The 57,671-nt window shown below is 53.0% G+C and carries 48 protein-coding genes (2 of these 48 running past the window's edge); 16 read left to right on the top strand and 32 right to left on the bottom strand.

Going from position 1 to position 57,671, the window contains the following annotated elements; all coding sequences use genetic code 11:
* Both ABJT94_RS14215 and ABJT94_RS14210 read right to left on the bottom strand, forming a co-directional pair.
* Nucleotides 1-463 carry the start of a LacI family DNA-binding transcriptional regulator gene (locus ABJT94_RS14215; RefSeq protein ID WP_348473933.1) on the bottom strand. It extends 554 nt beyond the left edge of the window, so the window shows 463 of its 1,017 coding nt (coding positions 1-463); it begins with the start codon at nt 461-463; its stop codon lies beyond the left edge, outside the window.
* 59 nt (nt 464-522) lie between these two features.
* Nucleotides 523-1,650 (bottom strand): glycoside hydrolase family 16 protein, encoded by a 1,128-nt coding sequence (locus ABJT94_RS14210; RefSeq protein WP_348473932.1) that lies wholly within the window; start codon nt 1,648-1,650, stop codon nt 523-525.
* Between the two features lie 193 nt (nt 1,651-1,843).
* On the opposite strand from ABJT94_RS14210, the gene ABJT94_RS14205 reads away from it, so the two are divergent.
* Nucleotides 1,844-4,999 (top strand): glycoside hydrolase family 3 N-terminal domain-containing protein, encoded by a 3,156-nt coding sequence (locus ABJT94_RS14205; RefSeq protein WP_348473931.1) that lies wholly within the window; start codon nt 1,844-1,846, stop codon nt 4,997-4,999.
* 226 nt (nt 5,000-5,225) lie between these two features.
* Nucleotides 5,226-6,017 carry an AraC family transcriptional regulator gene (locus tag ABJT94_RS14200; protein WP_348473930.1) on the top strand — a complete coding sequence of 264 codons (792 nt, stop codon included), beginning with the start codon at nt 5,226-5,228 and terminating at the stop codon, nt 6,015-6,017.
* 77 nt (nt 6,018-6,094) lie between these two features.
* Here the strand turns inward: ABJT94_RS14200 and ABJT94_RS14195 are convergent, their stop codons facing one another.
* From ABJT94_RS14195 to ABJT94_RS14185, 3 genes are all read right to left on the bottom strand, one after another.
* Complete coding sequence (locus tag ABJT94_RS14195) at nt 6,095-6,385, bottom strand: putative quinol monooxygenase (protein ID WP_348473929.1); 291 nt, start codon at nt 6,383-6,385, stop codon at nt 6,095-6,097.
* 50 nt (nt 6,386-6,435) lie between these two features.
* On the bottom strand, nt 6,436-6,831 hold the full coding sequence (locus ABJT94_RS14190) for a DUF3465 domain-containing protein (protein WP_348473928.1): 396 nt from the start codon (nt 6,829-6,831) through the stop codon (nt 6,436-6,438).
* A gap of 83 nt (nt 6,832-6,914) precedes the next feature.
* Nucleotides 6,915-7,514 carry a methyltransferase domain-containing protein gene (locus ABJT94_RS14185; protein ID WP_348473927.1) on the bottom strand — a complete coding sequence of 200 codons (600 nt, stop codon included), beginning with the start codon at nt 7,512-7,514 and terminating at the stop codon, nt 6,915-6,917.
* Nucleotides 7,515-7,750: 236 nt separating this feature from the next.
* Here ABJT94_RS14185 and ABJT94_RS14180 point away from each other — a divergent pair, with 236 nt between their 5' ends.
* The 3 genes from ABJT94_RS14180 to aac(6') all read left to right on the top strand — a co-directional run bounded on the left by ABJT94_RS14180 (nt 7,751) and on the right by aac(6') (nt 10,165).
* On the top strand, nt 7,751-9,076 hold the full coding sequence (locus tag ABJT94_RS14180; protein WP_348473926.1) for a hypothetical protein: 1,326 nt from the start codon (nt 7,751-7,753) through the stop codon (nt 9,074-9,076).
* Between the two features lie 124 nt (nt 9,077-9,200).
* Nucleotides 9,201-9,557 carry a DUF2200 domain-containing protein gene (locus ABJT94_RS14175; RefSeq protein ID WP_348473925.1) on the top strand — a complete coding sequence of 119 codons (357 nt, stop codon included), beginning with the start codon at nt 9,201-9,203 and terminating at the stop codon, nt 9,555-9,557.
* Nucleotides 9,558-9,613: 56 nt separating this feature from the next.
* Nucleotides 9,614-10,165 (top strand): AAC(6')-Ia family aminoglycoside 6'-N-acetyltransferase, encoded by a 552-nt coding sequence (aac(6'), locus tag ABJT94_RS14170; RefSeq protein ID WP_348473924.1) that lies wholly within the window; start codon nt 9,614-9,616, stop codon nt 10,163-10,165.
* A 15-nt stretch (nt 10,166-10,180) separates the two neighbouring features.
* On the opposite strand, the gene ABJT94_RS14165 is transcribed toward aac(6'), so the two are convergent.
* Nucleotides 10,181-11,311 carry a serine hydrolase domain-containing protein gene (locus tag ABJT94_RS14165; RefSeq protein WP_348473923.1) on the bottom strand — a complete coding sequence of 377 codons (1,131 nt, stop codon included), beginning with the start codon at nt 11,309-11,311 and terminating at the stop codon, nt 10,181-10,183.
* A 136-nt stretch (nt 11,312-11,447) separates the two neighbouring features.
* Nucleotides 11,448-11,891, bottom strand: a complete 444-nt coding sequence (locus tag ABJT94_RS14160; protein ID WP_348473922.1) for a YtoQ family protein — start codon at nt 11,889-11,891, stop codon at nt 11,448-11,450.
* A gap of 539 nt (nt 11,892-12,430) precedes the next feature.
* Here ABJT94_RS14160 and ABJT94_RS14155 point away from each other — a divergent pair.
* The 3 genes from ABJT94_RS14155 to ABJT94_RS14145 all read left to right on the top strand — a co-directional run bounded on the left by ABJT94_RS14155 (nt 12,431) and on the right by ABJT94_RS14145 (nt 16,983).
* Entirely contained in the window at nt 12,431-14,551 is a 2,121-nt protein-coding gene (locus ABJT94_RS14155; protein WP_348473921.1) for a choice-of-anchor B family protein, read from the top strand.
* Between the two features lie 282 nt (nt 14,552-14,833).
* Nucleotides 14,834-15,667 carry a FixH family protein gene (locus tag ABJT94_RS14150; protein WP_348473920.1) on the top strand — a complete coding sequence of 278 codons (834 nt, stop codon included), beginning with the start codon at nt 14,834-14,836 and terminating at the stop codon, nt 15,665-15,667.
* Between the two features lie 8 nt (nt 15,668-15,675).
* A complete protein-coding gene (locus ABJT94_RS14145; RefSeq protein ID WP_348473919.1) occupies nt 15,676-16,983 on the top strand; it encodes a cytochrome c peroxidase in 1,308 nt (435 codons plus the stop codon).
* Nucleotides 16,984-17,077: 94 nt separating this feature from the next.
* Here ABJT94_RS14145 and ABJT94_RS14140 read toward each other — a convergent pair whose 3' ends face one another.
* From ABJT94_RS14140 to ABJT94_RS14120, 5 genes are all read right to left on the bottom strand, one after another.
* Entirely contained in the window at nt 17,078-17,536 is a 459-nt protein-coding gene (locus ABJT94_RS14140; RefSeq protein WP_348473918.1) for a GNAT family N-acetyltransferase, read from the bottom strand.
* A 72-nt stretch (nt 17,537-17,608) separates the two neighbouring features.
* Nucleotides 17,609-18,751: an iron-containing alcohol dehydrogenase gene (locus ABJT94_RS14135; RefSeq protein WP_348473917.1), complete on the bottom strand. Its 1,143-nt coding sequence runs from the start codon at nt 18,749-18,751 to the stop codon at nt 17,609-17,611.
* Between the two features lie 8 nt (nt 18,752-18,759).
* Complete coding sequence (locus ABJT94_RS14130) at nt 18,760-19,233, bottom strand: DUF427 domain-containing protein (RefSeq protein WP_348473916.1); 474 nt, start codon at nt 19,231-19,233, stop codon at nt 18,760-18,762.
* Nucleotides 19,234-19,365: 132 nt separating this feature from the next.
* On the bottom strand, nt 19,366-19,779 hold the full coding sequence (locus ABJT94_RS14125; RefSeq protein WP_348473915.1) for a DUF4345 family protein: 414 nt from the start codon (nt 19,777-19,779) through the stop codon (nt 19,366-19,368).
* An 11-nt stretch (nt 19,780-19,790) separates the two neighbouring features.
* Complete coding sequence (locus tag ABJT94_RS14120; RefSeq protein WP_348473914.1) at nt 19,791-20,621, bottom strand: NmrA family transcriptional regulator; 831 nt, start codon at nt 20,619-20,621, stop codon at nt 19,791-19,793.
* 208 nt (nt 20,622-20,829) lie between these two features.
* Between ABJT94_RS14120 and ABJT94_RS14115 the strand changes: the two genes are divergently transcribed.
* Complete coding sequence (locus ABJT94_RS14115) at nt 20,830-21,816, top strand: AraC family transcriptional regulator (RefSeq protein WP_348473913.1); 987 nt, start codon at nt 20,830-20,832, stop codon at nt 21,814-21,816.
* A 114-nt stretch (nt 21,817-21,930) separates the two neighbouring features.
* Here the strand turns inward: ABJT94_RS14115 and ABJT94_RS14110 are convergent, their stop codons facing one another.
* The 3 genes from ABJT94_RS14110 to ABJT94_RS14100 all read right to left on the bottom strand — a co-directional run bounded on the left by ABJT94_RS14110 (nt 21,931) and on the right by ABJT94_RS14100 (nt 23,348).
* Entirely contained in the window at nt 21,931-22,368 is a 438-nt protein-coding gene (locus ABJT94_RS14110; RefSeq protein WP_348473912.1) for a hypothetical protein, read from the bottom strand.
* A 265-nt stretch (nt 22,369-22,633) separates the two neighbouring features.
* Nucleotides 22,634-22,846, bottom strand: coding sequence for a hypothetical protein (locus tag ABJT94_RS14105; protein ID WP_348473911.1), 213 nt, complete (start codon nt 22,844-22,846; stop codon nt 22,634-22,636).
* 196 nt (nt 22,847-23,042) lie between these two features.
* Nucleotides 23,043-23,348, bottom strand: coding sequence for a SemiSWEET transporter (locus ABJT94_RS14100; RefSeq protein WP_348473910.1), 306 nt, complete (start codon nt 23,346-23,348; stop codon nt 23,043-23,045).
* Nucleotides 23,349-23,698: 350 nt separating this feature from the next.
* Between ABJT94_RS14100 and ABJT94_RS14095 the strand changes: the two genes are divergently transcribed.
* Nucleotides 23,699-24,076: a hypothetical protein gene (locus ABJT94_RS14095; protein ID WP_348473909.1), complete on the top strand. Its 378-nt coding sequence runs from the start codon at nt 23,699-23,701 to the stop codon at nt 24,074-24,076.
* A 148-nt stretch (nt 24,077-24,224) separates the two neighbouring features.
* Here ABJT94_RS14095 and ABJT94_RS14090 read toward each other — a convergent pair whose 3' ends face one another.
* Nucleotides 24,225-25,043, bottom strand: coding sequence for a transporter substrate-binding domain-containing protein (locus ABJT94_RS14090; protein WP_348473908.1), 819 nt, complete (start codon nt 25,041-25,043; stop codon nt 24,225-24,227).
* On the bottom strand, nt 25,024-26,334 hold the full coding sequence (locus ABJT94_RS14085) for a diguanylate cyclase (protein ID WP_348473907.1): 1,311 nt from the start codon (nt 26,332-26,334) through the stop codon (nt 25,024-25,026). Before ABJT94_RS14085 ends, ABJT94_RS14090 begins: the two co-directional genes overlap by 20 nt.
* Before the next feature lie 807 nt (nt 26,335-27,141).
* On the opposite strand from ABJT94_RS14085, the gene ABJT94_RS14080 reads away from it, so the two are divergent.
* Both ABJT94_RS14080 and ABJT94_RS14075 read left to right on the top strand, forming a co-directional pair.
* Nucleotides 27,142-28,392 carry a diguanylate phosphodiesterase gene (locus ABJT94_RS14080; protein ID WP_348473906.1) on the top strand — a complete coding sequence of 417 codons (1,251 nt, stop codon included), beginning with the start codon at nt 27,142-27,144 and terminating at the stop codon, nt 28,390-28,392.
* 59 nt (nt 28,393-28,451) lie between these two features.
* Nucleotides 28,452-28,778: a hypothetical protein gene (locus ABJT94_RS14075; protein WP_348473905.1), complete on the top strand. Its 327-nt coding sequence runs from the start codon at nt 28,452-28,454 to the stop codon at nt 28,776-28,778.
* Between the two features lie 40 nt (nt 28,779-28,818).
* Here the strand turns inward: ABJT94_RS14075 and ABJT94_RS14070 are convergent, their stop codons facing one another.
* From ABJT94_RS14070 to ABJT94_RS14060, 3 genes are all read right to left on the bottom strand, one after another.
* Nucleotides 28,819-29,370: a hypothetical protein gene (locus tag ABJT94_RS14070; protein WP_348473904.1), complete on the bottom strand. Its 552-nt coding sequence runs from the start codon at nt 29,368-29,370 to the stop codon at nt 28,819-28,821.
* 129 nt (nt 29,371-29,499) lie between these two features.
* Nucleotides 29,500-31,425, bottom strand: a complete 1,926-nt coding sequence (locus ABJT94_RS14065; RefSeq protein WP_348473903.1) for a S8 family serine peptidase — start codon at nt 31,423-31,425, stop codon at nt 29,500-29,502.
* A 432-nt stretch (nt 31,426-31,857) separates the two neighbouring features.
* The gene (locus tag ABJT94_RS14060; protein ID WP_348473902.1) at nt 31,858-32,394 is read right to left on the bottom strand and encodes a VF530 family DNA-binding protein; all 537 of its coding nucleotides are present in this window, start codon (nt 32,392-32,394) and stop codon (nt 31,858-31,860) included.
* A 159-nt stretch (nt 32,395-32,553) separates the two neighbouring features.
* Here ABJT94_RS14060 and ABJT94_RS14055 point away from each other — a divergent pair, with 159 nt between their 5' ends.
* Complete coding sequence (locus ABJT94_RS14055) at nt 32,554-33,738, top strand: DUF3466 family protein (RefSeq protein WP_348473901.1); 1,185 nt, start codon at nt 32,554-32,556, stop codon at nt 33,736-33,738.
* A gap of 86 nt (nt 33,739-33,824) precedes the next feature.
* Here the strand turns inward: ABJT94_RS14055 and ABJT94_RS14050 are convergent, their stop codons facing one another.
* From ABJT94_RS14050 to ABJT94_RS14030, 5 genes are all read right to left on the bottom strand, one after another.
* Entirely contained in the window at nt 33,825-34,625 is an 801-nt protein-coding gene (locus tag ABJT94_RS14050) for an NERD domain-containing protein (RefSeq protein WP_348483184.1), read from the bottom strand.
* 151 nt (nt 34,626-34,776) lie between these two features.
* Complete coding sequence (locus ABJT94_RS14045; protein ID WP_348483183.1) at nt 34,777-35,442, bottom strand: cold shock domain-containing protein; 666 nt, start codon at nt 35,440-35,442, stop codon at nt 34,777-34,779.
* A 383-nt stretch (nt 35,443-35,825) separates the two neighbouring features.
* Nucleotides 35,826-36,344, bottom strand: a complete 519-nt coding sequence (locus ABJT94_RS14040; RefSeq protein ID WP_348483182.1) for a hypothetical protein — start codon at nt 36,342-36,344, stop codon at nt 35,826-35,828.
* Between the two features lie 949 nt (nt 36,345-37,293).
* On the bottom strand, nt 37,294-43,092 hold the full coding sequence (locus ABJT94_RS14035) for an NACHT domain-containing protein (protein ID WP_348483131.1): 5,799 nt from the start codon (nt 43,090-43,092) through the stop codon (nt 37,294-37,296).
* 849 nt (nt 43,093-43,941) lie between these two features.
* Nucleotides 43,942-45,909 carry a DNA topoisomerase III gene (locus ABJT94_RS14030; protein WP_348476157.1) on the bottom strand — a complete coding sequence of 656 codons (1,968 nt, stop codon included), beginning with the start codon at nt 45,907-45,909 and terminating at the stop codon, nt 43,942-43,944.
* Nucleotides 45,910-46,309: 400 nt separating this feature from the next.
* Here ABJT94_RS14030 and ABJT94_RS14025 point away from each other — a divergent pair, with 400 nt between their 5' ends.
* From ABJT94_RS14025 to ABJT94_RS14015, 3 genes are all read left to right on the top strand, one after another.
* Nucleotides 46,310-47,980 carry a glutamine--tRNA ligase/YqeY domain fusion protein gene (locus ABJT94_RS14025; RefSeq protein ID WP_348476155.1) on the top strand — a complete coding sequence of 557 codons (1,671 nt, stop codon included), beginning with the start codon at nt 46,310-46,312 and terminating at the stop codon, nt 47,978-47,980.
* A gap of 53 nt (nt 47,981-48,033) precedes the next feature.
* Nucleotides 48,034-48,795 (top strand): hypothetical protein, encoded by a 762-nt coding sequence (locus tag ABJT94_RS14020; RefSeq protein WP_348476154.1) that lies wholly within the window; start codon nt 48,034-48,036, stop codon nt 48,793-48,795.
* Between the two features lie 108 nt (nt 48,796-48,903).
* A complete protein-coding gene (locus ABJT94_RS14015; RefSeq protein WP_348476153.1) occupies nt 48,904-50,607 on the top strand; it encodes an L-lactate permease in 1,704 nt (567 codons plus the stop codon).
* 319 nt (nt 50,608-50,926) lie between these two features.
* Here the strand turns inward: ABJT94_RS14015 and bfr (ABJT94_RS14010) are convergent, their stop codons facing one another.
* The 7 genes from bfr (ABJT94_RS14010) to ABJT94_RS13980 form a co-directional block, all read right to left on the bottom strand.
* The gene (gene bfr / locus ABJT94_RS14010; RefSeq protein ID WP_127555823.1) at nt 50,927-51,394 is read right to left on the bottom strand and encodes a bacterioferritin; all 468 of its coding nucleotides are present in this window, start codon (nt 51,392-51,394) and stop codon (nt 50,927-50,929) included.
* 2 nt (nt 51,395-51,396) lie between these two features.
* The gene (bfr, locus tag ABJT94_RS14005) at nt 51,397-51,873 is read right to left on the bottom strand and encodes a bacterioferritin (RefSeq protein ID WP_348476152.1); all 477 of its coding nucleotides are present in this window, start codon (nt 51,871-51,873) and stop codon (nt 51,397-51,399) included.
* A 126-nt stretch (nt 51,874-51,999) separates the two neighbouring features.
* A complete protein-coding gene (locus ABJT94_RS14000; protein WP_348476151.1) occupies nt 52,000-52,647 on the bottom strand; it encodes a 2OG-Fe(II) oxygenase in 648 nt (215 codons plus the stop codon).
* 72 nt (nt 52,648-52,719) lie between these two features.
* Complete coding sequence (locus tag ABJT94_RS13995; RefSeq protein ID WP_348476150.1) at nt 52,720-54,552, bottom strand: AMP-binding protein; 1,833 nt, start codon at nt 54,550-54,552, stop codon at nt 52,720-52,722.
* 14 nt (nt 54,553-54,566) lie between these two features.
* Nucleotides 54,567-55,358 carry an ABC transporter ATP-binding protein gene (locus tag ABJT94_RS13990; protein ID WP_348476149.1) on the bottom strand — a complete coding sequence of 264 codons (792 nt, stop codon included), beginning with the start codon at nt 55,356-55,358 and terminating at the stop codon, nt 54,567-54,569.
* 88 nt (nt 55,359-55,446) lie between these two features.
* Nucleotides 55,447-56,643: an ABC transporter substrate-binding protein gene (locus ABJT94_RS13985; RefSeq protein ID WP_348476148.1), complete on the bottom strand. Its 1,197-nt coding sequence runs from the start codon at nt 56,641-56,643 to the stop codon at nt 55,447-55,449.
* An 85-nt stretch (nt 56,644-56,728) separates the two neighbouring features.
* Nucleotides 56,729-57,671, bottom strand: partial view of a branched-chain amino acid ABC transporter permease gene (locus ABJT94_RS13980; RefSeq protein WP_348476146.1) — the 3' portion only. Its footprint extends 110 nt past the window's final position; 943 of the gene's 1,053 nt are visible here — the last part of the coding sequence; the start codon falls outside the window, past its right edge — the gene reads right to left on this strand; it ends in the stop codon at nt 56,729-56,731.

Here is a 57,671-nt window from a genome sequence, read left to right as displayed (position 1 = left end):
CACAACGGTGACTGAGCGAAGTCACCGGGTGGTTGATCAGAAAGACCGGCACACGCTGGTTTAACTCGACCAACTCGGCATCCTCGAGGCGCTCCACCATCAACAGCAACCCATCGACCTGCCGATTGACCAGAAACTCAATGGCTTCTCGTTCAAGGTCGGCATCGCCGTGCCCGGCGGCGATGATCAGGTGCTTGTGCGCCTGGCGCAGGGCATTTTCGACCCCGGCCATCATCGGCCCGTAAAACGGGCCTTCCAGCTTGGAAACCACCATGCCGATGGCGTTGGACCGGCTGGAAGCCAGCGACTGGGCTGCCGAATTGGGCCGATACCCGAGCGTTTGCATCGCCTGGGTTACCCGGATTTTTGTCTTCTCCGTCACCCGGTCGCTGCCATTGATCACCCGGGACACAGTCGCCTGGGAAACACCCGCCAGGTCGGAGACCTCTTTCATGGTGATCATCGGCTACCCTCGCAAAATATACCGCGAGCATTATTCAGCCGGGACCGGGCGTCAAGTTTTCAGGGTTGATGACCCGATACTGCCTCGGCATTGGGGTTTCGAGTCGCACAACCGGCACCGGTCACGGCATCTACATCGCACTGGTACACCCGAACGTAGTCGACCTTCATAGTTTGCGGGAATACCCCGGGATCGATGCCTTTCTCATTCACATTGGCGGCCCAGTTGCCACCGACGGCCAGGTTCAAAATCAGATGGAAGGGTTTATTGAACGGAGCGCTACCACTGCCGGTTACCAGTTCGTCGGTGTCCGGATCCGGGTATTGCGAATACCAGCCGGCATCGGTTTGGGTGGCATAGTGCTGCCCGTCGACATACCAGCGAATCTCACCGGATTGCCACTCGATGGCGTAATGGTGAAACCCATTGGCCGGGCTTTCATCGGCCCCGAAATCATAGTATGTGCCTGAGTGAACGTTATCGGGCCACTCCTGGCCGAAATGGAGTGTACCGTGAACGCGATGCTCGGGGGTGCCGGGCACCGCACCCTCTGCGTCGCTCTGGGTGTTCAGATTGACCGCTTCCATAATGTCAATTTCACCCGAGGCCGCCCAGCCACCATAGACCCAGTCGGTTGGCAGCATCCAGATGGCAGGCCAGGTGCCCTGACCCGCAGGCAATTGCGCGCGGATCTCAAAACGACCATAGCGCCAGTCGCCTTTGTTCAAGGTGCGCAAGCGAGCAGAGGTGTAGGGCAGGGTGCGGGTGTCGTTTGGGTCAAAAGCGGGGTCTTCCAGGTTGGCAATGGGGCCGGTGAAGTTTTCTTTTATCGCCTTAATAACCAAAGCACCGTTCTCTATAAACGCATTACTCGCCTGGTCGGTATAGCACTGCTGTTCGTTGTTACCACCGCCCCAGCAATTTTGCTCGTAGCTCCACTTGGCCGGGTCGATCGCTGAGCCATCAAACTCATCCGACCACACCAGTCGCCAGTTTTTGTCCACCGGGTGATGCCTTGAAAGGTCAGAATCCGGTGTTGGATCCCCAGTGTCTGTTTCCGTGTCGACGTCGGTTTCTGTGGTGGTGTCCAGGCAACCCGATAGCAAAAAAACCGCCAACACAGCGGCTGTAATCGCTAACTTTTCCGGTGAACGGTTGTGGTTAATGTTGCATTCAATCTGGTTCATACGTCCGGTCCTTTGCGCCTGGATTCTGAGTAGTCATTGGCATGGTAAAGGGTTAGGGCTTACCCGTTCTGCAGAAATACTGACCAATCCTCCAATCCGCTGTTCCGCTTGCATCACACCCCCCATGATCTGCGCTGGCTTGATTCACAACAGCAAAACAGCCTGAATCCCAACAACAAGAAGCGGGACTACGATGAAACAGATAACCACAGTACTGACGGTGAGCGCACTGGCGCTGTTGGTGGGCTGCGGCCCCTCCGATAAAGATGATAACGACAATGGCAATGGTGGCGGCAATGGTGGAGGTGGCAGCGAATCCATCAGCTACCGCACCGACCATAACGACTGGCCTGATATCACCAGCAAAGTAGCGCTCGACCCGGCCATTGAAGCCGAAGTTGATGCTTTGTTGGCAGCCATGACATTGGAAGAAAAAGTCGGCCAGATGGTACAACCGGAAATAAAAAGTGCGTCGCCTCAGGACGTGATCGACTATCACCTGGGCTCCGTGCTGAACGGCGGTGGCTCCTGGCCCAACAACGATAAGACAGCCAGCATTGCAGAATGGGTGGACCTGGCTGATCAGTACTGGACAGCCTCGATGGACACCACCGACGGCAAAGCAGCCATCCCGTTAATCTGGGGTACCGATGCCGTTCACGGTCACAGCAACGTCTATGACACCACCTTGTTCCCGCATAACATCGGCCTGGGGGCCGCGAACGATGCAGACCTGATCAAGCGCATCGGTGCAGCAACCGCCAAACAGGTTGTGGCAACCGGCATCGACTGGACGTTCGCGCCGACACTGGCGGTGGTTCGGGATGACCGCTGGGGCCGCACCTACGAAGGGTATTCGGAAGACGGCGAGCTGGTTTTCCAATACGGCGGCGCCATGGTTGAAGGCCTGCAGGGTGACTTTTCCGAATCCCACGTAGTTGCCACAGCGAAGCACTTTATTGGCGATGGTGGCACCGATCTGGGTGATGACCAGGGCGATAACCTGGCCGATGAAAGCACTCTGATCAACGTTCACGGCCAAGGTTACTATTCATCGCTGGAAGCCGGTGTGCAAACCGTGATGGCCACGTTCAACAGCTGGCAGGGTGAGAAGATCCACGGCCACGAATATCTGATGAACGATGTGTTGAAAGAAAAAATGAACTTCGATGGCTTTGTCGTCTCCGACTGGAACGGCCACGGCCAGGTGACCGGTTGCTCCAACGACGATTGCGTGCAAGCGGTGAACGCGGGCATCGATATGTTCATGGTGCCGGATGACTGGAAAGCCTTCATCACCAACACCATTCAGTCGGTCAATGACGGCGACATCAGCATGGCGCGCATTGACGATGCCGTGCGTCGCATCTTGCGCGTTAAATTTCGCGCTGGTTTGTTTGACAAACCCAAGCCCTCCGAGCGTGACGGTGCGGGTGATACCGACCTTATGAATGGCGAAAGCATACAAGCGCTGGCGCGTGAAGCGGTACGTGAATCCCAGGTGCTGTTGAAAAATGAAGGTGGCGTTCTGCCGCTGGGCAAAGACCTGAACATTCTGGTCGCCGGTAACTCGGCCAACAGCCTGGAAAACCAGACTGGCGGCTGGACGCTAACCTGGCAAGGAACCGGTAATGACAATGCCGACTTCCCGACCGCAGACACCATTTTTGATGGCTTGGTTGAGGTGATGGGTGAGGGCACCGGTAACCTGACATTAAACGAAGACGGTTCTCAAGCCGATGATACTTTCGATGTCATCATCGCCGTTATCGGAGAAACACCCTACGCCGAAGGCAACGGCGACATCTCCAAGTTTGATACGATGGCGTTCGACGAGCACTACGAAGATGACGCTCAGTTGCTTGAAGACCTGCGAGCAAGCGCACCGGGCACACCGATTGTTACGCTGTATGTTGGCGGTCGCCCCTTGTGGATGAACCCGCAACTGAACCTGTCGGATGCGTTTGTGGCCTCCTGGTTGCCAGGTACTGAAGGCGCGGGTGTCGCCGACGTGCTGTTTGGTGACCATCCCTTCACCGGCAAGCTCTCCTACAGCTGGCCCGCCACTGATTGCCAGGTACCGGTTAACCGTAACGATGGCGAAACACCGCTGTTTGCTTACGGCTACGGCCTGACCACCGCCGAAGGCGGCAGCGTGCCGGTATTGGCAGAAGACCGTTCAGAAACCGGCTGTGATGCACCCGATGTGTCTGATGCAGGAACCACCGAAGAACCGCTCGACATTTTCACCAACGGCGCCAGCCAGGGTATATACGCACTTCGCATTGGCGGCCCATCTAACTGGGGTGGTGTACCGGTCAGTGTCGACCCGGCGGCTACAACGACCCTGCCGGGTAACGAACTGACGGTGACTACTCAGGATGGTGCGGTTCAGCACAGTGCCAAGCGGATTGAATGGGCGGGTATTGGCCAGTTCTACAGTCAGAATCAGGAAGCGGCGGTTGGCACAGATCTGTCGCCTTATGCCAATTCAGAAACCAGCATTGTATTCAGAGTACGCGTCAACGAGGCGCTGACCTCGAATGCGTTGGCACTGAGCGCTCACTGCATCCACCCGTGCCTGGGCGAGATCGACATTGCCAGCCTGATCAACGACCTGACACCGGGAGAGTGGTCTGAAGTCTCGGTGCCGCTGCAATGCCTGATCGACGATGGCCTGGACATCACTAACGTCAACACGCCCTTCCTGCTCTATACCGACGATGCGTTCGACCTGTCGATAGAAAACATTCGCTGGGAACCGTTCACCGCCGGTGAAAATCCGGATTGCGAAGCCATAGCGCCGACCGAACCGAACCCGACTATCACCGAGGCGACCGATGTGTACATCGATGGTATCTCTGATACCGACGTGTTCAATGCACCTTCTGTCTGGGCCGCGAACATCAACGACTGGTCAGGTGACCCGAGCTTTGTGACCCTGGACCCTGCCTTTGATGATGGCGATAGCCTGGTCATCGATGCCCAGTACGCCGCTACAGCCGATCGCAAAGGCGTCGTACAGTTGATGATGAAGGGCGCAACGGATCTGTCTTCCCTGGCGGCCACAGGCCGGGTTCAGTTCGACCTCAAAGCGGTTGATCTGGCCGGTGCCACTGGCATGGTGGGCAAGATTGTCTGTAACGCCAATACCGAAACCTGCAGCACCGGCGACGTAGCGCTGACGGTGACTGAGGGAGTCTGGGAAACCAACGAACTGGTGTTTGCGGATTACCCGGATCTGGACTTCGTCAACATCACCTCAATACTGGAAATTCTGCCGATCTGGGCAGACGACCACGCCAACGTGCACTTCCAGATAGACAACGTTCAGATCCTGACCGACTGATCACCTGAACACTGTCTCAAAACACTTTCATTGCGTGTTTGCCGGGCCCTGTGCCCGGCTTTTTTATGCGTATCACCCCGGTTACACAGGTTACACTTTGTTATAATGTAAGCGCTTACATTTAGCCGGGCAGGGTGTAGTCTCCTCTCAAGGCTGGTTCGTTCGTAAAGCCACAGAGCCTGAAACACGATGTACAAAAACAACAACACGTGTGAGGAATTTAGGGATGACGCATGTCAATGCCTTACTGGCGCTAATGCAATTCAAAACCGACGGTAAGCACTACCAGTCCCGCATTATTCAGCCCGGACGTGAAGAAATCGAACTGGTGCTGGATGGCCAGGCCGTCTGCCAGGTAGAGGGAGGCTGTTATACCGTGGGTCCGGGCCATCTGGTCTGGCACCGCAGTGGTGACCGCACCATCTTCAGCAACGCCCGCTCAGACGACTACGAATGCCTGGTACTGGCCTTTGCAACGGACCCGGTCAACAAGCCGCCGCTGTCGCGCGTGTCTTACTGGCATAGCCGCATCAGTCCGCGCCAGTTCTGTGACGATGCCCTGGGTTACTACGACCAGGCACGCTCAGCCCATTCAACACCCGGCCAGCCCATCCCCATAGATGCCGAGTTCTGTCAGTATCTTTATGGCTGCTGTAAGGTGCATTCACAACCGGTCGATACCGGCGCGAGTCTGCCAGATCGTTCGTTGCACAGAGCGCTCTCCTACATTGCGGATCACTACAGCAAACCCATTACCGTAGATGCCATAGCGGCTGCCTCTCATGTCAGTGCTTCGCAACTGTACAGCCTGTTTCGAGCGCAACTGGGCAAAACGCCGCACCAGTCACTGCTGCAATACCGCATGGAGAAAGCCGTGCAGTTGCTGATTCATCAGCGACCACTCAAGCAGGTAGTGAATGCGTGCGGGTTTGAATCGGAGAGTGGGTTTATTCGGGCGTTTAAGAAGCGTTATGGGATACCGCCGGGTGAGTATGTGCGGGATGGTGCTGTTGTTTGATCCGGATGCAGGCACCCGGAATCAAACAGGGCTGAGTCTGGTGTGTATCAACCTCAGTCTTAATGCAACGCTGGTAATCAGAGCTTCGTCATTTCACTGATAACGACAGACGCCACAGCACCTTCAGTTGCTGTCTGGTTAGCCGCAATGTGTGGGCTCTTCAGGTGGTCTTGCCAAAGCTCGCGGTTTTCCCATACTTCATAGAAAAGAAATATGGCCGGGTTGTCGTTGTCCTGGTGCAAATCATACTGGATGCAGCCTGCCTCTTTCAGCGTTGGCTCAATCAGTTTGGACAGCGCAGTGCGGACCTGGCTCTCCTTGCCGGTATTGGCTTCTATTCTTGCGACGATGACGAGTTTTTCGCTCATTTGATATTCCTCGTTGGAGTGCCACCTCAGCGACAGCTGTGTTTATCACTTTACTGATAGGTCCGGCCCTGGTGCTTTAGCCAGCCATCGACATGGCGTCCGTTCGGGTCGTGGTGAGTCCAGTGCATAACGCCGCCCTGACTGTTCCACTCATACTCTCCGAAAAATTCAACGGTGTCACCCACAGCAAGCGAATTAATTCTGGGTGCCAGGTCTATGTTATGCGCTACCAACAAGGTTTGGCTGCTGCCGAGTCTGAGAATAAACCGTTGATGTCTCGAGCCATCGTTGTCATCGGGAAGAATGCGAATCACCTGGCCGTCACCCTGAACTTGAATATCGCTTTGGCGTGACTCATAGGATTGTTGTAATACGGCATCGTTTGCATAGGCAACGTTGATGCTTAGCGATATACAGCAGATGAGTATGGAAAACAGAAGTTTCAATCAAGAGTCCTTAAAGTTGGGGTTACACATACGAAAACCGATACTCTAGCAGGAGTGAACAGGCCATTTTTCAGCCAGAGCATTCATATTCCACGTTTGACCGCCAGCACTGAATAGGTGTGCCAATGCTTTATGCTACCCATCGAGGTTGAGCCTTCTTCGTTTCGCTCATGAAAACGGACGATTTCGAAGTTTTCAAATAAGTCCATTACCTGTGTTTGCGTCAGCGGTGTAGTGGCGAGCCGAAAACCGTCGGCCCAGCTATCATCTACTCCCATAAAGTCGCCGCCAAAAACACCGCCCACCGCGAGGCTGTCGGTAATTGCACGCCAGGCATTATTGAAAACGTATGGCTCAGCGAAAAACAAGCTTGAATTGGCCATAATGACACCCGCAGTTGGATAGGTGAAGTCTTCAAACGAAGCCTCTGAAACCTCTATCAATGCGTCATGCCGGAACCGTTTGCGGCAGATGGAAATGGCGTCGGGGTTAATATCAAAGCCGTGAACCCGATAGCCTTGCTCTGCAAGGTAGGCGATGTCACTGCCGGTACCGCAGCCGCAGTCGACCGCGACGTTTAATCCTGACGTGTTCAATTGGACAGCCCACTCCGTTCTGGGCGAGTTTTTCCGACTCATGGCCTTGTTATAATATTTCCGCCAAATCTCAGTGTTCTCATCCACTACCACGGTCCTTTACAGTTTAGTATGGATTTTGTGTAGCTCATCATACGCTATTTAGTCTCTTTAGCGGCAGGGCTTACTTGCAAATCATTGAGGCTGCAGCCACTCATAGCTGGTGATAGCGGGGTCTGACAGCTCAACGTTAAGACCTGTCTTTAGTTAGGCTTCAATAATAAAATGTTCTGCCGATCATAGTACACTGGTGTGCTCTGCCGAATGACTGCCCAGAGGAACGAATGTCGACAGAAGCCAATACCGCCAGCAAAGCCCCCTGGAACAGCACTTTGGCTGGCTGGTTACTGCTGTGGGTGGTGATTGCGGCTGTGTTGGCGGTGATTCTGCCGGGTTTCCCGGCGGCTATTGCCGGTGGCTTGATCTGGCTAGTGGCTGTATTACTCAAGGGCGGCGGCATCAAAGGGCCCCAGCGTATTCAGGTGGTCGTGATGCTCAGTGTCGGCAGCCTGGGCTTGCTGGCCGGGTTGCTGAACGGGGCCGATGGCCGTCATTTGCTCCGTGCCCTTGAGGCTAACCAGATGGTGATCGCCATGCTGATCGGAGTGAGCTTTCTCCGCCTGGTCACGTCCGGTGAGCTCAACGGTACCGATACCCTGCCTACCGGGCGGAAGGCCTTGCTAAGTACGCTGGCTGGTCCTCATCTGTTTGGTTCGGTCATCAATATGTCGGCATTGTTCATTGTGGGTGATCGGCTCAGCCAGCGACAGCCCCTGTCGATTCTCCAGGCGTTGATCATGAGCCGGGCGTTCAGCCTGTGCGCCCACTGGTCACCCTTCTTTGCGGCGATGGGCGTCGCGTTGGTCAATGCTCCGGGTGCGCAATTAGCCACTTTAGCCAGTGTGGGTATTCCCTTGTCGCTGGTCATGTTGGGGTACACCTATTGGGAGCTGAGTCGCGCGCCTGAGGCAGGCCAACTGACCGGGTACCCACTCAATTCCGGTTCGCTCTGGCTACCCTTGCTACTGGCGGTGCTGGTGTTGGTGGGCCACCAGATCTGGCCAGAGGTACCGGTGCTGACGCTGGTGACACTGATTGCTGTGCTGGTCGCACTCGGCTGGTCCGTGTTGCGCGAGGGCGTCTCTGGTGTGTACAAGAGTGTCCAGCATGTGCAGACGGCGCTGCCGCGCCAGGGCAACGAAGTCATGTTGTTTCTGGGCGCCGCGGTGCTCGGTGCCGGAGTGGCGGCCTTGCTAGATTCGTTCGACATTCAGCTCAGCTTCGCGACCTTTGGGGCGCACCAGGCCTTTGTGGTATTGCTGATTATGGTGACCCTGGCGATGGTCGGTATGCACCCGGTAACGTCGGTTACTCTGGTAGGCAGTTTGCTGGCACCGGTGGTGGATGACCCAAACCTGTTGGCGCTGGTGTTTCTGATGACCTGGGCGTTCGGGGCCGGTATTTCACCGTTTTCGGGCCTGCAGCTGAGTTTGCTGTCTCGCTACCACGTTAATGCAATGGCGTTGCTGCACCGTAACTGGCGCTATGCTCTGGTGCTGCTGTTGGCGGACTATCTGGCCTTGTGGGTGTACGGGTGGTTCGTCCATTAAGGCTCATGGCTAACCCAGTTGCAGCGAATCGCAAGCCGTTGTTGAATGGCATTCTAGGTGAACCTGTGCTTATGTGCTCTATTGGAGCACGCCATAGAATACCCAACCGGTAGGAAAAAGAATCATGGCCACCCATCGCATCTACTCCATGAGCTTTGCCAGTGTCTACCCACATTATGTGGCGAAGGCAGAGCGAAAGAACCGCACTCGCGCAGAGGTCGATGACATCATTCACTGGCTGACCGGCTATGACTCGCAAGCGCTGTCAGAGCAGTTGACACAGCAGACGGTCGTGGAGACCTTCTTCGCCCAAGCGCCCCACCTAAACCCGTCGCGAGTGCTCATTAAAGGCGTGGTGTGTGGTGTGCGTGTTGAAGACATCGAAGAACCCACCATGCGCGAAATCCGCTACCTGGATAAGTTGATCGATGAGCTCGCCAAAGGAAAAGCGATGAACAAGATCCTGCGGGGTAGTGACTGACGCGGCTAACCCCGAACAGGGTAGCGGTGTCGTGACTGAATAGGATAGCAAGCCGAATGAAGTGCATAGAGTTGTCGGAAAAGCCAGCCTTACACGAGGTTGCTGCAACAGTGTTGATGGAGGCCTTTCTGGCCAAAGGCAATAATGCATGGCCAACCCTTGAAAGGGCACGGAAGACGGTAGACGAATGCATCGCCGTGCCGAATGTGTGCGTTGGTGTGTTGTCGAACGGCACTTTGGCCGGGTGGGGCGGGTTGAGGCCGATGTACGATAAAACCTGGGAGCTGCATCCTCTGGTTGTCGCGCCTGCGTTTCAGGGGCTTGGGGTCGGCCGAGAACTGATGCTGGCGCTGGAGCAGCGGGCCAGAGCCATTGGGTTGGTTGGTATTGTATTGGGATCAGATGATGAGTTCTTTGAAACCAGCCTGTCACACGTAGACATCCATGGCGGTAATGCGCTGGTTGAACTGCAGCAGCTCACCAACGTGAACCATCACCCATTCGAGTTTTACCAAAAGTGCGGTTACAGCGTTGTGGGGTTGATTCCCAACGCCAATGGCAAGAACAAACCCGATATTTGGATGTGGAAAGACCTGACGGCAGAGTGAGCCATCGGCTGTCGATCATAATTCCGGATCGAAGTAGTACTGCGATATAAACCTCGCGAAGGCAGTAGGGTCCCGACTGGCATCATTGCATAGGATCACGATGGAAAATTCAGACTCCGGATACCGTTCATAGTATGTCTTTGATCCGGCGTGCCAACCATCATGGGAATAGACGGGTTGCTCATAGCGATCTGTTACAAACTGGCCATTGGCGTACAGGCTTTCGTTGTCCCGAATGGAACTGTTAGGCTGGTTAAAATCTTCAATTAGTGATTCCGGATCAGACCCTAACTGCGGATCATAAAAATGGCGATCCCAGGTTAGCATGTCTTCAATTGACGTGTATAAATTGCTATCGCCGACCTCGTGTTGGTCGATTTCTAACCTGACGTAACGTCCTCTAACCTTGTCGTAACCGGTGACGCGATTTTCAATGACGGGGTAGGGACTATCCAAAAATACGGTGTCAGACATTCCAAGTGGCTGAAAAATTTTCTGGTGAGCATATTCCGCCAAGTTCTGGCCAGTCACTTCTTCCACCAGCATTGAAAACAGAAAGTAGGTGATATTACTGTAGTGGAACTGCTCGTTTGGTGAATACCTGAGCGGCACGTCTTGTAAGTAGGCATATAGGTCACTGATTGAAAGGTAATATTTACTGTCCAATGAAAGCGGATCACCGACCGCAGTGGTGAGCATTAATGATTCACCCCCGGGCTGGGAAACCCAATATTCATAGTCACTGTAATTAGCCATGCCACTGACATGACCTAACATGGCATTGATGGTCACCGGCTCGCCGTAATCCATCAGTGCGGGCAAATAAGTTCTGATGTCTTCGTTGAGATCAATTTTTCCTTCGTCTGCGAGTAAGTGCACCGCCATAGCCGTGAACTGTTTGGAAACCGACGCCAGGTTGTGAACGTTTTGCGTGGTCATCGGTACCTGAAGTTCCAGACTGGCTAACCCGTAGGCGGCCTGGAAAATCCATTCTCCGGATTCGATCACGCCCACCGAACAACCAGGCTCGTCATCATCGATAATATACTGGAAAGTGCTGTCTACCCGCTCGCTGAAAGAATCTGCTTGAGCATTCAGGCAACCAATAACCGACACAGTCGCTGCCAACAGGCTTTTCTTGAACATAGTGCTTCCTTGTAAAGAGCCTCTATCTGTGAATCGGATCCAAGCCTGAAGAACGACTGCAGGGGCGGTTGTTGTCGTATTACATATATAGGTCGAGACAAGTAATGACGATGGCGGCAATTGCCTTTCGTTTTGTCTACTGGGCTGACGTCACATATTTTAGAATCTCAACCACTTGCTCGGGCGTTTGCGCCCACCCCATGGCGGAGGCGTCGACTTCCTTCAGCGGGTGAATGATGTCGTCGCCATGCAGGGTTATATAGGGAGTGCCCATAGCGGCACAAAACCCTGCATCGAAGGCGGCGTTCCACTGTTTGTATTTGTCACCGAAGCGAATCACCGCCAGGTCACACTGCTCCAGCATCGTTTTGGTGCGAATGCCATTGATTTTGGATGACTGGTGGTCGCGCCAAAAGGCCACATCTGGTTTGCCCAGCATATCGCCTGCGGCATCGCTGGCATCGTGGTTGGTGACCGGTGCGGTGAACTCTACCGGCAAGCCAGCGGCTTCAGCGCCCGCTTGAATCTGTTCGCGCCAGTCCGTGTGGATTTCGCCAGAGAGATAGACAGTCCAGATCATTGGGTTCTCCTAAGTTGTCAGCAGATAACGTTGATAGTCGGGTGAACCTGTCAGACCGTACCATAACATGCCGCTTGACGGGTGTCGGGCGCCATAATATGTCCAATTAATTTCAATTAGTCTAACTGATTGGTTACCTTTATTTTATGAATCATAAAATTACTAACGGTTACAAACTGATGTTACCAAAGGCGCAGTAGTTTCCGCCAATCAGCCTTTCGACCCCTGAAACGTGCTTTACCTCTCATAAAACGCACTTTACTCATTGGTTCAATTATTGCTGTTAACCCGACTCGCGCGAATGCAGGGCGGCGAGTCAAGCGTGAACCAGTTCGCGGTTCTCCAAGCCACCCACCCTCGTGCGAAACCGCGTGAATTCACGTGAGTGATAGGGTTTCCGAAGGCGCCGTTCGAGGAACCCGGTCGAAGTACTCAGCCAACAAGGAAGGTACCACTATCTCCCCTATGTCGAGTGGTCAGTTGGTCGTGAATCTGCGGCACACCAACAATAACCAACAAAATTATAGGGATGAATAATAATGAACACACGTTCACTAAAAACCATGGCAGCCCTGTGTGCGCTCTGGTTTTCAGCTCACTCATACGGCCACAGCGGGATGTTCCCGGATGGCTTCGAATACGATGACTCCAACGAAGGCGCGCCAGCCGAATCATTCCAGGCACTGATGTCGAACGATTCCCAAAGCCTGGTTTCGAGCGCTACCTGCGTCGATGGCAGTGCCGCAGGCTACCCCTGTAAGGGGGTCGACCTGATGTCGTTCATGGCCAAGGGTGACCTGGGTGGCGGTACTGCCAACCTGACCGACATATGGGGTTGGACAGACCCTCAAACCGGCGCCGAAATCGCTATTGTGGCCCGTACCAACGGCACGTCCTTCGTCGATGTGACCGATGCCGCCAATCCGGTATTACTCGGCTTCCTGCCATCGCACAATAATGGCAGCGACTCCTGGCGCGATGTTAAAACCTACAACAATCACGCCTATATCGTGGGCGATGGCAGCGGTAACAGCACTCACGGTCTGCAAGTGTTCGATCTAACAACCCTGAGCAGCGTGACCCCGGGTACAACGCTGACCGAAACGGCGCACATGGGTGGCTTCGGCAATGCCCACAACATCGCCATTAACGAAGACACGGGCTATGCCTATGTCGTGGGCAGCAACCAGTGCAGCGGCGGGCTTTACATGGTGGATTTATCCAACCCGACCTCGCCGACTTACGCCGGTTGCTTCTCGTCCGATGGTTATACTCACGACGCCCAGTGCGTGGTATATAACGGACCGGACGCCGACTACAGTGGCAGCGAAATTTGCGTCGCCTATAACGAAGACACTATTACCATTGTCGACGTGACGACCAAGACCAACCCGATGCAAATCTCAAGGTCGCCCTACCAGGGTTCTCAATACACCCACCAGGGTTGGTTTATGGACGATACTCAATCCACGCTGATCATGAACGATGAGCTGGATGAGCAAAACAACGGTCATAACACCACCTCCTACATCTGGGACGTCAGCGATCTGGATTACCCGCAGGAAGTCGGCCGTTACGTTGGTCCGACCCAAGCCATCGACCACAACCTCTATACGCTAAATGGCTACGTATTCGAGTCCAACTACCGTGCCGGTCTGCGCATTCTCGATGGTTCAGACGTCGCCAACGGTAACCTGACCGAAGTGGCGTACTTCGATACGATTCCCAATTCCAACTCGGCTCAGTTCTCCGGTACCTGGAGTAACTACATTTACTTCGCCAGCGGCAACATCATCATGAGTGACATCGGCAATGGCCTGTTCACCGTGAAACCGGATTGGGATGCGATTAACAACCCGGATCCCGACCCCGTCGCCTATTGCGAGGCCACCAGCGAGAATGCCAGCGAAGAGTGGATCAGCCAGGTGCAGATCGGCGACTTTAGTAACAGCTCCGGCAGCAACACCTACAGCGACTTTACCGGCCAAACCATCGCTTTGCCGACCGGAGCCAGCGCGGTTAGCCTGACGCCCGACTTCGGCGGTTCCAGCTACAGCGAGTATTGGAAGATCTGGATCGACTTGAACGGTGACGGCGATTTTACCGACAGCGGTGAAGAGGTGTTCAGTTCCGGCGGAACCTCGTCCACCACGGTTACTGGCACGCTGACGATTCCGTCCAGCGCCAACACCGGACCAACGCGATTGCGCATCGCCATGCGTTACAACGCGGCACCGGCTCCGTGCGACACCTTTAACTACGGCGAAGTCGAAGACTACACAGTCGATATTGGTGGTGACGGGGGCGGGGATCCCGATCCGCAAAGCTACCAGAACAGCACCAGCTACTCGATTCCGGATAATAACAGCACCGGCATCAGCAGCCCGCTTTCGGTCACCCACACCGGTGACTCCGGCACGGTTAGCGTGACGGTCGAGATTACCCACACCTATGTTGGTGACCTGGTTGTCGACCTCGTGCATCCGGATGGCTCTGTGTTCAACCTCCATAACCGCTCCGGCGGCTCGGCCAACGACCTGATGGAAACCTATAGCGTCTCGATCGGAAGCAAAGACGCAGCCGGTCAGTGGCAGTTAAAGGTCAAAGACCTGGCTGGAAGGGATACTGGCACCCTGAACCGCTGGCAGCTGGATTTTTAACCGCACCAGCTGAGCAGTAACCGGCCGCTGGAAAGGGGAGAGAGCTGGCCGGTACATCTATCGCTGCTCCGGCGTGAACCTTCCTGAACAATGGATTTGGCAGAACCGCGTACCCACGACCTCAGGGTGCGCGGCTCTATTACCGATGGATAAGGGGAATGCCCCTTGAAGAGAATATCTATGAAATGCATCCGATCAGCGGTGACCATCACCCTCGTACTTCTACTTGCCTCGGCTTCGGCAAACAGTGAAAGCCATTCCCATCCTGCAAGTAGGGATAATTTGATAAAAACAGCCAGCGGTATTTTGCGACAAGCGAAAGCGCTGGAAAGTAACGCCACCCAGGTCCTGCGCGATGCCAACCAATTGCGCCAGGCCCTGAATCAACTGCGCGCCAATCAGCGCCAGATGAGCAATAGCGAGCAGCAGCCCGATTTCGACCAGTCGCTTACGTTATTGAGCGATCAACTCAGCCGCTGGCAGACCGAAGGCGGAACCCTGCGTCGGCACAGCGATGAATTGCAACAGCTGGGCATGACGGTCATGGAAGCTGGCTTTCTGAATACCTGGAGCGACCTCATCAAGCTGACCGGTCCGATGCCGCTTGAGAAAGGCGATCAGATTTCCATGGCTCATAATACCGGTGTGCGCAGCGTACACCCCAGCATGGATGGTCGCATGACGGCCGGAGCAGAAACCGAACAACATCAGGGCATGTCGCTGTCGGTGCCGAGCATGAGCGGCCAGCAAGCTCCGCCAGACCTGGATACCGGCACCTTTCAGGCGAGCCGTCAGCTGCATTATTTAGCCCATATCGAACCGGCGACACCGGCCGAGCCTTTGCCGGGTGTACCGCTCAACGAGATCCACCAGTGGCATTTACTGATTGCGGACGCCGAAGGTGAGCCTGTCAGCGGCGCGTCCATAGAAGTGACAGGGCATATGCCCGGCCATGTACACGGGTTGCCGACCCAGCCTCGCGTAACGGACGAAATCGAACCCGGGGTATACCGGGTTGAGGGCATGAAATTTCAAATGCCAGGCTGGTGGGTTATGCAGTTCGATGTCGCCGGACAATCACAGGCCGACACCCTGATATTCAATCTGGTGCTGTAGAGGAATCTATGTTCAACACTCACCTCAAACCATTTTTACTGGGAACTTTGTTGTCGTTCGCCTGGCCGGTTCTGGCAGACCCGTACGATTTTACGGAAGCCGATATAGCTTTTCTGGCGGGTTTTTCCCTGGAAGCACTGTCGCCCCTACCCGAAGCGAAGAGCAATAGGCTGGCCGACGAGACCGAGGCGGCAGAGCTTGGCCAGGCGCTGTTTTTCGATCCGCGATTGAGTGATAACGGCCAGGTATCCTGCGCCACTTGTCACCAACCCGCGCAATACTTTACCGATGGCTTGCCTCAATCACAGGCCTTGGGCACCACCAGGCGCAATGCGCCTTCCATCCCCAATTCACTGCACGGACCGTGGCAATTCTGGGACGGCCGGGCCGACAGCCTGTGGGCACAGGCATTGAGCCCGCTGGAAGACCAGGCCGAGCATGGTATCGACCGCACTTCCGCCGCTCGCCTGTTGGTGACCGAATACTCCGTGGCGTACGAACAGGTATTTGGCGATACTCAGGAGGCCGGGCAAGTGGCGGCGATCACTGTCAAAGCCAGCCCGCTGACCACCCAGACGGAGCAAGAGAACTGGCAGGCGTTGAATGATGCCGAACAACAAGCGGTCAACCGGGTATTCAGCCAGATGGGTAAATTGCTGATGGCTTACGAACGCAAACTGGCATTGCAACCGGCTCGCTTTGACGAATTCATCGCCCAGTTGCAATCGGGCGCTGACAGAGCCACGTTAACCGACTTGATGAGTGAAGATGAAGTGCGGGGGATGCGGCTATTCATGGGCCCGGCCGATTGCGCCAGTTGCCACAACGGCCCACTGTTCACCAACTTCGAGTTTCATAACATAGGAGCGCCCGAGCCGGATGAAACCCAGGTGGATATGGGTCGCTATACCGGTATCGAAAAATTGCAGCAGAACGAATTCAGCTGCGTTTCGCAGTGGAGCGATCTCGAACCGGAGCAGTGCCTGGAAATGGCCTTTCTCAAAACCCAGGGCCCGGAACTGGTGGGTGCCTTCAAGACCCCAAGCCTGCGAAACGTAGCCGAGACCGCCCCCTACATGCAGGCCGGACAAGTGAAAACGCTCGAGGAAGTGGTGCGGCACTATAACGAACCGACGCCGCCCTTCTATGACCGGGAACAGCACTCAAGCCGCCCGCATTTCGACATTGTTCCGTTGAACCTGACGGAAACTGAACTGCAACAGTTGGTGGCCTTTCTCGGTTCTCTTACTTCCCCATTGCCGGAAGACGATCCCTGGTGGTGGGCGCCCGAAAGGAGCAGCCTCGATACTCAGTAATGGAAGCTACGGTAAATCCATCTTTGATAGCGGCCTAATGCGGGAGTTTCGACTGCCCATACCGGCAGTCCGCCCCGCAACGACTAAACGTTCCCTACAGGTCTTCTGTATAAAGATGCCAGTGATGTTCTTTAGGCGCCTTAGCCGTGAAGTCCTGAAAGCCAAGGGAGGCGTACAGTGCTTTTGCAACGGCATTGTCTTCTTCGACCTCCAGGGTCACTTTGGCGACGTTGCACTCCCTGGCTTTCGACAGCACCCACTCCAGCAACTTCCGGCCTGCGCCCAGGCCACGGGCCGAGCGGGAGACCATCACGTCGTGCAGGTTCCAAACGTATTTTGAACGGTAGGTTGAGTAGGTTTCAAAACACACACAAAAGGCGATCGGATTACCGTCATCGAACGCCATAAATCCCCTGAAACAGGGGATCTCCGCGAGTTCCCCAGCAACGGTGGGGCTCATGTCCGGCTTCACTTCTGCCGCGTATTCTTTAAACAGCGCTGACAGCAGGTTGATGTCGCTCCGCGACGTTCGGTCTATTTCTCTCAGTTCCATGACATTTCCCAGTACTTATTCAACACCATGACCACGTTAACCCAATAACGAATCAAGGCCCATAACTGCCTCCTAGAGAGACTCGCGCATGATGGCATCAATGACCTCAGTCGACAAAACCACCGGGTTGGCTTTCATCGAGGATGAGCTGGCCGCGGTTCGGGCGGTCGAAGCAATGTGGTCCTCCGTCACCCCCAGGGCAGACAAGCCGGGCAAACCGCTTTCTGTAATCCACTGGCGAAACACCGGCAGTGCCTGGTCCGGGGTGGTGTCGAACACTTCAGCGATCCAGCTGACTACACGGTCTATGCGCGCTCGTGTTTCAGGGTTCTCTGCATGGTTCCGGTTAGCGGCAATGCTCGCCGGTAACAGCGCACCGCAAATGGCACCGTGGGGGGCTCCGCACAGCCCTCCCAGTGGGCCGGCAATGCCGTGAATGACGCCCAACCCGGAATTCGCCAACGCAAGCCCGCCAAAGAGGCTCACCTGGGCCAGGTCGTCACGCGCTTGTTCAGACTCGGCTGTCATCAGTTGTCGGAGCGCTCGCAGACCTTTGGGAATGGCCTCCACGCAGAGCAGATCGGTGAACACGGTGGCGCGTGATGACACATAGGGCTCGATGACCTGGGTAATGGCATCCAGACCTGAATGCAGGGTCACGAGGCGAGGGCAGTGGTCGGTGAGGGCCGGGTCGATCAGTGCCAGGTCGGGCAGGAGCTGGGCATCCCTAAGGCTGACTTTGCGGTGCGCCTCTGGCACATCGATCACCGCATTGCGCGTTACCTCGGCCCCTGTACCCGAGGTGGTGGGTACCAGTATCAGCGGTAACCGCCGTGCCGACAGTGGCAGCCCTTGCCCGACCACCTCCAGGTGGCTCAACAGCTCCGTCGTGCTTGGCAGCATGGCTGCCAAAACTTTGGCTGAATCCATCACCGAGCCACCGCCAATGCCGAGCACTATCTCGACGCCGAGTGACTTGCCTTCGGTAACTGCATCGACCAGCGTCTGTAAATCGGGCTCTTTTCCGATGGAGAGCGTCTGCACGACCTCAAGATCGGTCAGCGATGCGAAGACATGCTCAAGCCGGCCAGGGCTGCGGCCATGCACAATGAGGGCACGAGTGCCCAGTTGTTTGGCGCGTTCGTTAAGCTGAGCAACCTCACCCCGACCGAACACGATCTCCTTTGGGGTGAGCAGAGTAAAGGTGTTTGTCATTCAGGTTCCTACCAGTGTCTCGTTCCCGGGGCACCTTTGATCTGCCCCTCCAGATTCGGTGTCACCCAACCGCCATAGAAGTCGCCCGGCTGAGGGATGACCTTCATATCGCCGACCCAGGCTTCATCGATCAGCCCGGCGTAGAAGGCTAGGTAACCAGCCAGAGGTGCAAAGCGCTCGGTCGGGTTGTCATAGGCCCAGGCCGCCCGCTTGGCGGTGGTTTCTCCAACGATAACATCAAAGTAGCGAGCATTGCCTTTCCACTCGCAAAAGCTGGTGCCGGCCGCAGGCTGAAGCATGGCGCTGACATCGTCTGACGGAAGGTAATAGGTGGGCGCATGATGGGTTTCCAGCACCCGCAATGCCCGGGTCGACTCGGCGACCCACTGGCCGCCAAGCATGATTCTGATGCGCTGTGGTACCGGCTCCAGAGCCGGTGGGCGAGGGTAGGACTGAACGTTCTCACGGGGCGTGTCTGTCATGATGCGGTACCTCGTTAGCCATGTAAGGGGGCTGTTCCAACAACCCGCGTATGCGACTGTACGAGTAAACCGCAGTAATCAGACGACAATACCCCGGGCTTATCGCGTTCGATACGCCCGGGTGGGGCTCGGCTAAACCAATGTCGGAATTGGCTTTCGTGCCCTGGCGGCAGCGCCAGCGAAGCTGATCAATACCAACAGTGCGGCTTCCACCGCCCAGGCGGCGAGAATGCCCGTTGACGGCGTGCCATCGATCATCAGCCCCAGCAGCCGGCCAGCGACAAGGGCTATGTAGGTCATGCTGGCAACCACTAACGCCGTGCCTTGCAGCGACGGTTTTACAACCCCGGCCAGCATCAGACAGCCCGCTAGCAGGAGTAAAGTACCCAGGCTTTTGAGCTCACTGCGCAGGCTCGCGGACTCGGGGACCATAAATCCGTAAGACGCGTAAAACGCATCGGGTATCAGCAGAATGCCCAAGCCGATGACTCCCGTGAGCGCACCCGCAGTAATGAGGGTTAATTGAACCAGCCTTAGGTTTTTCATATCACTGCTCCCTAAGCGTTGTTCCAGACACCGCTTTTATGCGCAGCGATGACATAGTCTGCGAACCGCCGGGGTGGCCGACCCAGTGCCTCTTCGATGCCGTGCGTGGGATAGCTGTTTCGGCCATCCAACACCTGAGTGAACAGCTCCCGCATCAGCCAGAGTTCGTCCTCACTCATGCCCAGTTCGCTCAGGTAGGCCAAATAAGGCTCCAGCGGTACTGGGTTGTAATGAATGGAACGGCCCGTCACCTCGGCTATTTGGGCCACGCAGTCGGCAAAGGTCATCAGCTCCGACCCGGTGACTTCAAACAACCGATTGGCCAGTTCCGGCCGGGTCAGCGCGGCGACCGCGACCTCGGCAATGTCATCACAGTCGACGAAGGGTTCGATCACACCATCGACGGGCAGGGAGACCTCGCCTGCTATGACCGACCCGGTCAGAAAGCTCTCGCTGAAGTTCTGAAAAAACCAGGCAGCGCGCACCACGTTCCAGCGCAGGCCGCTTTCTATCAGCACGTTTTCAGCGCGAATGGCACCGCTTTCACCCCGGCCGGAAAGCAACACCAGATGCTCAACGCCTTGCTCTCGGGCGGCCTCAGTAAAGGCGCGCAGCGTTGGCTCTGCCGAGGGTATGGCCAGGTCCGGCTGAAAGGTAACGTACGCCTGCTTCACGTTCTGCAGGGCGGCAGACCAGGTCTCCGGGCGGTTCCAGTCGAACGCCGGGTCCGTGGAGCGCGATACCGGACGGGTTGCGAGGCCGTTCTGGCGCAGTAGCGCATCGACGCGAGCGCCGGTTTTACCGTTTTTGCCGATGATGAGAATGGGTGCTTGTGTTGTCATGGGGGTATTTCCTCAGTTGTGTGTGAAGCAGGGTGTTTGAAACTGAGGGCTATTTTGAGTGTTGATCGCTAGACGAACCATAATCCATACGCCGCGATATTTGATCATTCGTCTAAAATTATTGGATTAACGATCAAGTATCTGTATATTTTTGAAATCGACCATCCAAACAGGCCGGTCATTCCAATGTTAAGCAGGCAGGTTAACCGTGACAGAGCACCGACGCGTTCCCGAGCACTCCGACTATTTGGGCGAGGCACTGCACCTGCTTAAGCTCAGTGGTACTTTTTATTGCCAGTCTGAACTGCGGGTTCCCTGGGGCGTTGACATGCCGCCATTCGACGACTGCCTGATGATGCACATCATCACCGCCGGGCATTGCTGGCTGTTGGTTGAGGGCGAGCCACCCATTCACGTGCAGCAGGGCAGCCTGGTAATGCTGCCGCATGGCAAGGGCCACGTGATAGCCAGCTCACCGGAACAAGCCACCACGCCATTGTTCGACATACCCGTGAACCACATCAGTGACCGGTACGACCTCATGTCATTCGGCGGAAGCGGGGAAGTCTGCCGTGCCACCTGCTGCGTGGCCCGTTTCGACCATGTAGCGGGCCAGCAACTGATCCGGCATTTACCGGCGGTGATGGTGGTGAACGCCTGGGAAGAGGCCGAGGGCAGTTGGCTGCAAAGCACGCTGCGCTACATGGCGCACGAAGCGCAAAAGCTCAGCCCGGGCGGTGAGACGGTGATGTCTCATCTAGCCGATATACTGATCATTCAAGCCATACGCACCTGGCTGGAAAAAGGCACCCAGGCCGACATCGGCTGGTTGGCTGCACTGCGCGACCCGCAAATCGGCCGTACCCTGGCGGCCATGCACCGCAACCCGGAAGCGGACTGGAGCATTGAACGCCTGGCCGAGGTGGCCAGCATGTCGCGCTCCGGCTACAGCGCACGCTTTACCGACCTGATGGGCGAACCGGCCATGCGGTACCTCACGCGTTGGCGTATGCAGATGGCCCGGTTGCAACTGAAAAACAGTGCCGACTCGATGATTGCGATCGCAGAAAAGCTTGGGTATCAGAGTGAGGCCGCGTTCAGTCGGGCGTTTAAGCGCGTGTTTGGCGTTGCGCCTGGGAATGTGAGGAAGGAGGGCAGGGTTGGGGCGAATGGTGTGGGTGTGTTAACCGGATAGTGTCGTGTGTGTGATAGGGCCTAAGGAGCATCTCCCGACAGATGGATACCAAAGCCATCACAATGGATGGCTGAACGGCCACAGAGCTACCTGTCGGCGGAGTGGCTGGCCGAGTCAAACGGCTTTTTTGGTAGCCCGGTAAGCTCGATACAGCCTTTCTACAAGGAACATTAGCCCAACCAATACGCCCACGGCCAAAGACAACAAAAAGCCATCCACAAGGGTAGCAAAGTACGCTTGAAAGAAACCTTTTTCCGGAAAAATGGTACCAACGGCGATTAAAGCGCCTATACCCGCCCATATCTCCAACACAGGGGCGAACTGGGTAAAGGCTTTTATTACAGTGGCGATGCTTAATCGCAGCGCAAAGGCGTTCCAGCCTTTTTGAAGGGCCCAGCGCTCTAAAGCGACATAGAAACCAATGAAGGTGACCACTCCGGCAACCATGGCGGTAATTTCAGACGGCGTTCTTGATTCCGACAGTGCGAAGGTGAAGCTGATTACGGCATTCAGGCAGACAAGAATGGTCCATTTGGTGATCAGTTTAGCCATGGTTTATTCCTTTTGGGTTACCAGTGACAATGCTGCGGTGGGTGTCATTCTACCTCTAGAAGCCTTTGCGCAGCCAAACTGAACACCCAGCGCTATTTCGATATATCACTACTATCAACAACAAGGTTTGGATAGTCGCCTAATGGGGGTCTAGTGTGGGTACCATCAGACTTGTTTCAGAGTTGTTAGTGAGTGGCTCTTCAATATCCATAACTGAGCCCCTAATCTGTACCCCAATGAAGCGTGTCGTTCGAATGGAGTTGGCTTACTGCCCGAATGCGACTTGATAGGGGCGGTCAATGGCCTCTCTCAGTTGGCCGACCGAAAATACGCGTGCGAATTCTGCAAATTTCTGGCCTTCGAACCAAACCTGAACCAGGGGCAGACTGAACACACGTTCCTGTGCACAGATTACTGAACCGGAATCATGACAGTCTATGTAGTAGCCTTTTAGATCAGGAAACTCTTCGGTCAGCATTGCTTCAATCCTGGGTTTTAGCGTTTGGCATACCCCACAATCCCGCCCACCGAAAAGCAGGAAGGCAGCACCAGCCTTGCTTCTGTTCAGCTCTGCCTGGTCATTAATTATCTGCATTGGACCACCCCTCATTTCGTTCCCAGCGCACAGCCAGGTCTCATTCTGATGCTTAAGGCTGGTGCCCCGGTAATCCACGTTATCGTGGCATGGCCAGGCCATTATTTAGGCTCTTTGCGCGGTCAATGCGCAACCGGCTTCGCACTGTCAGTGTTAAGACACCCCCTGAAAGAATCAGCGTAACCAGGTTTGCCAGCAGCATTGGCAAGTCACCAATGATGATTGCGTAGACAAGCCAAAGTGCAACGCCCAGGGTGAAAATGGCGTACATACCCAGTGAAATGCCTTCAACATTCTTGGTTTTCAGGATTTGTACCACTTGAGGTACGAAAGCAGCCGTCGTAAGGCACGCGGCGGCCAGGCCGATTAACGTCATTAATTCCATGGGGGAGCTCGATAAATGTTCAGGTTGTAGGTGCAGATAGGCAATGAGCCTGCAGGCAAGTGATAACAGAGCCGTTTCGTGATCAACAGACCCTATCTGCCAGAATGGTAGTTGTGGCGATATTCCTACGCAATGGATAACACCCAAGATTAACCTGATACTTTCTAAGCTAATGGGTTACTAAAAGTAACCTATGGAATGCTGGAAGGTGGCACAACAGACCGCCCCCGGTTGGCCGGTCACCCACCAGTCGTCTTCAATAGCAGAGAACTGACGATGGTGTTCATAAAGGTATACTAGTGCTCAATGGGCATTTCCAGAAAAGCCACTGCCTTGGGAGGGGCCGAAGTATGAGCTACGCTAACCAACCGAAGATCGTTCTCCGACACCCCTCCAGCGTGGTGTTGTCAGTCGTGGTCGTTCTGTCGCTGCTGGGTGCCTGCAGCGATACCACGACGGACGTTCCTTTGGCGAGGCTGGTTGAGCAGCAGGCTGAATACGATGGCCAGACCCTGTCGACAACGGGTATTGTCCGGACCTTTGATGAGCCACGCCATTACTGGATTGAAGACGATGACCTGAATCGGGTTGCGCTAGAACCAGATGAGGCGGTGTCAGACTATGTGGGCGAGCGGATCCGGGTAACCGGAGACTACCGGGCCGACTATGAGACAGGCCGTATACTGGAAGCTACCCAGGTAACCGTATTGGATGCTGGGCCTGATTAAGTGCGCTCTGTCACTTCATCAGCATACTGGCGGGACCTCTATGTGCGCCCCACCGGCCGCTTTCTGGATTAATTCCCAATGCAATGCTGTGGTCTGCAGATACGTCCAGTATGATGACCGGCTGCCCACATTGACCTCTTTATTCCGGTCACTCAATTTGTACGTTGTACTTTCTAAGTATTTTGTCTTCCATCTCTCCCTTCAGGGACAGGCGCCCCTCATTCCATATTCGTATCAACTCATGTCTTTCAGCTTCGGGAATTTTCATTGAAAAAATGGGTATTTCGACCAGATTGTTCTCAAGTCCGGGCTGCACGATGCTGAGCTCCTCATTAAGGTTCATCTGGTTCAGAACGTGTTGAAGAACCAGTTCATTGTCTACATACACATCGACTCGGTTTTCGCTGATCATTTCAACGATTCGGTCAACCACATCATCATAGCCTGCGATCACTTCTACAGAATCACCATTCTGTGGATCATCAATATACGCCTGATAGCCCGCACTCATAGAGCTGTAATCCCAACCTGGCCCCGTTGCAATACGCCGGCCACTTAACGATTCAACGCCCTCATAGCGCCAGGGATCTTCCTTGCGGACGACAAAGGCCGAGGGGTATGAAAACGTCTCCTGTTGCGCGTACTCGAAGGCCTGCGCTGACCGTTCTGAATACAAATATTCTGGCAGCATGTCACACAAACCTTCGGTTACCATATCCAACCCCCTTGCCAGGGGTACCTCATAATAGTGAATATCGTAACCTTCTGCGGTGTATATATGCTCTAGCATATCAATAACCACACCCCGCTCGGTTGAGCTATCGGTCGGAAATATGGTCATCGGCGCCCATTGGTCGTAGCACACTTTGAGTGTTGCAGCGAAACCGACATTGAACTGACTGCATACCAACCAGCCAAGGGCTGTCAGCATTGGGCTAAGTACATACTTATTGTTCAACACGATCACGGCCCTTATCTTTTGCGCCATAGAGTTTAACGTCGGCGCGCTTAAACAACGTATCAACAGACTGATCGTCCATCGAGGAGGATTCAATGCCCAAACTCACAGTATAGCTAATGGATACCCCATCGACCTCAAAACGGGATGTGCTGATGGCGGTTCGCACCTTCTCGGCGATCTGGAAGGCGGCTTCTGCGTTAGTATCGGGAAGAAACAAGGCAAACTCCTCCCCACCGACTCTACCAATAAGATCTGACTCTCTCAGAAGACTGTTGATCGTTCTGACAAAATGAATGAGTACCTGGTCACCCGAAAAATGGCCATAGGTATCGTTAATGTATTTGAAATGGTCCAGATCCATCAGCACAAACGATGCAGTCGACTTTTGGCGCCTGGAAAGGACCAGAATATGCTGGGCTGTTTCAAAAAAACTCCCTCTATTCAGTGCGCCTGTCAGGGAATCTCTGGTAGCGAGTGTCTTAAGCTGTTCATTAGCAACTTGTAACTCTGCAGTGCGTTTTGCAACCGCTTCCTCCAACCAGTTTCGCTTTGCTTGTTCATCTTCAAGGAGACGTCGTCGGTCGGTTTCCATGGAGGAGAGCATGTTATTCATATGACTCTGGAGTAGACTCAGCTCATTGTCTTCTATGTTCGACAGATTGATACGTGTACGGATACTTTGATCATGCTGAACGTCATTAACCTGAACCATTAACTCTTTTAATGGGTTGGCCAAATAACGACCAAATGCCCAAATAAATAGCCAGAACAGAATGGAGAGCTTTATAACAGCAGTTATGACAATAAGTGAAAAACCGAAAATAACCCGATCTAAAACAACCTCGGACGAGGAATATAGTATTAGGGACCCGAGAGGTATTCGTTCATCATTCAAATTCCAAAACAAATCAGATTGAACATCAAATAAAGATAATGGCTCGGAATTAGAGGAATACGCACGTCTCGAGATAAGGGTTGTGCCATCGTTATCGACAATATCCACACCTGCAATAATGGGCATCTTAATGAGCCCGTCGACGAGTACATTGACCTGATTACGGTCATATTGCCACAAGCTAGTCGCGATTGGACCCCTGACAGTACCTTCCAGCTCGGTCACTTCATTTAAGATAGAATCCTGAGCTTTCAAATATTCGGTAGCGAACTGCATGCACGTTATTACAAAAGTCACACCCAGGTATATGGTAAAAATAACTCGCATCATCTTTTGTGAAAGATTATTTGGGCGAAGAAAAGTCAGTACCATTTGTGTAACCTTTAAAAAAGAGTCTTTCAAAAAAGCCGTTCAACTCCTTCAGATACTAGAATAATCCCCCTCTTAATGGAATATCTATTTAAGGTTGCACTAATGTTTGTTTGAAAGAACATCAATATCCCTCGAATTAAGGGCATACCACCAACCTTGAGCAAAAGAGCTTAAAGCGTCAGTGTCAGAGTGGGAATTCACGATCCATTCGGTGAAGAAGGCACTGGCATGTCCCTCACGAACTACCCTGCATAAAGACGTTACGCTCCAGCAAGCCATAGCGACTCGCTTCGCCCTCCATGTGAATCAATGATACGGCCCTGGCAGGGAGCATCAAGCTGGGCTCCCACTCAATATCGATTGAAAAAAACTATCGTTAGCGTGATCTTGATAGTCGCCTAAATCTGGCTGTCCATTCAGGGCTTATTGGTAGGGTTGCGCTGATGGCCTGTCTAGTCGAGTCCCCGTGCGGACAGGAGTGAATGCTTAAGGATGGCTAAGCGACAGTCGGTTGTATTGCGTGTCCAATGAGTATTTCATTTTCCGCCGTTACTCGCTTGAAGAAGGGGGGGGCGCGAACGACACCTTCTCCGATAAAATTATTGCGAGCTTAAATTTGAAATGGCACATTGTTGTGAGTGTTTTACGTGTTGATGTCCAATAAATGAACGTACTGCTAACAAAAAAAAGTGAAATTCATTCGAACACATGTAGTGATCCAGAAAAGATAGCATGCGTATTTTAATCGTATGAAAAGGGAGCGGTGCTGCTGTCCTAGAGACTCTTCACTTCTGCGAATGTAGAGCGGGGTTCAGGTGGTTAGACCAGGAGATTCAGATGACGTTACACCAACTGATATACAGGAGTAAGAAGTCTCAATGGGTGGGATCTGCAGAGGTTCGCAGCATTATTGAAAGAAGCTCAACAATCAATAAAAATATGAGCATATCAGGTACTTTGCTGTTCGATGGGGAATACTTTTTGCAGGTGTTGGAGGGTAGCCAGAGCGAAGTATTGGAGTGCCTTTGTCGCATCCAGGCAGACCCTGCTCATTCCCAGCTCGTTATATTACTGGATGAAACAGTAGATGAACGGGAATTTGGTACACCTGGGATGCAGTTAATTGAATCTCAGACGGGCATCGTCTCTAAACTAGAAGATGGCCTTAGTAACCTGTCCATATTTATTCGCATGCTTGACAACCCAGGCATGAAGTCAAAAGCCAATATGATCATCAAGGCGTTTCGAAAGGGGCGGTGGAATATATGTGACGAGTTAATCAGCATAAAGAAATCAGCGCCTCCACCACAGAAAACCTGTGTTAGGAAATCCATAGTCGAACGGTCGTATCCTCACTACTTCGCCTTCCAACCCATCGTCGATGTCAATTTAATGAAAGTTACCTGTGTTGAAGCACTAATTAGAGGATTTGGAGGCACTCCACCTTACACAGTTCTGAATGATCTTGAGCCTGAGGCTCTATTCAAACTAGATGTCGAGTCAAAGCTTAGTGCACTGTCGATGGTAGGCGAAATGGGTTTTGAAGGTTCAATTGCACTGAACCTGCTACCCATGTCTCTGGTTTCATATCAAGGCTCGGTTGAACTTATTGCGAAACATGCGAAATCACTGGGAATTTCACCAAGACGTCTGGTCATTGAAGTCACAGAGGATCAGGCAATTGAAAACCTCGATGTGTTTATGGAAGCTATAAAAACAGCCAGGCATGCGGGTATGCGACTTTCTATTGACGATTTTGGGGCGGGATATGCGGGATTGTCGTTGCTGGCAGATTTCCAGCCACACAAAATCAAGATTGATCGAAAAATTGTAGACAACATCAAGGGAAACGGGCCCCGACAAGCCATCGTAAAGTCTGTAATAGAATTTTCTGAGCGCCTGGGGATTGAGGTCGTTGCTGAAGGTGTTGAAGATGAGTCCGACCTTGCATGGCTGTTTGCTGCGGGCATCAGAAATTTCCAGGGTTACTATTTCTCCAGACCTGCTTACATGAGTTTACATGAAGTAAATTGGCCCGATTTTCTCGTGGAGGACATTGACTGGGTGAGTCAGAAAGTAGAAGCATAACAGTGATGAATAGAAGCCCAATCTAGCGCTTTGTATTAATAAATATAAACCAAGGCACGATGAGCACACCGGCAACGATTACGGATACCGAAGTGATTGAGTGTTGGCACAGTCTGTATACCGGTAGCTTCCAGGCCCAACAGTACCTGGCCGGCAATGACCTGTATGAAGAACAGCTCAAGGTCATAACAGAGCTGGCCGCCGAATGGCGTGAACGCCTAATGTTGATCAGGTGGTTCATGTGCGCGTTGAATGAAAATATTGCCCGCCTGGCTAACCCCGAAAACGATTGCTCTGGTCGCTTTTTATGGAAACCATCCATGGTTTGCGCCGCTAGGCGGCGGATCGCGCTGGAAGCCTATCTGCGCATGCACCTATACGGCTAAAAATGAACGCTTATAGATGCCTGCCCGATCAGGGTGACCGCTAGAATCGCGCGCTGAGGGTTAACCCAAGGGCCATATAGGTCTCCGCAGGTGCGTCGAGTCCGCCATAGGGGTTGCCGCGCCATTGCCATTCGGCTTCCAGTGAGCAACGCTTGAAGTGGTACCCCCCGCCAACCGATGCGTGATAGGCCACAGCTTCCAGTTCTGGCTGATAGTCCCGCAGCCGAGTTTCCTGAAACTGCCCCATTCCGACAAACCCCGTCCAACCCTGGCGATCGAGATTAACACCGGCATGAATGGCCAATGCGAACCCGTCTAACCGCATCGATGGATTGTCACGATTTACGGTTTGATACACGGTTCCGCCGATTCGAAAGTACTGATGGGCGGCCGACAGATGTACCCGGGGACCGACAAACACCTGATGCGATCCGGAATCTTCACTGGACAGCGTCATCAACTGAGTTCCGATACCAATACTCAGGTTTCTGTCCTCCGCCATCGCCCCTACGGAGAGGGAGGCGAGGCACAGTGCGATCAAGCTCTGAGGAATGCCGTTCGACCCGCAAGATTTGCCGTCGAGTTTTATCACAAAGTCGCTCCTTAATTTCCTTTAATGACCCAGTGCAAAAAAGGCCGCAACGACCTGTGCAGTCGGTGCAGCCACTAAAACCAAACGATTGACGTAATCCAATCGCTGGTTACTTGGGGGTTTCAGGCATTATTCGATCTTTCGAATGAGCGACAATCCTTCGAAGTTTTCGTAACCGTGAACACCGATGTACCAAGTGCCTTCGGCCGGGTTCTCAATGACGCAGCTTTCTTCGTTGCCGTCTTCAAATGGGCGGCAGTCATAGGTCTTGCGGCTAACGTCCGAACCGTGGCGCACATAGAGGTCGGCGTCGCCTTCGCCACGCGCGATGCTGATGCTCAACCGGTTGTCGCCGATGCTGACTTCCTGTGTATAGCGCAGCCACTGGCCTTTGCTGGCGGTGAGGTCGTCATCCTGTTCGGTCAGGCCGTCACTGGCCGGCGCTTCAACCGTCGCGGTCAGCGTTACACCGGAGTAGTCGGTGTATGGGTCCAGCATGATGTACCAGTCGCCCTGCTGCGGATGGCTGAAGCTGCACAGTTCGTTGTTGCCTTGCCGGTAAGGACGGCAGTCATGGTTGGTTAGGCTTGGCTCTTCTCCCTGTTTGACGTACAGATCGGCATCGCCCGGGCCGCCACTGATCTGGATGTCCAGTTTTGTCGCACCTTCGGGAACCGCGATGCGGTAAGCCACGTCTTCTGGTGCGGCTTTGGTGTCCGCCAAACCCGTCTCGGCCACGCCGCTTTCCAGGTCGATCAGTACCGGCTCGGTGGTGCCGGTGGAACAGCCTTGTTGCTGCAGGTAATCGTGCGCGGCTTTTGCCTGGATCAGGCCGTGGCCGAAGTAGATATCACGACCGGCGGAACCAAGGTCGATTGCGGTGCTGTTCAGGGCGTTGCGCACATCCTGAGCCGAACACCCCTGGTTGTTGCTCCACACCAGTGCGGACACACCGGCCACGTGCGGTGTCGCCATGGAAGTGCCGTTAAAATAGGCGTAACGGCCACCTGGAATGGTAGAGCGTACACTCACGCCTGGTGCGGCGATTTCAACCTGGTTATTGTATTGAGAGAAGTTGGCCCGGTTGTTGTTACTGTCTGTCGCCGCAACGGAATATACCGCGTCATAGGAAGCCGGATAGGAGTACCGGTTGTTCCCGTCGTTCCCGGCGGCCGCGACCAGCAGCATGCCATTGTTGTAGAAGTTCTGCATGGCCTGAAGTTCAGACCGGCTGGACCCCGGGCCGCCCAGGCTCATGTTGACCACGGAAGCGCCAGAGTCGGAGCACTGTTGGATGGCCTGAATCAGATCTGAACCGTAGGCCCAGTCGCCGTTGTTGTTGAAGATTTTAACGATGTGAAGGCCGAGTTGACCGGAAGGGTTTACGCCGACCACACCGATGCCGTTGCCACCCAGTGCCGCGATGGTACCGGCCACGTGCGTGCCGTGGCCGTTGCCATCATGGTTCCAGTTGCCAGCGTATTGGCTGGTGACACTGCCGGTCACGCCGCCGGTTTGCAGGTCTGGGTGATTGATGTCGTAACCGCTGTCGATGATGCAGACGGTTGAACCCGAGGCGGCGGCGTCGCTGAGTTGATTGGCCTGAACACGGTTGATGCCGTAGGGCGTTTCTTCCGCCAGCAGATAGCGAACCGGGTCTGGTTCAACATAGGCGACCGCCTCTTGGTTACGCAGTTGCTCGACCTGGTCCTCGTTCAGTTCGGCGACACTGGCTTGCAAGTCGTTCAGGTGCATCAGTGACGTGGCACCGCCGGCACGCGACAGAATGCGATCCGCCGAGCGGGTAGAGAAGGTGCCATTGCTGCGTTGCAGGCTAGACTTGCGTTCATCGTATTTGATGATGTAGCGGCCGGTTTCGCTAATTTTGCCGGCATTGAAGTCCGCGCCGTTGTTGGGCGTGGTTTCGGTTTGAGTCGTGTCGTTGTTGCCTTCGGTGGCAACCGGGCGGGCGTGACCATTCAGGTCGAAACACCCGGCCAGTGTAAAAGCGCAGACGCCAGCGCACGCCATTAAAAGGGAGTTATTCTTAAGCATTCCTTCACCGTCCATTATTTTTTGTGTTTACGTCCAGCGCCACTGCGATACTCCTCGCAGGGCGATAAAAGAGGGCGCAATAGTGACGGTTTATTGACAGTTTTCTGAGACTTGGGTATCAAAAACTTGACCGTTTGGTGACATTCGAGTGATTTATAGACATTCATCACAAGAAGTACGTGAGGTAGTTCAAAACAATCAACAAGATTGAGGCGGGATCGATGAGGTATGTTCACCAGTGAAACGCACTGGCTCAATATAAAGGTATGCGAAGGGTTGTGTTGAAGCGAGTGGGCCAGTGAATCTTATCTAAACCATTGGGAAGGGCAGGGCACCTTTGAATCTCCTGTAGAATTGAGCTATCAAATTGTCATCTTTGATAGTCTCTGGATGTCGTTGTCCTTTTAGGGCTTGACCGACAAGCGGATCAAGCTATAAGCGGGGTTTACGTGCATTTAACTTCTTTTTGGCCTCCCCCCACGGATCAAACGAAGCATCCGATTCACTGGCGTGCTCAGTTGCTTCCGGTGATGGTTTACCGATCTCTTTCTTCCTGTTGTTGGCTTTCTGATAGTTGCTCTTCTTTGCCGAAGGCATCTTGTTTGGACCCACTGAGTTTTTCGCTTTACGCGCGTTGATTTCTTTTAACTCTTCAAGCGTAAACGTTTTCGGTTCCCTCGGTTTCTGATCATCTGGCACAATCCTGTCACGGGGAGGCAATTCATATTGGCTAGCGTCAGGACGAGGTAGGTTCTTAAACTTGTACAAGTAAAAAGCTTCTATTCGTACTCTTGCCCACTCAGTTTTCTTAAGGAACTTCAAACTGCCTTTTATGGATGGATTCAGCTGAAAGCATTTAAAGTTCAGTGCCTCTCCTAGAATTTCGTAGCCGTAAAAATCGACAAGCTCTTCAATCAGGGCCTCCAGTTTTAAGCCGTGTAGCGGGTTATTGCCATATTGCTCGCTCATAAAGCGTCCTTAGGTGCTATAAGTTCAATCCTGTCTATTCTAGTCACTATCACTGTCAAACGATAATCTTGATGACGCGGCGACAGGATTATCGGGGCACCCAAGTCAGTTACAAACTGTAACGGTGGGTGTCTTCTTTATTTTCGGAGGGATTTCGACATGAGGCAATGGGTGTATTCAAAACGGCATTTTGCATTATTGGTACTGGTATTGGGCATAGTGGCATTCAAGTCACATGCCCTGGAAATTGAAAGCATTGAGATAATTGATCTCGGTACCTTGCCTGGCGATCAGCACAGCAATGCCAGGGATATCAATGATGAAGGCGTTATTGTTGGAGAAAGTATCAATGGCACCGACGTAAAGCCATTTATATACCGTCGCGATACAATGCGGGAACTTCCCATACTGACAGAATCTGACACCGGTAGAGCCTATGCAATCAATAATCACGGACGTGTGGTAGGGATTGTCGGAAAAGATGGCTTTGCGTATCGCGGCGTTATCTGGGAAGCAGGGCGCGTGCGAAACCTTGGTGTAGACCCCGGTTTTGGGGATTTCAGCTACGCCAGAGACATCAACGATGATGGATTGATTGCCGGTAACATCGGGCTTAATGCAGTGGTCTGGCGCTCAACGGGTACTTCTGGTTTCCCGCCATTCACCCGAATTACCGACCCAGGTCTAAGCGAGGGTCCACAGGCTCTGAGCGCGCATGGGATCAACCGGCTGGGCCAGGTTGCTGGCACTAATCATCGGACCGATACGGCCTTTCGCTGGCGGGCGGGTACCTATGAAACCTTGCCTATTGGTCCCGTGGTAGATGAGTACGCATTTGGGATAAACAACGCCGGGAAAGTAGTGGGAATAGCCACCTATGTATCAGACGGGAGCGCTACACAACGAGCCGCATTGTGGCCACGGCCTGACGAATTAGTGGACTTGGCTACCCTGGGCGGCAGTTCAAGCATCGCCTACGACATCAATGGCCAAGACATTGTTGTTGGTTACAGCAAAACAGTCGCGGATACAAACATGGCCTTCGTGTGGCATGAAGACTTCGGCATGCTGCCACTGGGGACCCTGGGCGGCGACAACAGCCAAGCCTTCGCGATAAATGCCAGGGGGAACATCGTTGGCTACAGCGAAACCGCCGAGGGAGAACGACACGCTACCCTATGGATCGTTACATATAGCCCCAGATTGCTCATCCCTTGGCTTTCCTTAGAGAACCTTGCCTGCTTTCCTTTTATCACTTGTCCATCGCCTTACACTTGGCTTGCCCTGATTATAGTTTTTGCCATTGCGCCTTTGGTGATAGTCGCTTTGGTAAGGTATAGATAAACCGTTTACCAGTGACTGGTTGTCGGGATACCCAGCTCAGTTATAAGCTGTAACGGTGGGTTTCTTGATTGGCTGTATCTGGCAAGTCACTGAAGGTTCAACGCTGATGCGCCCCTGGTTCCGCGGCATTTAGGGTAGCGGGAGCAACCCCAGAAGGCATCCCCTGCGTTGTGGCCTTTCTTTGACTCTCTCAACACCATGTCAGCCCCACAATGTGGGCAATTTTTGCCAAAAGTCTTCTCTTCAATGATGGATTCTATATGGCGGATGTGTGCTTTATTGGTTGCCCGGCTCTTCTGCAGCCTCAAATTACTTATGTTGGTCACCAAATCTGTAACCTGGTCATGGTCAAGCACTTTGGTCTCGAAACTTTGGATGAATCTGACTCCCGCTCTAGCAGTAGTCACATTCGAAGGCATCTGTGTTTTGAACGTGCTATCGCCTACAAAAAGGACCAGTGAGTGTGTGATCTCAGGAGGCAACCCCAAAGATGATTCAAGGACTTTAACGTGCTTGTAGTTTTGATGGAGAGGGTTCTGAAACTTAGAGCTGTGGCGGTATATCTTCTGAGTCCACTGCCGCTGATTCACTGACCCGAAGATCCAGCCTTTCATGTTCTTGGTCTCTACGACGAACACGCCGTATATAGACACCACAATATGGTCTACCTGGGTAGTGCCGTCTTGAGTAGGAATCGTGACGTCATTGAGGGTCACATAATCGTCTTTGGGCAATCGGGACAATAGGTACGCAACGGCACCTTCGCCAGCTTTACCTTTAAACCAACTGCTCTGGAAAAATGTGATTAGGAATATGAATGCAAGAAAGCCGGGGATGAGGTAGCCGGTCTCTATGATACTAGCCCATACACTACTGACTATTTCCATCAATATCCCCCTGATTGATCCTTCCAGCACTTGCGGTGTTTGGCTTGGCCGTCCTGTGAGGCCCAGTATAACCCATTTGAGCCATAGGAATGAGCAGGGCACCTAGAATCAATGACTCTGACCCCAAGATTAGCCGTCCATCCAATCTGTTTCATACTAGCCATTGGTAAAAAGCGATACCACTGAACATTGGAATAACGACCATGAGCGCAATAATACCCAGGCAACCCTTGCCATGGGATTGAAACGAGGGACCCCCTTTTTGTGGTTTGTCCTTCAACCACTGAAGATGGCAGGCCCTACAGTAGAACTTGGTGACACCATTGTTCCAGGCCTGAATGGTTCGCGAGTCATATATTGCTTCTGCTTTGCAGCCTGCGCATGTAAAAGACTTTTCTTTTGGCTTTTTCTGTCGACTTAAAAAGAAGATCGCTATGACAGCGAGAATACCAAAGGGCCATGTATTCACTATTTCGTTAGAACGAAAAAACTCTAATCCGACTGCAGAAAAAGAGGCCAGAATAACTACCATAGAGATGTAGTCAGCGATGCCTTTCTTTGGCCCTTCAGTCCGAACGGCACGCTTGTTCGAAGTTGATCTAAGGTCTTTTGCAACCCCTTCGATCACGACACCTTTGGCTTTGAGCCTTTGCTGAGAGTCTCTTATTGATTCATATAGCACACTGTCGCCGACTTTAGGTCTACGAGCGCTAGTTTTAACACTTGAAACATGAAAAAACAGCTTTTCAGAACCATCTTCAGGCTGGATGAAACCAAAACCTTTGTTATCGTTCCACTGAGATATCTTACCTTTCATAGAATATCCATCCACTTCTCATTGGTGGCTGCCAGGGTACTCACCGCAGCTGTTGACTATTTCCATCATAATCCCCCTTTTGTTCCTTCCAACACTTGCAGTGCTTGGCTTGGCCGCCCTGCGAGGCCCAGTATAACCCATCTGAACCATTGGTAAGTGAAGGGCACTTTCGAGATTGATATGGATTCGAGCTATCAAGTCATCCGGATAAACAGGACACCCAACTCAATTTTTATTTATCAAAGCTATCATGTGAGGGATTTTGATAGCGGCCTAAATTGGGTGTCCCAAGAGTCCGTGTTATGTGCGATATTTTGATAGCCGCCTAAGGTAGAGGTCCAGCTAGCCCGAAAGTTGACGGTGAGTGTCCCTTGAGTATCGCGCTAGCGTTGTTTCAGCTCCCAACCGTCAAAATCATCACGGGATTGCAGCTCGTTCTCAAACAGAGTAGTGGCTTCTTGTTTGCCCAAGTAGGTCATACTGAAATACTGGGCGTTATCGCGGCTGCTGACAGTCAGCTTGTGTTGTAGGGTTACTTTGCCCGCTTCCACTTCGAAAGGTGCAGACATGTCCCTCGGGTATACTCGCCTGCCACTTTTTGCGAGGCTTTCTCGCCTATCAATGATGTAGTTCCCTGCCGGAAGTTTGCCTAACAATTCATACGTATCACCAACGCGTGGGGCGGTTCTCATTCGCCTCTCTTCATTCGTGTTGAGATTTCTTACGGTAAAAACATAGTCGTACCAAATTTCTTGTTTGCGTTCGGCGCTGACATCCGTGGCCATAATTACAAGCCCGTAATCTCCGTCAGCATAGGGTTGAATGCTCTTTAAGGCACAGCCACTTAAGAGGGCTGCTACTAACACTACAGATAGGAATTTCCATGTTATTACGGCTTTCATGACTTCTCCAAGTATTCAGGTTCTGAAATATACTAATACAAACGGTTTGCTTTGTTCACCTTTAATGGCGATTACTAAGCACATTGTGTTGGATCCCTCTGGGCAGGTGCTTCGATAGATAGAGCGTCCAAACAGGCCACCCAAGTCAATTTTTATTTATCAAATCTATTTTGTGCGAGATTTGATAGACACCTAAGGTGGGTGTCCATCAGTCAAGCACCATTCTGTTATTTAACCAGCTTACTACCCATTTTCTGCATTCTATTGCGAGACTTTAAAATCGTTCAGCCAGATTTTCGCTATTGCTCACTGCGATGGGTGTCTAGCTGGTCGCTGGTCGTGGTTGGGCGTGACCCCGAGGCAATATGCCAGTGGTGAGAAAGGCCATATGAGTGGTATCACCAAACGTGGTGATCGATATCTTCGAGCCTTGTTCATCCATGGTGCCAGAGCGGCTCTGTGGCGGTGTAAAAGACCCGACGATCCTGTTCTTAGTTGGGCTCGACGTCTTGAGGCTCGGCGTGGCAAGCATAAAGCAATCGTTGCATTGGCCAGTCGGATGGCCCGGTTAGCCTGGACGCTTATCCAAAAGCAGGAGGTCTACCGAGCGGCTTGATGGCATGGCTTAATCAAGAGTAACCCTGCCAAAGTCCGTCGAATCGATGATGAATTAGCGGTTAATCCGCCTTGGCATCAGTCTGATTTGGACATGGTTCCAGTAAACCGAGTGGGTGTTTTAGACAGCCAAGTGCGGACCTTCATCAGGGCCCGAGAGTGAATCTAAAAAAGCTCTCAACCAGTAGGCCGGATATATGTCAGCACGACTGCTCCATCATTGAGATGAACGGTGAAGGCAGTGCAATAGAAGCAGCTTAGAGCCAGACCAACATCTGGCTCAACGGACTACTGTGGCTTGACAGGTGTCGGGCGTCCATATATGTCTAGTTAGTTATTTTTTCGTAGTTTTGACATAGTTGTTTGATATTATAAATTCCATAGTAATGGAATTAAATTCACGAAATGAATCTTCGCCAGAAATAATAACGGCTTTGCATAGATAGAAGCACTCTTCGTTTTCTGGGTAGTTTGTTAGTGCGTTGGAGTATTCATCTTTGTATATAGTGGTGTACGTCCCGCATAAGGAATCAAGTTCTTTAGGATGTGTAGCTTTCCAATGGTTATACCAATAAGAGGATTTTCCGATATATCTGTCGGTCAGTTCATACTTTATAAATCCATCAGAGTTCTTAGCATGAATCTTTTTGTCTTCATCCCTGGATATTGGTGCATAAAAACCACGAGTTTCCAAGTCTGTATGCCAATGTCCATAGCGAAGCACGGGAAATGTCTTGGCAGTTAAAAATGTGAATTTCTCATCGCCTTCTTTGGAGTTTCCTTTCCAATAAAATTCTACAGACCTCTCAAGCATCTGAGCGATACATAGTCCGTGATCATTATCTCTGAACTCTGGCGTATGATGCTCCATTGAGTTCCAGAAACCTTTTGATACGGTTAAATCTATCCAGTTGTTTTCGTCAATTCTAATGGGGGTCGAAAACGCGACTAGGTCTTCATCATCTCCTGATTCCTGGTGATTTTTTTTACAGAGAAGAATGTAGTCTCGGATATGTTTCTCGGTTGGTTTTAATTCTTTATCCCAGATTGCAAGCCACTCTGGCCGGTCGGTTGACAGGTCGATGTATGTGGGTTCAATAGGTATTGCGGGCGTGGAAATTTGTTCAGCATATCTAACCGGCATACCACCATGATTGATGGCAACCTGGATAGCTCTTAAATATGCCGATCTTCCTCTGTGACTTGCTTCGCTGTAGAATTGCCCAGTGTTCCTCCATCGATCTTCATTGAGAAAATAGTCTATAGCGGTACCAGAAGGAGGGCGGTAATTAAACGTATTATTCCACTCAGATTTGAAATATTCTGTAAATGGAAAGCCACTTCTCCTTTCTTCTTTTTTTAGGTTTGAATAATATATTCTCGGTACATGGGTGCCTTGAAAATATTCGAATCTATTGTTGTCTCCGTAAGTTAGTGGCATTGGAGAGGCGGGGGTGATGTATGAGCCTAGGTTCGTTGTTCCTGGCTCAATATCCAAAAGAAAAGTATCTGATAGTAAGGATCTTGAATGAATGTGCAGCCCCAAATCTTTTGGAGGAAGGTAGCCTTTCTCCTTGGCAATAAAAATAAGACACAAGACTTCGATGCATTCAGATTCAAGTTTTCGAGAAGATAGGTCTTTTAGAACCAGCTTCTCTATATTTGGGTGTGTATCAATTAATAGTTGACTGATCTGATCTATAACCCAGAGTTTGATTGATGGTACAGGAAGCTTGAGCCGAGAAACTAGTGTTTTCGATAGAGCGTCTTCTATAGAGTCAGTTGTGTTCCAATCCCAATCAGGCTTCTTTAGGGTTAGATTTCTTATGCTGTCTTCTAGACTGCTGACCATGGAAGATGTAAGTTGGAGGGCTTCATCTGTGCGTCCGCTAATTGATAGTAAGTACACCAGCTTGTCATTGGGTATGATGAGTTTGCCAAATCTATCTTTCCATTTGTCAGGTTGGGTGGTTGTTAGCTGAATGAATTCGTCTATCTTTTTGGGGTAATTATTTGCCAAGACTTCAAGTCGATTGAGAGATTTCTCTGTGCTTTCATACCAATCGGACCATCCGTTTGCCGCATTGTGTGCTCTGACTAGGAGGTCGAAAGCTTTTCCCTTGCCATTAAACTTAAGTTGACTCAGGAAGAGCAAGTCTAATAAATGGTGCTTGTCATCCAAGCGATCGGATATGGTCGGCAGAAGAGGGAGCAGTAGATCGAGAAGCTCTTTTTCTTTTCCATTTTCTACCCAGTAAGAATACCAGTTTGTCCAAACTTCTCGAGTAGCATATTTCCCGGCAAGAGCATCAATAAGGTCTTTGTATTTACTCGGAGGGTACTTGGACGGATCAATGTCCGGTTTTTCGATTGATGAACTGGAAGGTTCTTTCTTTTCTGTGTCTGAGTCGATGCTGATTCCTAATAGTGATTCGGCTGCTTCCCTAATCTTGTCAGCATTTTCATTACCGACCTTGATTTTGTCTTTAAGAAGGGCGTAGCAGTTTGAGTGAAGTCCTGTTAAATATATGTGTTTTACGATCGGGCTCGAAAAATCGGCTTGTTGCAAAAGTCGTAGAATTGTTTCTTCGGAGTAGTACCATTCTCCATCCACCAGTTCCTGGTCATAAATTGAGGCTGCCGTTTGTGGATTTAATTTTGCCGCTAGACTAGAGATGGAATGCTTTGAATACCTAGTTTGGTCGCCATCTGTGAAGGCAGAAATATTAAATACTATCGGTGATATGCGCTCAAGTAATTGAAGTGCTTCGTTTGGTCTTGAGATAGATAGGTATTCGATTGCCTTTAATACGTCGAATATAGTTGGGTCTTTGTGGTGACCATAGCCAAGTACAAAGTCCCACGTTTTTTGCAGGCAGTAAATAAATTTTTCGGTATTTTGATGTAGATAAGCAATTTCTGCTAACTCGAGACAGCTGTTAGAATACTCAATTGTTTCTTCGAGTTCTTTGGATTGTCTATCTAGCTCAAAGTAAATTAATTGGTGTGCGGCCTCATCTGATAATAATTTTATCTTAGTTTCTATGTACCACAATCGTATCCAGTCTGAACGGAATACATTTGTCGATATAGCGTTTTGGATTTGTATGTCAGATATTTTAGATTGAGTGGTGATAAAATGAATATCTGATGAAATAGAGACCCAATCTCTCTTTAACATGATTTCTTTGCTTCTAATTTCAGGATGCATCTGATCCAAAATGGTGTCTACTGGAAACAAAGAACACAAAAAATCAAAGTCGAGAGATCCTTGTGAAATGAGCTCTCCGGCTACTTCGTCGGCGAGTTTGTATAGGAGAAAGAAAAGTTCAGAATAATTCGAGCGATCATCATTGGCCTTTACAGGTAGCCAACTAAAATCTCCAGAAGCATTTAATCTCATACACAAGCATGAAAAGAACCAGTCGTAGTAGCTACTATCAGATACATCCAATTTAGATTCTGTGTCTAACTCAAGGTGGAAAGTTTGAACGTTCGAAAACTGGTTCGCTTTATAAGTGTTTAAGAATGTCGATAACTCCTGCGAGTCGAATGACGAGTATTCATTCCTAGCGCTAATATCGGCACCTTCTATTAAGCTGATTCTAATTGCCGATAGCTCTAGTCTTCTCCTCAAATGGGAATCTGAAGGGAGCGCCTTTAAGCCGCGAAATATCGAATCGAGATCCTTTTTCAATGTGCATGCTTCGGTGAACGCACTCACATAGCCATCTGGCCAATTTGCGAAATTGTCATTCTCAAAAATGGCATCATAATTAAGAGTATCAGTTAAGACGCAAGCTTTTATAAGATTGGTGGCTTCAGTTTCTTCTTCCTGGTGGTGTCTGGTTCGTAATAGTTTGTTTTTTGTTCTATAGCGATCAAGAGCTTTTCCAGCAATAACTTCAGCTTGCTGGTATTCTTCCAGAAACCAAAGCGTAGTCGCTAGGTTAGAGAGTTTTATTGGTGTTAATTCATTTTGCTTCGAAATCTCATTGTTAATAGCGTCTTTAGTAGCATGAAGAAGGGAGGCTATAGATAAGCCTGGTTCGTTCCACGTTTGGAACTCGGGGCCATTTATTAATCGAGTTTTTAAAGATCTATGCCTGTATGCTTCTTCAAAACAAAGGTCTTCAAATGCATAGGTTTCTGCTTCTGAAAGTAAGCGAATGCATGTTTCGACGGATACTCCTTCAGCTAGTTTTTCTATTGCCCAGTCTCTCGTTAATCCTGATCTTAGCTGTGATGTATCGCCAGATCTTGCAATGCATGACCACAGCCAGCTGTCTTTTAGAAATTTTGGTGCTTTTGACTCTAGCCATTCACATACCGGTGGGAGTAGCTGATTGACACGGTCTTCATGTTCGTCCTGTTTGCGAACGAACATGACCAAACTCTCGTGAAAAGGACGTAGCCCTGTGAGCCCCTCCGCTAGCATATGAGATACGGCTGCTACACTCGGTGGTTGAGTTGTGTCGTCTTCTAGGATCTCCCCTATGGCAATTCTAGGCCAAGCAAACTGGAAGCTACTGCATAAATGAAGCGCGTCCTTCTGTTTGAAGTTTAGACGTTCCCATAACGATCCGTAGTAATTATCGATATCACGGTCAGAGCAAGGAGGAAGGTTTTCTATCTCCCATGCAAAAAGCGGTAAGTTATTCTGAGCAAGATATTCGCTTGAATAGATTATGTGAAGAGGATATCCGTTAGTTAGTTCTAGCAGCTTCTCTGCACACTCCTTTATCTGTTCGTCCTTTTGATCAGAATGACCATTGAAGGTTAAGCGATTGGATGAGACCTGATGTTGCAGGTAAGCGAAAATGGAATTTCCAGACATCTCTGGAAGCCACATCCATTGATCTTTTGGGCAGTTTTTCAGTAGTAGCTGGGGCAACAATGAGTCATCCACAGGCTGGGTGCCTATCAATAAGATCATGTTATCTATAACGGGTATTAATTGCCTAAATGTTTCATCCAGAGGTCTTCTATTTTTGTTATTATCCCGCCAAACATGGTCAAGACCGTCGATGAGAACAACGAATGGCTTTTCATATTGCTTGTAATGTTGAGCGCATTGTTCGAGCGCCTGCCTTAAATCTTCTGGTCTGGAAATATCTATGTTAGCCTCATGGTGAAGGGTGGCAATTTGATGCAGTAGAGATTCAGCTACAATTCTTGGGCTTAACCTGTCTTCTGTTGTATCGCCAAGAGCTAGATAATAGTGGTGGCGTATTAATGGGATATCCAGATGTTCGAAGGTTTGGCAAAGATATGACAGGTAAGTGCTTTTACCTACGCCTGGTTTCCCGGTTAGCGTAATGATCTGTCTATACGGAGCCTTAATTTCTTCAATGAGGTTGTCATGGAAATCTTCATTTGGCAGGCAGTAATCAGGTGGAACCTCGAATATCTCGGGTATCGGGTCTGGTCGTCGTGTTGAGAGAATTTCCCTAACATTATGAAGATAGATCCAGCCATCTTGAGTAGGTCTGTTTTTAAACATCGCCCATTCTCTGGAGCGATCTCGAAGACGAGCAATGCCAGAGTCGTCAGAATGCTTTAATAGCTCAGACTTAATAGTACGAGATAGAGTGTCGTAGTTGGCTTCACTATGCTGAATAACTAGTCTTGTAAAGAGTGCTACTGCATTTGCTTCACTCCCTAGTTGATCGATGATTCGTTTCTTTGTGTCATCGTCGATTTTTAAGTAATTGATTTTATTGCCGCTTAGACAGTTATCCATATCTCTGTTTGGCGGTTTATTTGTCAAAAGTGTTACGCTTCCAAGCTTACCGTCCGGGACATCAGAGATAGCATCGCAAATCTTTTTTAAGATCGATCGAGATCTTTTTGTTTTCCCTTTGATCTCCAGCAACCAGCCCCAGGTAAATTGATTTTCCTCTTTATCTGGTGAAGGGGTAAATTTAACTTGCCAGAAGTCCATAAAGCCATCTTCACGAACGGCGACAATATCGTCTATTCCTTGCGGCGTTGCGTTTGAGTCACTATCAGCATCAAAAGCAAATTTAATATATGAGGTGGGGCTGTTTAACCACTGAGAAAGCAGATAGACACCCTGAAGCGTTTGGTAGTCATATCCAGAATAAGTAATGGCCGTATTTTTGACATTCATATAGGCAGGGTTATCCTTGCTCTGGAAGAGTTGGGGCACACCTAATATTCATTTCAGAGGCGGTTTAAAAGTGTATGTCAAATGGATAACCTGACACCGCTGTAGTTTTTAGTAGATTCAGATTTTACCAGAAGCCACTTCAGGTGTTTGCTCTAAGTTGATATGTTTTGTCCACTTCTGGCCAAAGTCTGCCACTTGTATTCCTGTTTTGAAGGTCTGATTAAGCCGCCAATACTGACTCCGGGAAAATAAGTAGATTGTCGCCTAACAGATTATTTCCATAGAAAAATGCACATTAGCCATTTCGCTACACCCAATTCAATCACCGGCCTGAGACTCTCATTTCAATACTGAGTAGGCATTTTCACAAGCCTTAATCAATCATTTAGCGACCCTTAGTAGCTTGTAAAAGTGCAGGTTACCCAGGATATTCCGTCACTTTTGTCGCATGTCCAGAGATATTGCATGGATAATCATCACTGCAAAGCCTTTGAGGCAGCAAAGTAGATTTTTGAGGTTGATGTATCCGAGCAAATTGAATGCATGTTAGAGCGTCTTTTCTCGAAGAATCCTATCCGTTGAAAATCGACCAGACTCGCTACCGCCCGGCCGGTTACAGGGCACACCAAGGCGAAAAACGTTGTTTCTTCACCATCTCACTCTGCGATTCAGTTGGCAAGTATTTATTGAATAGGGGTGTCACATCTGTCCGCTTTTGGATTGATAGGCTCGGTTTAGGGTAAGGTTCAGTGGTTTATTGAGCTCCCCAAGGCACTTCGACAGGCTCAGTGCGAACGGAATCGGGGGGTGTGGTTTGTTTTGCTTCCTGTCACCCAGGGGACTGGCTTCCTACGAATTGGGGCGGGGTGTGGTGGTCTTTTTGGCTGTCTTCCTCGGTTTTCGCTTTCTTCCAAAGCCCTTGCCAGGCTTTTTACCCAGTCCAGCCAACCCAGTCGGCACAACCGTGCGCAATTGCCCACACAACTCACCCAGGCCCACCTCAAGCGGCCCCATCAAATCCTCATACCGGGCTTTCTTGCTCGCAATATCCCCCAACACAGATTCCCACCTGGCCGTTAGGTCCGGCTTGGTAATCCGCTCGGGCAGGGCGTGTATCAGCGTCTTGCCCGCCTGGGTTGCGTGTATGTTCTTCCCCTGGCGCTGCAAAAAACCACGTTTGAACAAAAGCTCAATAATCCCCGCCCGGGTGGCTTCGGTACCCAGGCCATCGGTTTCTTTCAGAATGCTCTTCAGCGAGGCATCGCTTACAAAGCGGCTGATGCCGGTCATGGCAGCGAGTAGGGTGGCTTCAGTGAAAGGTTTTGGGGGTGTGGTGTGTTTTTCCTGGCAGTCGGCCTGCAGGGATTGCAGTGGTTGGCCTTCTTTCAGGGGAGGCAGGGGCGGTGCTGTTGTTGATTCTGTGGTTGCGTCCTCTTTGGTGCGGGCACTTGGGAACAGGGCTTTCCAGCCCAGGTCGTGAGTATCGGTCTGGCTGGCCCGGAACAGGCCGTTTTCTATGGTGACCTCTACCTTGGTATCCAGCTTTTTCCACACCGGCATAAACTGCGCTAAATAGTTGCGGCAGACCAGGCTGTAGACTTTGAGTTCATCGGCATTCAGCCGGGTTAGGCTGCGCTGGGTGGGGATGATGGCGTGGTGCGCGCCTACTTTGGCGTCGTTCCAGGCTTTGCTTTTCTGTTTCAGGTTCAGGCGGCCACCGGTGTCGGTAAAGCCCGAATGGTTCAGGTTGTTCAGGCTGGTCTCTATCGCTTTGGTCACCACGGCCGCTTCGGCAAAATGTTCTGCAGACAGGTGGCGGCTATCGGAGCGCGGGTAGGTGATGGCTTTGTGGGTTTCATAGAGCGACTGGGCAGTGTCGAGCACTTGCTGGGCGCTCATGCCGAAGGCGCGGTTGGCGTCCATCTGCAAGCTCGACAAGCTGTGCGGCAGGGGCGCTGGCTGGTTAATGGCCTTCTGCTCCAGCCTGGTAACGCTCGCCGGTTTGAAGCTGACCCGCTGCACCACGTTTTGCGCTAAAGGTTGGGAGAGGTTGCGGCCCTGGTCGTCCAGCCAGGGCTCGCAGGCTTCGCTGGGCACCCATTTGGCGTGGAAGCGCTCTCCCTGTTCGGTTTCCAGCAGGGCGATTACTTCGTAATAGGGTTTGCTGACGAAGGCCTCGATGCTGTCGTCCCGCCCGACCACCAGGCCCAGTACCGGTGTTTGTACCCGGCCAATCGACAATACGCCCTGGTACCCGGCAACCTTGCCCTGAAGCGTCATCGCCCGGGTGAGGTTAATGCCGTACAGCCAGTCGGCCCGGGAGCGGGCGAGGGCAGAGGTCGAGAGTGGCTGGAAGTCGGCGTTGGGTTTTAGCTGACGCAGGGATCGCTCTACGGCGGCCTGGTTCAGGTCGGCAATCAGTAAACGCTGGGTGGCGGCCTTTTTGGCGGCGGGCACCTTTAAGTAGGCGATCACTTCATCGACCAGTAACTGGCCTTCGCGGTCCGGGTCGCCGGCGTGGACTAGTTGGTCGGCCTCTTTCACCAGTTTGCGCAGGGCACTTAACTGAGCGCCCACCTGCTTTCTGGGTACCCACTGCCATTGTTTCGGGATGATCGGCAGGTGATCGTGACTCCAGCGTTTAAAGGCGGGGTCGTAGGCATCCGGGTCGGCCTGCTCCAGCAGGTGGCCGATGCACCAGCTCACCACGTCGCCACTGGCAAAGCGGATGCAGCCTGTTTCTTTCTTGCCAGTGCCGGGTAGGGCATCGGCAATGGCGCGGGCGAGGCTGGGTTTTTCGGCAATAAAAAGGCGCATTAAGGTAGTTCGATAAGTATGGATGGATATACAGTAATCTGGGCGGCGGCTTGGATCAAGGTTTTGAGCTGCGAGCTGCGAGCTTTTAGTTTTAAGAATGCAGCGTTTGCAACCAGTCGAGTGCTGGGTGCCGGGTAGGCCTGGGCGGGGAAGTCTGAGGCATGGATGCCGAAGTCTAGGCCCCATGGACGGGTTCACGCCGACCCCGACCAGGCCTACCCGGTGCCCTGCACGGACTCCTGGCAACAAGGCATACCAACCACACGGCACGGATTCCTGGCACCAGATCACAGCCAGACGCCTTACCCGCCAGCAATGAACCCGCTATAATGCCCGCCTTTGGGTTGCTGCGTGCAGCCCGGCCTGACTTTACTCGACCGACCCGGGAGTGTTCGTTTACATGAGTGACAAGCCGTCCAACTTTCTCGCCACCATCATTGAGGATGATCTGGCCAAGGGTAAGCACGATAAAATCGTCACGCGCTTCCCACCAGAGCCAAATGGCTATCTGCACATTGGCCATGCGAAATCCATCTGCGTGAACTTTGGTTTGGCCGAACAATTCGGTGGTGTCTGCAACCTGCGGTTCGACGACACCAACCCGGAGAAAGAAGAACAGGAATACATCGATTCGATCAAAGCCGACATTCATTGGCTGGGTTTTGAGTGGAACGAGACTGAAAAATACACCTCGAACTACTTCGATACGTTGTATGACTACGCCGTGCACCTCATCAAAAACGGCGATGCCTACGTGTGTGATCTCTCCGGTGACCAGGCGCGGGAATACCGCGGCACGCTTACAGAGCCCGGCCGAAACAGCCCGTACCGAGACCGCACCGTCGAGGAAAACTTGGCCCTGTTCGAGCAAATGCGCAATGGCGAGCTGGACGAAGGCTCTTGTGCGCTGCGTGCGAAAATTGATATGGCCGCGCCGAACATGAACCTGCGCGACCCGATTCTGTATCGCATTCGCAAGAAAGCGCATCACCAGACGGGCAACAAATGGTGCATCTACCCAAGTTACGACTTCGCCCACGGCCAGTCCGATGCGATAGAAGGCGTCACGCACTCCATCTGTACGCTGGAATTTGAAGATCACCGGCCCCTGTACGACTGGTTCATCAGCAAATTGCCCGTGCCTGCCGTGCCGCGCCAGTATGAATTTGCCCGGTTAAACGTGAACTACACCATTACCTCCAAGCGCAAACTCAAGCGCCTGGTCGATGATGGCGTGGTCGATGGGTGGGACGACCCGCGCATGCCCACCATCAGTGGCATGCGTCGTCGCGGTGTCACGCCAGCCTCGCTGCGCCACTTCTCCGATATGGTTGGCACCAGCCGCGCCGGCGGCGTGGTGGACCTGGGCATGCTCGACTTCGCCATCCGGGAAGACTTGAACGACAACGCCCCCCGCGCCATGGCCGTGCTGGACCCGTTGAAAGTGGTGTTCACCAACCTGCCAGAAGGGCACCGCGAAGTGTTCACCGCCCCGGGCCACCCGAATCGGGAAGACCTGGGCGAGCGCGAACTGCCGTTCACCCGCGAAATCTACATCGACCGGTCCGATTTCAATGAAGACAACACCCTGTCGCGCAAGAAGTTCAAGCGCCTGGTCTCCGGTGAATGGGTGCGGTTGCGCAATGCCTACATCATTCAGGCCGATGAAGTGATCAAGAACGACGCCGGTGAGATTACAGAGATTCGTGCCAAGGTGGTCGAAGGCACGGTAGGTGCTGATGCCCCTGAAGGCGTTCGCCCGCGCGGTGTGATTCACTGGGTGTCGGCCAGCGAAGGCGTGCCGGCCACAGTGCGCTTGTACGACCGCCTGTTCGATACCGAAACCCCGGATCGCGGCGGTGATGACTTCATGCAGTACCTGAACCCCGAATCGTTGAAGGTGCTAACTGGCTGCGTGGTCGAGCCGAGCCTGGCCAAGGGCGCGGCGGAGCAGTCGTATCAGTTCGAGCGCGAAGGGTACTTTGTGATAGACCGGTATGAGTCCAAACCGGATGCCCTGGTGTTCAACCGAACCATCGGCTTGAAAGAGGTCTGGGAACGTAAAGTCTGAACCGGCTTGAGTTGCCTGCCGTACCATGGTGATCGTTCAAAAGGAGCATCACCATGGTTCGTTTCCCCGTTTTTTCCTCAATTCTCAGTCGGCTGGCGTTAGTGCCGGCGTTGACGCTGGTGGCGGTGCCTGCCCAGGCGTTGAATCTGACGTTCGAGGCCGGCCCGCTCGGCTTCTCTTACAACGATACCCAGATCCCCAATTCATCGGCCGGTGACCGCTTCGATCTGCTCGAACTCACCGGTGCCGGCCCGGTGCCCTATGTCCGCCTCAGCGTTGAAGAAACGTTCGCCGAGCGTCACACCGTGCGGGCGCTCTATGCCCCGGTCAGCATTGAAGGCACAGGCACACTGAGTGAGCCGACTCGCTTCGGTGGCGAATCCTTCGCGGCCGATACACCCATCGAAGGCTACTACAAGTTCAACACCTACCGGCTGACTTATCGCTATACCTTTCAGGACGATCAACAGTGGACGCTGGGGGCGGGCGCAACGCTGCTGGTTCGGGATGCCAACATTCGGCTGACTCAGGGCAGCACCGAAGCCGATGACCCCAACCTGGGTGTTGTGCCCTTGTTGCATTTTAATGCACAACGTCACCTGAGCGATGCCGTGACGCTGGAATTCGATATTGACGCACTGGGCAGCCCCCAGGGCCGGGCGATCGATGCAGCATTTGTTGCCAATTACCGGTGGAGTGACCGGGTAACGGCGAGAGCTGGTTACCGCACCCTGGAAGGGGGTGGCGAAGGCGGCGACGTCTACACATTCGCCTGGCTGCATTACGCCCTGTTTGGAGCAACACTGCATTGGTGATGGGCCAGCAAGGAGCGAGCAAACCACGGGTTTCTTGATCCCAAGCAAGTTATAACTCGATCAGTGGTCTAGACTGCGAGGTTGAAAAACCTCTGTCTGGAGCTTTGCATGCTGTCTGTTGTTTATTCCCTGGCTTTCTTGCCTATTGTACTGGCTGGCATTCTATTGGTTGGCTTTCACTGGCCCGCCAAAAAAGCCATGCCGGTCGTGCTGCTGGTCACCCTGGTACTGGGTGGCTGGGTGTGGCAGATGAGCCTGATGCGGATGACCGCTTCTGTGCTGCAAGGGCTGATTCTTACAGCGGGTATTCTCTGGATTATTTTTGGCGCGCTACTGCTCCTTAACACTCTGAAAGCCAGTGGTGCGCTCTCGGCCATTCGTGCCGGGTTTTCCGACATCAGCCCGGACCGGCGGGTTCAGGTGATTCTGGTGGCTTGGATGTTTGGCTGCTTTCTGGAGGGGGCATCCGGGTTTGGCACCACAGCCGCCATTGCTGCGCCGTTGATGGTCGCGCTCGGTTTCCCGGCCATGGCTGCGGTGGTGATGGGTATGATGGTGCAGTCAACGCCGGTATCTTTCGGGGCCGTGGGTACGCCCATTGTGGTCGGGGTAACCGGGGGGCTGGACCGAATCGCCATTACCGAATTGCTGGTTGCCGATGGCAGCAGTTGGAGCGAATTTTACCGGCTGATGACCTCTGAAATTGCGATTACCCACGGTATTATCGGCACCCTGATGCCGTTTCTGATGTGCCTGATGCTGACGCGGTTTTTCGGCGAGAAAAAACAGTGGCGGGAAGGTTTTGCCATGTTTCCATTTGCGCTGTTTGCAGGCCTGGCATTTACCATTCCCTACGCGGCGGCTGGCATTCTGCTCGGCCCTGAATTCCCCTCAATGCTGGGTGCGCTGATCGGCTTGATGATTGTCGTGCCGGTGGCCAAGCGTGGCTGGTTACTGCCGAAAGAGCCCTGGGATTTCTCGGCTAAACAGCAGTGGCCTGAAGCCTGGAATGGCAGCGTTAACATTCCATTGGATGACACGCCACCCGAGCAGCGCATGCCGCTGCTGCGGGCCTGGGCGCCCTACGCCTTGCTGGCGATATTGCTGGTGCTGACCCGGGCCATTCCCGTTCTGAAAAGTTTCGTGGAAACCTTTCTTGCCTTCGGCTGGACCGATATTTTGGGCGAGGGCGGCATCAGTGGCAGTCTGCAGCCCCTGTATTTGCCAGGCGGTATCATGGTGGTTGTGGTAGCGCTTACAATGTTACTTCAGCGCGTGGGAATGCGTTCGCTGGGCCATGCGGCCAGCGAGAGCACCAAAACCCTGATCAGCGCCGGCTTTGTGCTGGTATTCACCATTCCCATGGTTCGAATTCTGATTAATTCTGGCGTGAACGCGGCCGACTTGCCTTCGATGCCGCGTGCGATGGCGCAGTTGGTGTCGAACGGAGTCGGGGTAGTGTACCCAATGTTTGCATCAACCGTTGGTGCCTTGGGTGCCTTTATTGCCGGCTCCAACACCTTGTCGAATCTCATGCTGTCTGATTTTCAGTTCAATACGGCTCAGTTGCTGGGGGTTTCAACCGCGATGCTGGTGTCTGCCCAGGCGGTGGGTGCGGCGGCCGGGAATATGATTGCCATTCACAATATTGTTGCGGCTTCGGCTACCGTTGGTTTGATGGGGCGCGAGGGCACGATACTGCGCATGACCATCATTCCGACACTGTATTACCTAGCGTTTGCGGGTGTGATTACGCTGATTGCGGTGTATGTTATTGAGGTGGGAGATCCTGTGATGGCGGCGATGCAGTAAGGCACTGGCATAGAGTGGGATAAGAGAATAAAACGGTCTGCCTAGGACGAGTAAACTCATTGAAGTAAAAGCTGTGGCTTTAATCTCAAAGTTTGGGTTTTGCACAATGCGAGCGGCGGGTGCCGGTTATGCTTCTGCGGGGAAGTCCGCAGCATGGACTAAAACGCCAGGAGCGTTTTAGCATGAGCGCAGCGAGCCCGAAGGGTGAATCCCATGGAGGGGATTCATATCCTGCGGCCTAGGCTCCATGGACGGATATACGCCGACCCCGCATAAGCATAACCGGTGGCCGACGCGGACCATAGCCACCAATCTTGAGTTACATCTGGGACTGAAGGTAGTTCGGCAGGCCGATCATCTTGATCAGGCGCAGTTGCTGTTCCAGGTAGTAGGCGTGGTCCATCTCGGTGTCGTCGAGCAATGGTTCCAGCATATCCCGGGTGCCGTAGTCCTGCTCTTTCTCGCACAGGGCGATGGTGTCGGCCAGCATTTTTTGTACGGCGTACTCAATGTCGAGATCGCTCTGCAACATGGAAGGCACGTCGGAACCGATGTTGATCGGTTCGCGGTCTTTCATGTTGGGCGTGCCTTCCAGAAACAGGATGCGTTCAATCAGTTTGGTGGCGTGGCCTTTTTCGTCGTCAAACTCGTGGCTGATGCGCTCGTAGAGTTTGTTCAGGCCCCAGTCGCGATACATTTCAGAATGCAGGAAGTACTGATCCATCGCCGACAGTTCGTTGGCGAGCAAGGCGTTAAGCGCCTTGATGATGGTTGGGTTGCCTTTCATGGTCAGTCCTCATCCGACAGGTTGGCTTGAAGGTAATTCGGCAGCGTGACGTTGGCGATCTGGTAGTGCTGGGTCTCGAGCCAGTCGAGGTAGTCTTCCTCGTATTCCAGCAGTTCGACCAGCATGTCGCGGCTGACGTAGTCCTGTTGGGTTTCGCACAGGGCGATGGCGTCTTTGAGCTGGCTGATCTGCTCCAGTTGGAAGTCGGCGTCCAGCTTCAGCATCTCTTCGGTGTGTTCACCAACCATCAACCGGTTCAGCTTTTGCAGGTTGGGCAGGCCTTCCAGAAACAGAATGCGCTCAATCAGCTCATCGGCCTGTTTCATGTCCTTGATGGATTTCTTGTAGCTGTGCTCGTTCAGCCGTTCCAGACCCCAGTTGCGGTACATCCGCGCGTGAAGAAAGTAGCGGTTGATGGAGGTCAGTTCGGTGGTCAGCACCTTGTTCAGTGCGTCGATCACCTGACGGTCACCCTGCATTGGAAAACTCCTGAAACGCTGTATCAAAATAGGTCTCGGGGAGTATAGCTGACTGACCGGTGATGTGGGAAAAAACGCTAGGGGGCCTCTGAATAATTCCCCCTGGGGGAATTGTTCAGAGGCTCCCTACTGACTCGGGTCGATCCGGTTCTGAATGGAATTGTTGTTGCGGTACCAGCCAGCAATGCTGAACCGGGTGCGTTCGGCCGCCAGCACTTCGTGCGGGAACTCTTCGCTTAGGAAGATGACCATGCTGCCCAGGGTGGGCAACAAGCGGCTGATGAGCTGGTTTTGCTCATTGTAGAGCAACAGCTCGCCGCCCTGGTTGTCTTGCCAGTCGGGGTTCAGGTAGGTCACCGTCGTCAGCACCCGGTTGGTGCGGCCGCGGAAGGCATCGACGTGCTTGCGGTAGAAAGCGCCGGTGTCATAGCGGGCGTAGTGGCATTCATAGTCCCACAGGCCGAGCATCAGGCGTTTGTTGAGTTCGAGCCGCAGTTCGTCGGCCGCTGTGAGGTACTGACTTTGCGCGGGTGTTTCCCCGGTTAGCCAGTGGGTGCTGTCGCGACGAATCAGGTCGTTGGTATGGTTGTCCTGCTTGCGGCCGATACCGGCCTGGTCCCACTGGTCGGGCTGGTGGCGGTGGATGTCCTGCAGCAGGTCGAGAGCCAGCCGGTCGCTGATGCCGTGGGGCAGGTGCACCCAGCCGTGTTGGCGCAGGCCATCGGCGATGAGGTCGTAATCCCACAAGGGGGTCAGCAGGGCGGTTGTGTTCAAGGCCGGGCATCCAGTAAGGGTGCGCTATAGTACGAAAACTGACCGCCGGGTAAAGTCTTTTTACGCGGTTTTTTAAGCCGCTGTCTCTTCTCTGAACAAAGCCTCAATCTGCTGTTCATATTGCTTGGCAATAGTACTGCGCCGTACCTTCATGGTGGCGGTGACTTCGCCGTCGTCGTGGTCGAGTTCCTTGGTCAGCAGGGTGAAGCGTTTGATCTGCTCAACCGGGGCCAACTGGGCGTTGCCCCTGTCGATTTCGGCTTGCACCAGGGCTCTTACCTGGTCGTTTTCGGCCAGGGATTTGAACGTAGTGTAAGCCAGGTTCTGGCGTTCTGCCCAGGTGGTGACGGTGTCGTAATCGACCTGAATCAGTGCGACCAGGAATTTGCGCTGGTCACCGATCACGATGCATTCCTTGATAAAGGGGCTGGCCTTCATGGTGTTTTCGATCACGCTGGGTGACAGGTTCTTGCCCGCTGCATTGATGATGATGTCTTTCTTGCGGTCAACAATGGTCAGGGTGCCGTCTTGGTGTTCTTCGACGACATCGCCGGTGTGCAGCCAGCCATCTTGCAGGGTCTCAGCCGTGGCTTTATCGTTCTTGTAATAGCCCTTGAAGATAATCGGGCCGCGCAGCAGCAATTCGCCGTCGTCGCCCACCCGGGATTCCACACCGGTAATGGCGCGGCCTATGCGGCCCTGGCAGTTCAGGTCCATCGGTTGCAGGGTGGCGGCGCCGGTGGTTTCGGTCATGCCGTAGATTTCGATCAGCGACAGACCCATTCCACGGAACATGGCCAGCAAGTCCGGTGAAATCGGCGCAGCGGCAGTCATGGCGATGTTGCAGCGGGCCAGGCCGAGGTAGCCAAGCAGCGGCGCGTATAGAAAGGGCCGGTAGAGGGCGTAGCTCAGTTTCTCCTGGCTCGTCCATTGTGACCTGGGTTTGGTGCCGCGCTGCTGGGCCGATTTCAAACCCTTGTGCAACAACCAGCGGCGCAACGGGCCGGTGCGGTCGCCGAGCACGGTCAGTTCAGACTGCATTTTTTCCCATATGCGGGGTACGCCGAAAAACATCTGCGGGGAGATTTCCTGCAGGTCGGTGCGGATGGTGCGCAGGCTTTCGCCAAAGTTCACCACCATGCGGCGTGCCATGGCGTTCATGGTCGAAAACGCCTGCTCGGCGACGTGGCACAAAGGCAGGTAGGACAAGATGTTCTGATGCGTCTGGGAGGGTACGGCATCCCACAGCAACGCCATTTGCGACCAGATGTTCCGGAATGAAATCATCGCGGCCTTGGGCAGGCCGGTGGAGCCCGAGGTAAACACAATCAGCGCCGTGTCTTCCGGTACCTGCTGAGCCAGGCGGTCTGTCACAGCACCGGGTGAGCGTTTCAGTTGGGTTTTACCACGATCAATCAATTCATTGAGCGTCATCCAAAGGCTGGCGTCGTAGCCGTACAGGCCTTTGGCGTCGAAGACGATGATGTGTTCCAGCAGCGGCAGTTTGTCGCGTATCTCCAGGACCTTATCGACCTGTTCCTGGTCTTCGCAAAACACGACTTTGCAATCGGCGCTGCTCAGCAGATGCACCACTTCGCTGGCCGGGCTGGTCGGGTAAATGCCGCAACACACAGCGGCGGCGCTGTTGATGCCCAGTTGCGCGACAATCCACTCCTGGCGGTTTTCGGAAATAATGCCGACGTGGTCGCTGTGTTGAATGCCCAGTTCAATCAGCCCCGCGGCAATGGCGTGAGTCTGGTTCCGGTATTGGCGCCAGGTGGTTTCCTTCCAGATGCCCATGTCTTTCTGACGCATGGCCACTTCATTGGGCACGGTTTGGGCGTGGCGCTCCAGTAACTGGGTGAGGCTGATGTAGCCCTGATCGTGAAACGAACGTTCAGACATCTCGGCGGCGCTCCTCAGTTGAGCCAGCGCTTGCGGCGCTTGTAGTGCTTGATGTTTCGAAACGATTTTTGATCGTCCTGCTCGCCAACACCCAGATAGAAGGTTTGGATGTCGGGGTTTTCGCGCAATTGTTCGACCGACCCTTCGAGCACCACCTTGCCATTCTCCAGAATGAAACCCCGGTGAGCGATGCGAAAGGCGGCACTGGCGTTTTGTTCGACCAGTAAAATGCTGGCGCCCTGTTCCTGATTCACCCGGGCGATGTTGTCGAATATTTCATCGACCATGCGCGGCGCTAAACCGAGTGAGGGTTCATCCAGTAAAATCAGCCGGGGTTTGCCAATCAGTGCACGGCCGATGGCCAGCATTTGCTGCTCCCCACCCGACAACAAACCAGCCGTCTGGTGGGCCCGCTCTTTGAGCTTTGGGAAAAACGCATACACGGCGTCGTAGTCTGGTTTTTCCTTGCGCCCGGTCAGCGCATAGGAGGCCGCGATGAGGTTATCTTCCACCGTCATTTCGGCAAAAATGCGTCGCCCCTCGCGAACGTGAATCAGGCCGGCACGGGCCAGTTCGTGGGGGGCAACCCGATTAATGGGGTCGTCGTTGAAGCGAATCTGGCCGGCGTCGATTGATCCGTTTTCCAGCGGCAACAGGCCAGAAGCGGCCTTGAGAACCGTGGTTTTACCGGCGCCGTTGGCACCCAGAAGAGCGACAACCTCGCCCGGTTCGACCGATAACGTCAGGCCTTTCAGCACCTGAATGGCGTGGTGATAGGCCACTTCAATGTTTTCAATGCTCAGCATGTCTGCATCCGAATTCGGAAACGGGGTAGGCCCGGGTTGCCCCCGGGCCACCGTGAGGGTTCAGCTCTGACGAACAAGCCGAGTTCTATCAGACCTGAATCCAGTCCGAAACCGGGTTGTACAGGCGGGTTTCGGCGTCGTAGCGGTACACACGGCCCTGGCCGATTTTGTTATCGACCACGTCGACCGGTGCCCCGAAGAAACCGCCGCTGTCCCAGTTGCGAATAGCGCCAAGCTCGGCCATCAGATTATCGGGCGTGACTTCTTTGTCGGCTTCAATCACGCGCTCCATGCACAGTTTCCACAGTTCCAGGCACAAGCGGCCTTCCAGTTCCCAGGCGGTAACGTAGCCGGAAAACCCCGGATTAACGGAGCGCTTGAACGCCCCAAGTTCCTGATAAAACGGGGCGTCGTCCTGGTCGTAGAAGTAGCGGTAGGGCATAACGCCCTGGTAACCATCGAGGAACGGGCCTGCCTGCTCGGTCACCCGATCGGCAATGATTTTTTCCATGCCCCAGAAGGTGCCCATGAACTGGGTGGTCAGGCCGAATGCCCGGGCACCGCCGATCAATTGAGGCCAGACGCCGGTCACGTATCCCTGCAGAATGGTGTATTCCGGGTTGGCTTGGGCCAGTTTGGTGACGTGGTTTTCAATGTCTGCACCTTCGGCGCGGGTGACTTCTTCCAGCACCACGTCAATGCCGAGTTCTGCGGCAACTTGCCGGCCATGTTCGATGGGGTCACGCCCAAATTCAGTATCGGAATACACGAAGGCAACGGTTTTACCGCCTTTGTTGGCGATGTCACGCAACAGAATTTCGAACTGGTCTTCGTAGGTGGGGCCAGCCATGAACTGGTAGGGCCGGTTGGCTGGGTCAGACAGAGCCGAGGCAAAGGAGGTTGAGCCCATCATCACCGCGTTGTCACCGGTGAGGGTGGGGCCGACCAGTTCCATAAAACCGGTGGAGTCGCCATAGTAAAAGTGCAGGTCGCCGGCGGCCTGAGCGCGCTGGAAATTCGCCAGGGCGTTGCGTGGAATGTAACCGGAGTCGGCCACTTCAACCCGAATCGGCTTGCCGCCAATGCCGCCGTTGTCGTTAACCTGCTGCTCGAACTCGCTGAAGGCCGGGGCCACAAGCTGGCCCGCGGTCGCGAAGGGGCCTGTCATTGGCAATGAAGCCGCCACGCGCCAGTGCGCGCCTTCCGCCCGCACAATGCCCGGGGCCATGCTGGCCGCCGTGAGAGCGGCGCCGGTTTTTAACAAGGTTCTTCGATTCAGGGCCATGATAGCCTCCTTTTTGTTGTAGTTATGAGCTGTGAGCTTCGAGCTGCGAGTTTTAAGCTAACAGCTCGAAGCTCGCAGCTTTCTCTCACTTCGCAAACGGCCAGCGCGACATAAAGCGCCAGAAACGGTCCCAGATGTTAACCAGCCCCATTGGCTCGAATATCAAAAAGCCGATGATCATCAGGCCAAACAAAATGTCCCGTGTCGGGCTCACCCAGGTTTGGGCGGTTGCGTCCCCGCCGGTAATGTTAGCGGCAACGATCTTGAGCAGCTCCGGCACCAGCAGAATCAGGATAGTCCCGAATATCGGCCCGAGCGTGCGCCCCATCCCTCCGGCGACCAGGCAGACGACCAGCGTGATCGACATGTTCAGCCCAAAGTCTTCCGGCAGTATAGCCGGGAAAAAGTAAGCCCACAGGCTGCCCGCAGCGCCGCAGTAGGCGGCTGAGATGGCGAAGCTTTTCAGCTTGTAGCTGAACAGAGCGATGCCCAGAATCTCGGCCGAATAGTCTTTGTCGCGAATGGCAATGAGGGCACGGCCAAAGCGGGTGCGGAACAGGTTCTGCGCGAACAGCAGCATCAGCACCATCACCGGCATGATGAAGAAGTATTTGGCTTGCTGTGACACCAGCTCAACGCCGAAGAAAACGGCATTGGGGGTTTCCGTGCCGCTGATCCCGCCGGTCCATTCGGCCAGCCACTCCTGCTCGATCAGAAACAGAATAATGAAATTGGCCGACAGGGTGGCCACGGCGAGATAGAGACCTTTAACCCGCAACGACGGCAGCCCGAACAACACCCCAAACGCCGCGGCAACGACCGTCGAAATAACCAGCGTAATCAGAGGAAAAGTGAGCGGCCACTCATGGTGGATGGCCACGGTGGTGTAAGCGCCGACCGCAAAGAAAGCACCGTGGCCGAGCGACATTAGCCCGGTGTACCCAATCAATACGTTCAGACCCACCACGGCGACAATGAAGATGCCGATCTGCCCGGCCAGCAGCAGTGCATAGTTACTGGCGATGAAC

The sequence above is a fragment of the Saccharospirillum sp. genome, assembly GCF_039982735.1.
Classification (GTDB): domain Bacteria; phylum Pseudomonadota; class Gammaproteobacteria; order Pseudomonadales; family Natronospirillaceae; genus Saccharospirillum.
This window is presented reverse-complemented; position numbering and strand designations above follow the sequence as displayed.

Bases quoted from the DNA above. Each gene is read 5' to 3' on its own strand.
- ABJT94_RS14210 (WP_348473932.1), bottom strand. From the start codon at position 1,650: ATGAACCAGATTGAATGCAACATTAACCACAACCGTTCACCGGAAAAG.
- ABJT94_RS14205 (WP_348473931.1), top strand. From the start codon at position 1,844: ATGAAACAGATAACCACAGTACTGACGGTGAGCGCACTGGCGCTGTTG.
- ABJT94_RS14200 (WP_348473930.1), top strand. From the start codon at position 5,226: ATGACGCATGTCAATGCCTTACTGGCGCTAATGCAATTCAAAACCGAC.
- ABJT94_RS14195 (WP_348473929.1), bottom strand. From the start codon at position 6,385: ATGAGCGAAAAACTCGTCATCGTCGCAAGAATAGAAGCCAATACCGGC.
- ABJT94_RS14180 (WP_348473926.1), top strand. From the start codon at position 7,751: ATGTCGACAGAAGCCAATACCGCCAGCAAAGCCCCCTGGAACAGCACT.
- ABJT94_RS14175 (WP_348473925.1), top strand. From the start codon at position 9,201: ATGGCCACCCATCGCATCTACTCCATGAGCTTTGCCAGTGTCTACCCA.
- ABJT94_RS14165 (WP_348473923.1), bottom strand. From the start codon at position 11,311: ATGTTCAAGAAAAGCCTGTTGGCAGCGACTGTGTCGGTTATTGGTTGC.
- ABJT94_RS14160 (WP_348473922.1), bottom strand. From the start codon at position 11,891: ATGATCTGGACTGTCTATCTCTCTGGCGAAATCCACACGGACTGGCGC.
- ABJT94_RS14155 (WP_348473921.1), top strand. From the start codon at position 12,431: ATGAACACACGTTCACTAAAAACCATGGCAGCCCTGTGTGCGCTCTGG.
- ABJT94_RS14145 (WP_348473919.1), top strand. From the start codon at position 15,676: ATGTTCAACACTCACCTCAAACCATTTTTACTGGGAACTTTGTTGTCG.
- ABJT94_RS14140 (WP_348473918.1), bottom strand. From the start codon at position 17,536: ATGGAACTGAGAGAAATAGACCGAACGTCGCGGAGCGACATCAACCTG.
- ABJT94_RS14135 (WP_348473917.1), bottom strand. From the start codon at position 18,751: ATGACAAACACCTTTACTCTGCTCACCCCAAAGGAGATCGTGTTCGGT.
- ABJT94_RS14130 (WP_348473916.1), bottom strand. From the start codon at position 19,233: ATGACAGACACGCCCCGTGAGAACGTTCAGTCCTACCCTCGCCCACCG.
- ABJT94_RS14125 (WP_348473915.1), bottom strand. From the start codon at position 19,779: ATGAAAAACCTAAGGCTGGTTCAATTAACCCTCATTACTGCGGGTGCG.
- ABJT94_RS14120 (WP_348473914.1), bottom strand. From the start codon at position 20,621: ATGACAACACAAGCACCCATTCTCATCATCGGCAAAAACGGTAAAACC.
- ABJT94_RS14110 (WP_348473912.1), bottom strand. From the start codon at position 22,368: ATGGCTAAACTGATCACCAAATGGACCATTCTTGTCTGCCTGAATGCC.
- ABJT94_RS14105 (WP_348473911.1), bottom strand. From the start codon at position 22,846: ATGCTGACCGAAGAGTTTCCTGATCTAAAAGGCTACTACATAGACTGT.
- ABJT94_RS14100 (WP_348473910.1), bottom strand. From the start codon at position 23,348: ATGGAATTAATGACGTTAATCGGCCTGGCCGCCGCGTGCCTTACGACG.
- ABJT94_RS14095 (WP_348473909.1), top strand. From the start codon at position 23,699: ATGAGCTACGCTAACCAACCGAAGATCGTTCTCCGACACCCCTCCAGC.
- ABJT94_RS14080 (WP_348473906.1), top strand. From the start codon at position 27,142: ATGACGTTACACCAACTGATATACAGGAGTAAGAAGTCTCAATGGGTG.
- ABJT94_RS14075 (WP_348473905.1), top strand. From the start codon at position 28,452: ATGAGCACACCGGCAACGATTACGGATACCGAAGTGATTGAGTGTTGG.
- ABJT94_RS14065 (WP_348473903.1), bottom strand. From the start codon at position 31,425: ATGCTTAAGAATAACTCCCTTTTAATGGCGTGCGCTGGCGTCTGCGCT.
- ABJT94_RS14060 (WP_348473902.1), bottom strand. From the start codon at position 32,394: ATGAGCGAGCAATATGGCAATAACCCGCTACACGGCTTAAAACTGGAG.
- ABJT94_RS14055 (WP_348473901.1), top strand. From the start codon at position 32,554: ATGAGGCAATGGGTGTATTCAAAACGGCATTTTGCATTATTGGTACTG.
- ABJT94_RS14050 (WP_348483184.1), bottom strand. From the start codon at position 34,625: ATGGAAATAGTCAGTAGTGTATGGGCTAGTATCATAGAGACCGGCTAC.
- ABJT94_RS14045 (WP_348483183.1), bottom strand. From the start codon at position 35,442: ATGAAAGGTAAGATATCTCAGTGGAACGATAACAAAGGTTTTGGTTTC.
- ABJT94_RS14040 (WP_348483182.1), bottom strand. From the start codon at position 36,344: ATGAAAGCCGTAATAACATGGAAATTCCTATCTGTAGTGTTAGTAGCA.
- ABJT94_RS14035 (WP_348483131.1), bottom strand. From the start codon at position 43,092: ATGAATGTCAAAAATACGGCCATTACTTATTCTGGATATGACTACCAA.
- ABJT94_RS14030 (WP_348476157.1), bottom strand. From the start codon at position 45,909: ATGCGCCTTTTTATTGCCGAAAAACCCAGCCTCGCCCGCGCCATTGCC.
- ABJT94_RS14025 (WP_348476155.1), top strand. From the start codon at position 46,310: ATGAGTGACAAGCCGTCCAACTTTCTCGCCACCATCATTGAGGATGAT.
- ABJT94_RS14020 (WP_348476154.1), top strand. From the start codon at position 48,034: ATGGTTCGTTTCCCCGTTTTTTCCTCAATTCTCAGTCGGCTGGCGTTA.
- ABJT94_RS14015 (WP_348476153.1), top strand. From the start codon at position 48,904: ATGCTGTCTGTTGTTTATTCCCTGGCTTTCTTGCCTATTGTACTGGCT.
- bfr (WP_127555823.1), bottom strand. From the start codon at position 51,394: ATGAAAGGCAACCCAACCATCATCAAGGCGCTTAACGCCTTGCTCGCC.
- bfr (WP_348476152.1), bottom strand. From the start codon at position 51,873: ATGCAGGGTGACCGTCAGGTGATCGACGCACTGAACAAGGTGCTGACC.
- ABJT94_RS13995 (WP_348476150.1), bottom strand. From the start codon at position 54,552: ATGTCTGAACGTTCGTTTCACGATCAGGGCTACATCAGCCTCACCCAG.
- ABJT94_RS13990 (WP_348476149.1), bottom strand. From the start codon at position 55,358: ATGCTGAGCATTGAAAACATTGAAGTGGCCTATCACCACGCCATTCAG.
- ABJT94_RS13985 (WP_348476148.1), bottom strand. From the start codon at position 56,643: ATGGCCCTGAATCGAAGAACCTTGTTAAAAACCGGCGCCGCTCTCACG.